The following is a 57,671-nucleotide window of genomic DNA, read 5'->3' on the forward strand; positions in this document are numbered from 1 at the left end:
ACTGGTTATTTTGAAAACAAAAGCGCAAGTAATTTTGAAGCCGATCCTAAGTATTTTTCTCTTCTTGTATGCTTCTATTAAAGCAGTGAGGTTTGTCAGGAGTTTGTCGAAAAAGGGGAAGTTTGTAATAGTTTGTGGCAATAGGGGCTTTTGACACACTTTGACACAATTAACCCTCAAAATAGCGTAATCTTGTTATTAGAAAGTCATACTAAGGAGCAAAAATGCAGCAACCTCATCTATTAGTCGTTGATGATCACCATGAAATTCGTGAATTATTACAGCGTTTTTTTATACAACATAATTACCGTGTTAGCGTGGCGAAAGACGGTAAAGAGATGAAGCATTGTTTAAGTCACGCTAAAATCGATCTGATTGTATTGGACTTAATGTTACCCGGTGAAGATGGTTTAACCTTATGTCGTGATTTGCGTGCTACCTCTAATATTCCCATTGTGATGTTAACGGCGATGGGGGATGAGATGGATAAAATTATTGGCCTTGAGATGGGCGCTGATGATTACCTTGCTAAACCCTTTAATCCACGTGAGTTATTAGCGCGTATCAAAGCGGTATTGCGCCGTGTAAATAGTTTAAGCACACCTATTTCAGAGATAGATAAATACCACTTTGCTCAGTGGTGTCTAGATATTCATAAACGTGAATTAACGGATAATAAGGGTGTGATGGTGGTACTGAGCAGTGCTGAATTTGACCTGTTACGTGTTTTTATCGATCATCCGCAGCGAGTATTAAGTCGTGACCAATTGTTAGATCTTAGTAAAGGGCGTGATGGTGGCGTTTATGATCGTGCTATTGATACTTTGATAAGTCGTCTGCGCAAAAAGTTAGAGCGAGATGCGAAACACCCAGAATTAATCAAAACAATTTGGGGAGGAGGTTATCAATTCACCTGTGAAGTAAAACATGATACATAAGTTATTACCTAAAAGTTTGGTTGGTCAGATAAGTTTGATCATGTTATTAGGATTGTTATTGGTGTTGTCCATTTCCATGCAACTCTATTCTGATGAGCGCCAACGCGCATTAAATTTTGTATCAACAGATAGCACCCTTGAACGAGTGAGTTCACTGATTAATATCTTAAATAAAACCCCTTTTGAACTGCATAATGAGATCATTAATGCGAGTCAAGGTATGGGGTTTTATCTTTCATTAGATACGCGACCGATTGTTAATAAAAAAGAACCCTCTCGTTTGAGCCGTAAGTTAACAACGTTATTAGAGGGTATTGAAATAGAAGATATTCGTATTGTTTCTGCCAGTATAAAACGTTCAGATAGAAAAAATGAGATCAAGCACAGGCATATGTCGATGCGCGATCGTATGAAAAAGAGATCGCGATATAACCTTAAATTAACAGGCTCTATTTTGTTGACAGATAGGCATTGGTTAAACTTTAGTTCCGCGATTGATGACGAAATAACCCATCTACCGATGAAAACAATTTTTTTAGTGTTGTTATTTACCTTGTTGATATTAATGACCATGGCGTGGACAGTAAAGCGCGCTCTGAAACCCATTGAAACCTTAGCAGAGGCAGCCAGAAAAGTGGGCAGTGAGCGTGACTTTAAAAATATCCCAGAGCAAGGTCCTAGCGAGGTGATTCCTGCTATCTGTGCGTTTAACCAGATGCAATCAAATCTTTCCACCTTTATTGATGATCGCAGTAAGATGCTTGCTGCTATCTCCCATGATCTACGTACACCTATTACCAGTTTGCGTTTACGCCTTGAATTTATTGAATCAGGAGAAGACCAAAAACGCATGTTAGAAACGGTTAATCAGATGGAAAAAATGCTTAAAGCGACTTTAGATTTTGCTAAAGATGACGCACACAAAGAGCAGAAGCAGGAAATAGAAGTCATCAGTTTATTAACCACTATTTGTGATGATTATTTTGATCGTGGTATTAATATTCAATTAATGGGTGTTGATAAACTTGTTTTTCGATTATGGCCCGTTGCTTTTCGTCGTGTGATTGAAAACCTGATCAATAACAGCATCGCTTACGGTCAAGATGAATCCGGTGAGGTTGCAATTGTTATTGAAGCGTTACAAGAGAATGGGAGTTTGCTTATCAATATTATTGACGGCGGTCAGGGCATTAAAGCGTCACAGTTTTCTGAGGTGATAAAACCGTTTGTGCGCTTAGATAAAGCGCGCGACACACAAGACTCTAGTGTCGGTTTGGGGCTGGCTATTAGCCACAGTATTGTACAAGCACATGCAGGGGAAATGAGCTTTAGTAATGTAGTTACGGGTGGGTTTAAAGTGCAGCTCTGGTTACCTAAAAATAGTTAGTTTTGAATAAAGACTGCCTACGCTTCGTAGGTCAGCCTTTGTTGGATTAGTAATTTAAAACAGCTCTTCATCTACACTATTTTTATCATCATTGTTCTGGTCATTAAAATCAGTATCTTGATAAGTTTCAGGCTGCTCAGCATACTCTGTTGGCATCGAATCAGCTTTGAAATATTCAAATAAAGAGGTGTAATCTATTTGATTGCTTAATAAGCCTGTTTTTCTATCAATACGTGCAGTAGAGATAGTGGTTGGTATCTCTTTTTTTACCACAGGCAAGGGAAGTGCAACTGTTTTCATAAAGTCATTCCATGCCGGTAGTGCGGTTCTTGCACCAAATTCACCACCAGAAACCTGATCTTTACCCAGGTTCTTATTACGGCTTGCTTTGCCTAAATCACGATTGAAATTATCAAAACCAACCCATGATGTTGCGACTACATTACCTACATAGCCTGAAAACCACGCATCTTTTGAATCGTTGGTTGTACCTGTTTTACCGCCTATATCGCGGCGTTTCAATGCAATAGCCGCACGCCAACCCGTACCGTTAAAGCCAGTCTTATGTTGCCAGCTACCACCGCCCCAAATTGCGGTATAAAGTAGTTCACGGGTTAAAAAGGCAGTTTCAGGGCTGATAACGGATGGTGCAATTTGATCTTCACTGATTGGAGAGATAGCACAGCTGTTTTTATTGCCCTTTTGACTCAGGTAGCCTATTTCTTTATTTGTTGCTTGTTGCTCATATAATTTACGACACCCTTTACAAACAATTTTTGGGGCCGCTTGATAAATAATCGTGCCGTAAGCATCTTCTATTCGTTCGATAATATAAGGTTCAATTTTATAACCACCATTCGCAATAATGGCATAACCTGTTGCGAGCTTGAGTGGCGAAAGTGAAGCTGAGCCAAGTGCAATTGAGTTGTTCCTTGGGATCTTGTTGGTATCAAAACCATATTTCCCCAGTTGCTCTATTATTTTATCAATCCCTAGGTCTTGCACTAAACGCACTGAAACCACATTTTTAGATTGACCGAGTGCGCGACGCAAACGAATAGGTCCATTATAAATAGGAGGTGAGTTCTTTGGTCGCCAAGCCGCGCTACCGCTCCATTGATTAATTGGGGCATCGTTAACTAGCGTTGCTAAGGTATAGCCATTATCCAGCGCAGCGGAATAGATAAAGGGTTTAATAACTGAGCCTACTTGGCGCTGTGCTTGCGTCACACGGTTAAATTTACTTTGCACGAAGCTAAAACCACCGACCATTGAGGTGATTGCGCCATCTTGTGGATCTAATGAAACAAAGGCTGCACTTGCATCAGGGTATTGTGATAGCTCTAACACTTCATCCACTTTCCGCACCCAAATCTGCTCTCCTACTGCGACAATATCACTGGCCATTTTGGGTGCTTTTCCCTGCTTTGAATCACTAATATAAGGGCGCGCCCACTTTAAACCATCCCAATTTATCTGCTGTGCAATTTCGCCCGATTTTTTACTGATAACAGTAATTGATTGCTCATTTACTTCAATAATAACTGCGGGTTGTAGATCCGCAAAATTTGGCTCTTTTTTAAGTGTTTTTACTATATCTTCAGTTGACCAATTGTCGCTTGGCACTTCCCATAAAATAGCCGTTGCACCACGGTAACCATGACGTTTGTCATAATTGTGTAAATTATCAATAACAGCCTTATTAGCCGCTTGTTGTGCTTGCTTATTGATCGTGGTGTAAACGTTGTAACCCTCATTGTAAACTCGCTCTTTACCGTACAGTTCAAGCAATTTCTTATGCGCAAGTTCAGCGACATAATGAGCTGATAAGGTTATCTCCGCACCATGGTATTTACCTGTAATGGGCGCTTGTGTTGCTTCATCATATTCAGCTCTTGAAATATGCTTTTCGTCTAACATACGCATTAATACAATATTACGACGTGCTTTGGCATTTTTAGGTGAGTAGATGGGATTGTTACTAGAGGGGGCTTTGGGTAACCCTGCAATCACTGCCATCTCAGGTAGCGTTAACTCATGTACAGTTTTCCCGTAATAAACCTGTGCTGCTGCACCGATACCAAATGAGCGATGCCCTAATGAAATTTTATTAAGATAAAGCATTAAAATTTCATCTTTCGTTAATAACTGTTCAATTTGAATGGCGATAAAAATTTCTTTGATTTTACGAATAAAGGTTTTTTCGCGTGTTAAAAAAAAGTTACGGGCAACTTGTTGAGTAATGGTACTTGCCCCCTGCTTTGCTTTTCCTGTGGAAGCATAAACCATTGCTGCGCGTACAATACCGATAGGGTCGATACCAAAGTGTTGATAATAGCGACTATCTTCGGTGGCTAGAAAGGCATTAATTAGTTGTTCTGGCACTTCATCTAGCTGCAAAGGAATACGGCGTTTTTCGCCAAATTGTGATAATAATTCACCATCAATACTGAATATTTTCATTGGTACTTGTAGTTTTATATCTTGGATTGTAGCCACATCAGGTAGATCAGATTTTAGGTGGTAATAGATACCTACAATGATGCCTAAACCTAATAAAATCATTAACGCTGAGGCAATGAAGAAGCGTTTAATCCATTTTTTCATTTTATATTTACCTTTGTTTTTTTTATAACTAACTGATGTCATTGTACCTATTTTAATAGTATATAGTGATAATTGGGGATAGAAAGAGGGAAGTGTGACTTATCACCTTGGAAGTTACTGATTTTCGTCTTATTATTAGTCACTATAGCTGTGGTGTATTTTCAGTCTATCAATGCTCAGCAAACCTACTTATTTAATATGGCAAGGACGTTATGTTTTCAGGTCTTAAAAAAAATTCTAGTGCCTTAATTGGCCTCGATTTTGGCTCCAGCTCAATTAAAGCGGTCGCTATCTCCAAGGGAAAAGGCACATTTCAAATTGATGCCGTTGCAGAAGCGCCTATCCCTAAAGGTTTAATTGTTGATAATCATTTTGAAGATATTGCTAAATTGACTCAAATTATTAAACAGTTACGTAAAAATTTCCCCTCCTCATATAAAAATGTGGCGATGGCGGTTAGTGGTGCAGATGTCATTACTAAAGTGATTGCGATGAATGCAGAGCTTAATGATATTGAGCTAGAAGCTCAAGTCGAATTTGAAGCGGAAAATAGTATTCCCTTTCCACTTGATGAGATCTTTTTAGACTTTGAAGTGATTGCCCCTAATGCAGCAGATAAATCACTGAACGATGTATTATTGAGTGCTGCCCGAAAAGAAACCGTGCTTGCGCAAGTCGATTGCGTAGAAGATGCGGGATTAATGACTAAGGTTGTTGATGTCGCCAGTCATGCACAGTCGCGTGCTTGTGAGCTTCTTTTTGACCGTGCAGATTATGATAAAGGCATTGCTATCGTTGATATTGGTGCATCACAAATGATGCTTAACATTGTTCACCAAGGTAATGTTATTTTCTCGCGTTCAAAAAATCATGGTGGGGCAACGTGTACACAGATGATGGCGGATCACTACGGCATGAAATTTATTGAAGCTGAAAAAGCAAAAGTAGATCATGAATGGCCAGTGGATTGTGATGTGGATGTGATTGCTCCTTTTATTAACATGACAGTGAATCATCTTCGTTTTGATCTGCGTATGTTTACTAACGCACCTAATAATATCCAAGTGGAAAAAGTGATACTGATGGGGGGCTGTCAGTTAATGCCAGGTTTGATCTCGCAGCTTGAAGAGGAGTTAGATCTTGATGTTGAAGTTGCTAATCCATTTATCGGTTTTGAGTATAAGAATGAATCGGATAAAATCTTACTACATAAAGTAGGTCCTAAATACATGATGGCACTCGGTCTCGCGTTAAGGGGAGTTCAATAATGTCTAATATTAACCTCCTACCATGGCGAGAAGAACACAAAAAGAAAAAGAAAAATGCTTTTTTTGTGTTGCTGTTGCTGAGCTCAATAGTGATATTAGCTATCTCTTATACGGGTAAGATGTATGTAGATTCAATGATCAGCGCACAAAATCAGCGTAATCAATTTCTGCAAACACAAACCATTATTTTAGATCGTCGTATTGCAGAGATAAGCCAAATTAAAAAAGAGAAAGCAGAGTTAGAGCGCCGTATCACTTTGATTCAAACATTAGAGGAAAAACGTAACTTTGCAACGCGTCTCTTTAATACCTTAGCAGACACAGTGCCCGCTGGTGTTTATTTAAAAACGGTTTCTTTTAGTAATGAAAAAGTCGTTGCACAAGGTACGGCGGAATCAAATAATCGTGTCACCAGAATGATGAGGAATATCGATAGTTCTGGTTGGTTGGGAGACTCGTACCTACGTAGTATCAAAGAGGGGCCAAGAAAACCGATTAAACTGTATAACTTTGGAATGGATTTTACTGTTGTTCCTGACACCGAGGGCGCTAAATAATGGATTTAAATGAGTTGGATTTTGAAAATGTAGGGAGTTGGCCTGCATTGTATCGTGGCGTTTTTATTACGCTAGTATGTGCAATGTTTGCAGGCGCTTTTTATTATTACGTCACTATTCCACAGTTAGAGCAGCTCAAAGTGGTTGAGGCTAAAGAGCAAACGCTAAAAGATAGCTTTAAAATAAAAGCTGCATTGTCTGCTAATTTAGAAGCTTATCGGGCACAAATGGTTGAAATTAACGTTATTTTTGAAGGGTTAATTAATAAGTTACCGAGTAAAAAAGAGATCGCGAGTTTACTCGATGATATCAGTTTTATTGGTGGTGATAATGGCCTACAGTTTAAGAGTATTAATTGGGGGGCAAAGAAAGATGGTGAGCTTTCGGTTGAAGTACCTATAAGTATTCAAGTTGTAGGGAGTTATGAGCAACTAGGGCAATTCGCAGCGGATATTGCGGCCTTACCACGTATCGTGATTTTAGATAATTTACGCCTGACGAAAGGGAAAAAAGGTCAGCTAACGCTAAATGTTGTCGCTAAGACTTACCGATATAAAGGAGGAAAAAAATGAGAGTTCTGGTCATATTACTGTTTAGCTTGCCTCTTTTCTCCTGTGTGGAAGTGAAAGTTGATGATCTGAATACGTTTGTAGTGGAAGCAAAATCTAAAGTTTACCCTATTAATGATAAAATACCTGAGTTACGTAAAATTGATGCATTAGCATATACGGGAGGTGATGGGCGAAATCCATTTTCAGACCCGAGAGCAGAAGTGGTAGCTCCTACTAAAAACGCACCTAAAAGTTGTCCTCAACCTAATTTCAAACGTAACAAGCAGGCATTAGAGGCGTATTCGCTTGATAATTTACTGATGCGCGGTACATTACTGATAAATGGAGAGTTATGGGCATTAGTACAAGTGTCTGGTGGAGAAATTCATAAAGTAAGACCCGGGTATTACCTCGGTTTAAATCACGGAAAAGTATTAAAAATCACTAAAGCTAAGATTGAATTATTGGAGTTAGCTTCAGATAGAGATGGTTGTTGGCAAGAGCGAATTACGCAAGTTACGCTACAATCAAAATAAGCTCAGAGCAGGGATGAGATTAAAATTATGAAAATAATAAATAAAATACAGCTAGTCACGCTTATTTCAATAGTGAGTTTATTACTAAGCTCTTCTATTGCACTGGCAGAGTCACAATTAACGAAGCTTAATGTAAATCCACTGACGGATGGTAAATTTGAATTAAAATTTGAATTTAATGAAGCCATCACAGGTTATGCTGATAAGTTGCATTATCGCCCAAATCAGCTAGTTGTTGATATTGAAGATGCAAGTTCAGTGCTTAAACTCAATCCTATTGAGATTGAAAAAAGTGGCGTGAATAATGTTGAAGCGAAACGTACGACAGATGGGTTACGCTTAATTATTGCGTTAGATACGTTGATGCCTTATCGAATAGTGCAAGAGGGAAAAACACTTTTTGTTCGTTTTGGAGAAGGTGTGAATGCAGCCGCTGAACTGAGTGAGAGTGAGGCTGCACTGGCAGCTGCCATTGCACAAGACAGCGGCAGTCAAATTGCTGTCACACCGATGAGTAAAAGCAGTGAAGAAAAAATTGTACCCGTTCAAACTGCGCAAGGGACCCCCAAAGGTTACGTTAACAGCATCAAGTCCATCGATTTCAAGCGTGGCTCAGAAGGTCAAGGAAAGTTACTGGTTTATCTAGATAACTCAAGTGTTGCTGTTGATATTCGCCGTCGTGACCAACAATTAATTGCAGAATTTCAAAGCACTCATATTGCCAATGAGTTTTTATATATTATGGATGTTGTCGATTTTGCAACGTCGGTAGAAAAAATCGAAACCTTTAAAGAAGATGGAAAAACACGTTTTGTTTTTGATATTAAAGAGGAATATAATTACCGTTATGATCAGTTAGATACTCTGTTTATGATTGAGGTTTCTAAGAAGCTAGAAAATCAAAAAGAGAGTGTTTATCAAGGTAAAGCGATTTCACTTAACTTCCAAGACATTCCTGTGCGTACCGTTTTACAGTTAATTGCTGATTTTAACGGTTTTAACTTGGTTATCACCGATTCAGTCAGTGGTAATATCACGCTGCGTTTAGATGATGTGCCATGGGAACAAGCGCTAGATATTATTCTTAAAGTAAAAGGTCTTGGCAAACGCATGGATGGCAATGTGTTGATGATTGCACCCGCTACTGAGTTAGCAGCTAAAGAACGTGAGCAGTTAGAAACGGAAAAAGAGGTTGAAGAGCTTGCACCACTTTATGCAGAGTTTATTCAAATTAATTATGCAAAAGTAGCTGATATAGCTTCAATGTTATCAAATGGCAATGCAAGTCTATTGTCATCTCGTGGTGCAGTAAGTACCGATACTCGTACCAATACGTTGCTGTTAAAAGATACGGCGGCGGTGATTGATGCCGTTAAAGAGATGATTGAAGTATTAGATATTCCTGTGCGCCAAGTAGTTATTGAAGCACGCATGGTGACGGTGAGCGATAAAGTTGCAGAAGAGCTAGGTATCAAATGGGGTATTACAGCAACAGGTGGAGATGCTGCAACATCTGGTACACTTGCTGGTGCAGACGCAGCTAATAAAGGCTCTTTGGGGAGTATAGAGGATCGTTTGAATGTGAATTTGCCCGTTGCAAATGCGGCGGGTACGATAGCGTTTCAAGTGGCTAAGCTGGCCAATGGTCAGGTACTTGATCTTGAACTTTCTGCCTTAGAGCAAGAAAATAAAGCAGAAATTATTGCCAGTCCGCGTATTACCACGGCTAATCAACAAACTGCTTATATTGAACAAGGCACCGAAATTCCTTATGTTGAGTCTGCATCGTCTGGTGCAACGTCAATAAGCTTTAAAAAAGCGGTATTAAGCCTGCAAGTAACACCACAAATCACCCCGGATAATAAAGTTATTTTAGATCTGGTAATCACTCAAGACTCAGTGGGGGACATCATTCCTACGGGTATTGGCCAAGCAGTATCGATTAATACACAGGAGATCAGTACACAGGTATTAGTTGAGAATGGCGAGACTATCGTTTTAGGTGGTATCTACCAACAACGTATTACCACGGGTGTGAAAAAAGTGCCAATCTTAGGGGATATTCCTTATTTAGGTTATCTGTTTAGAACAACAACAGATTCAAGCCAAAAATCAGAGCTACTTATTTTTGTAACCCCACGTATTGTGATGCAAACTAAATATTAAGAGTGAGCTGATAATTTAACAAAAAAGCCTGAAGTTTAACTTCAGGCTTTTTTTGTGTGTAATAACTTGCAATCAGTTATCAACAATTCGATAATACGCAGCATTTCTTTTTCAATGGGAATTTCCTGTAACTAATCACTGAGTAAAAAATCAACATGGCAGAACAACGTAATATTTTTTTAATTGGCCCTATGGGGGCTGGCAAAAGCACAATTGGACGTCACTTGGCACAAATGTTACATCTCAACTTTCATGACTCGGATGGTGAAATTGAGAAAAAAACAGGTGCGGATATCGCATGGATTTTTGATGTAGAAGGTGAAGAAGGCTTTCGTAATCGTGAATCAGATATGATTGATGAGTTAACCCAAAAACATGGCATTGTTTTAGCCACTGGCGGTGGTGCAGTTGTTCGTCCTGAGAATAGAGGGCATCTGTCTGCACGTGGTATCGTGGTTTATTTGAGAACCAGTGTTGATAAACAACTTGCGCGTACTTTAAAAGATAAACGTCGCCCGCTTTTACAAACAGAAGATCCCCGCAGTGTGCTGGAAGCGTTAGCGAAAACGCGTAATGCGTTGTACGATGAAGCCACTGATTATACAATTGAAACTGATGAACAAAGCGCAAAAGTAGTGGCAAGTCAAATTATTAAATTACTGGATTTCTAATGGATAAATTAACGGTTGATTTAGGCTCTCGTAGCTACCCGATCTCAATTGGTGAAAACCTATTAGCGCAGAGCGATCTTTTTGCTACTGCCATCACGGGTAAAAAAGTGATGATTGTCACTAATGATATCGTTGCACCACTCTATTTAGAACGCTGTAAAAATAGTTTAAAACAGTTCGTGATTGATGAAATTATTTTACCTGATGGTGAAAAATATAAGACGTTAGCCACTTTTGAAACGATTTTGAGTGCCCTGCTTGAGAAAAAACATGCACGTGATACCACTATTATCGCATTAGGTGGTGGTGTGATTGGTGATATGGCTGGGTTTGCTGCCTCTTGCTATCAGCGTGGCGTGCCATTTATTCAAGTGCCGACGACCGTATTATCACAAGTTGATTCATCTGTGGGTGGTAAAACGGCGGTGAACCACCCGCTTGGCAAAAATATGATTGGTGCTTTTTATCAGCCACAAGCGGTTATTATTGATATTAATTGTCTGAAAACATTACCTAAGCGTGAATTTTCAGCAGGGATGGCGGAGGTGATTAAATATGGCATTATTTATGATGCTAAATTCTTCGCTTGGCTTGAAGATAATGTGAGTGATATCAAATCACTACAGTCCAAAGCCATTACCTATATGATTAAGCGTTGTTGTGCAATCAAAGCAGAAATTGTAGCGCAAGATGAGAAAGAGCATGGTATACGTGCATTGCTTAATTTAGGCCATACTTTTGGTCATGCTATTGAAGCTGAGCAGGGTTATGGAAACTGGTTACATGGTGAAGCAGTTGCAGTCGGCATGGTACTTGCGGCTAAAACAGCACTCATTTTAGGGTTGTTAGAACGCCCTCAGGTTGAGCAGATCATGCGACTTATTAAACAATTTGATCTTCCGCTGGATGGCCCCAAAAAAATGAATTATGAGCATTTTGCAAAACATATGCAGCTTGATAAAAAAGTATTAAATGGACAATTACGATTAATTCTACCGACTGGCATTGGCAGTAGTGAAATCTATTCTGATGTTAGTGAAGCTGTGCTTCGTAGTGTAATTGAACATTAACCGTCATGGTTGAGCGCACACTTATCTCATTTCCGTCGCAGGTGCAGCTTATTGAACGCCTGCAACATCTACTGTATCTATCATCTTCGATGATCTTTATCTCAGGTGAAAAGGGCAGTGGTAAAAGCACGCTTATTGAACAGCTTTCCAATCAGTTACCCAATAAAACTTTGCAAGCTTTTATTTCACTTGCTGAGCCCATCTCTGCGTCTAAAATTCGTCAGCAAATTATTTCTCAGCTGTTTGAAGACCCACTCTTTGATGCTGATGCTAGTTTGCATGACACGTTACTTTTATTAAAAGATAAGCAACGCGCTGATATCGCGCGTATTGTGGTGATTGATAACGCAGAACTGTTGCCCGCATCTCTACTTATTGAACTTTGTGATGTGATCAAACATAAATCACAGCTGAGTGAGAGTGAAATAAACTTTATTTTACTCAGTGGTGAGCAGACTAATAATCAGATGTTAGATACGATTAAAGGCACTGCAATTGCCACGTTAACGTTCAAGTTAGCTGCACTTAACCAGCAGGAAGCATCGCAATTATTACAACATAGTTTTGAGCAACTGGGTTACTCTCCCAAACTGCTGCATCAAGATGCACTGTTTAAGCAACTTTTATTATGCAATGGTATCCCGCAAAAAATATTGTTATTAGCCACAGAAATAAGCCAAGATGAGTTAGAGGATGTAAGTCCCTCTTGGTTTAAAACACGTTTTCCTGCACTATTGTTGATGCTTTTATTGGTGGCTATTGCAGGGGGTGGGGCTTTTTATCTTTATCCAAAATTTAATGCACCAAAAATTTCCCCAGAAATAATCATTGAAACTGACACTGTTTTATTAGATGAGATAGTGGCAACTGAGCTAATTACCGATGTGTCTACTGAAATAAAGCAAACAGAAGAGTTAGCTGGGCAGTGGTCTAATGATAAAGAGGATATAATAGATAATCAATTAAGTGTGGGTGAAGCTGATAATAAGGAGCGAGTGACTATATCAGAACAGCAGTTACTTGAGCTAGCGCAACAAACCGATTCAATCGACGAGGTTGAAAATGAACCTCTGTCTGAAGTGAGCATTTTAGCAGTACAAAAACCTGTCGTAGAGAAGGTCGTTATAGAAAAACCTACTCTAGAAAAAATAAAGGCAGCTCAACAAGTTGAGCCTATCACTTTAACTGAGTTTAAAGTTGAGCCTATCACTTTAACTGAGTTTAAAGTTAAGCCTATTACCTTCACTGAGTTTAAAATAGAGTCTGTTGCAGCGTCACAATCCCCTGAAAAGCAGGTGATTATTGTACAAGCGATCACTGAGTTAGACGTTCCAATCGCCGTAGAAAAATTACAATCAGTACAACAGGTCAGTGAACTTGCTGAAACAGATAGTATTTTTACTGACAAGGCTTTTTTGTTAGCGGTTAAACCTGAACTTTATACGCTGCAACTTTCTGCTATGAGCTCTGAAAAATCACGACAAGAGTTTGCAGAAACACATCAATTACCACAAAAAGATGTTTACCTTTATCAAACCATTCGTAACGGAAAAAATTGGGTTGTGGTGATTTACGGTCAATTTAAAACGCGTCAAGAAGCGAATAAAATGGCTAAAAACTTGCCCAATAGCTTTGTTAATTTAGATAGCTGGGTCAAAAAATATGCAGCGGTACATCGGGATCTACAGTTAAATGAGTAAACAAAAACATCGTGCTTTTTTAAAGTGGGCTGGCGGGAAATATTCGCTAACAGAGCAGATAAATCTACGTTTACCACCAGGAAAACGTTTGATCGAACCTTTTGTTGGTGCATGTTCAGTGTTCTTAAATAGCGACTTTGATGAATACCTGCTTAACGATATTAATGCCGATTTGATTGCCATGTATAACATCATAAAACGTAAACCGAAGCAGTTTATCGAAGATGCGAAGCACTATTTTCAGCCTCAATATAATGATGAAGCTACCTATTATAAAATTCGTGAACAGTTTAACTTGTGCGACGATGCTTATCAGCGTTCACTGATGTTTTTATATATGAACCGTCATGGTTACAATGGCTTATGTCGTTATAATCAAAGTGGTGGTTTTAACGTGCCATTTGGACGCTATAAAAAGCCCTATTTCCCAGAAAAAGAACTACTGTTTTTTGCTGAAAAAGCCAAAAAGGCGACCTTTGTTTGTAAGCCTTACCAAAAATTATTCCAGTATTTACGTGATGATGATGTGCTGTATTGTGATCCTCCGTATGTGCCACTAAGTAAAAGCGCCTCTTTTACAGGTTATGCCAAAGAAGGTTTTAGTTTAGATGATCAAGCTAATTTAGCGCGTCTTGCACGTGAATCAAAGTGTGCAGTATTACTGAGCAACCACGACACCATTTTAACGCAAGCGCTCTACCATGGCGCTATTTGCGATAAAATACAGGTGTCACGCACAATCAGTAGTAATACCAAAAATCGTGAACCCGTAGGTGAAGTATTTGCCCTGTTTAGTGCGATTACCGACAATAAAAAATAGTCTGTTGTAGCCTTGCTGACTTGGCATTTTGAAGTATCATAGTGGCATCTTTTTCTGCCACTGGATGTAAACCATGACCGATTACTTAATTGCCCCCTCTATCCTCTCTGCCGATTTCGCCCGTTTAGGTGAAGATGTTAAAAAAGTGCTTGCTGATGGTGCTGACGTCGTTCATTTTGACGTGATGGATAACCATTATGTGCCGAACTTAACCATCGGTCCGATGGTCTGCAAAGCACTGCGCGATTACGGTATTACGGCGCCCATTGATGTGCATCTAATGGTAAAACCCGTTGATACTATGATTGTTGATTTTGCTAAAGCGGGTGCGTCAATTATCACTTTCCATCCAGAAGCTTCTGAACATGTTGATCGTTCTCTGCAATTGATTAAAGATAACAACTGTAAAGCAGGTTTAGTGTTAAACCCTGCGACTTCACTTGATGTGTTAACGCATGTAATGGACAGACTTGATGTTATTCTCCTCATGTCGGTTAACCCAGGATTTGGCGGACAATCTTTTATCCCGCATACCCTTGAAAAGCTACGCCAAGTTAAAAAACTCATCGAAGCAAGTGGTCGTGATATTCGTCTACAAGTTGATGGTGGCGTTAAGGTTGATAATATTAAAGAGATTGCACAGGCGGGCGCAGATATGTTTGTGGCAGGCTCAGCTATCTTCAATCAGCCTGACTATAAAACGGTCATCGATGAGATGCGTAGCGAGCTTGCAAACGTTTAATGGCTAAAATAGAAAATATTAAACTTATCTGTTTTGATTTAGATGGTACGTTAGTGGATAGCGTACCAGATTTGCGTTTAGCATTGAATGCGATGCTCGATGAATTTCAGCTGTCACATTGCCATGATCAGCAGATAAAAACGTGGGTAGGTAACGGTTTACTTAAATTGGTCGAACGTGCCTTGGTGCATGCCGATAACCAAATTGTTACACAAAGTGATGCGTTTAATTGTTTTGAAAAACATTATCAGCACTATCTGAATAGCGCGTCCTGCTTATATCCTGATGTTGCTCATACTTTGAAAACACTAAAAAGTAGAGGTTATCGTACTGCGCTTATCACCAATAAAGCAGAGCGATTTTTGCCTGAATTATTAAAATATTTTAACATTGAAGAACATTTCGATCTGGTGATTGGCGGTGATACATTAACCAAAAATAAACCCGATCCAATGCCGGTGAATTTTGCACTTGAGCACTTTTCAGTAGATAAATCACAGGCAGTGATGGTCGGTGACTCAAAAAACGATATTTTAGCAGGACAAAATGCCGGCTTGTTAAGCATTGCATTAACCTACGGTTATAACTATGGTGAGCCTGTTTCATTGTTAAACCCAGATTATATTATCGATCAATTCAACGAATTATTAACGCTATTGTAAGCGTGCAAGGAAGTTAAAATGACTAAACCAATTGTATTAAGTGGCTGCCAGCCATCAGGTTCATTAACTATCGGTAACTACATGGGCGCACTGCGTCAATGGGTGACCATGCAAGAAACCAGTGACTGCCTATTTATGTTGGTAGATCTACATGCGATTACCGTACGCCAAGATCCCAAAGCACTGCGTAGCGCAATCTACGATGGTTTAGCCATGTATCAAGCAGTGGGTATCGACCCACAAAAAAGCATTATGTTTATCCAGTCACAAGTACCAGAGCATGCTGAGCTTTGTTGGATCTTAAACTGTTATACACAAATGGGTGAGCTGAATCGCATGACCCAGTTTAAAGATAAATCACAAAAGAATGTCACTAATATTAATGCTGGTTTGTATAGTTACCCAGTATTGATGGCCGCCGATATTTTACTTTATGGTCCGAAACACGTACCAGTAGGCAGCGACCAAAAACAGCACCTTGAACTAGCGCGTGATATTGCTACCCGTTTTAATAATGCTTACGGTGATACCTTTGTGGTGCCAGAGCCCGCTATTCCAGAGCACGGTGCGCGCATTATGAGCCTGCAAGATCCCACTAAGAAGATGTCTAAATCAGATGAAAATGTAAAAAACTTTATCGGGTTATTAGAAGATCCAAAAGTGATTGCTAAGAAGATCAAAGCGGCGGCAACCGACTCTGATGAAAAAGCGCGTATCTACTTTGATAAAGTTGAAAAGCCGGGTATCTCTAATCTACTGACACTGCTTTCTTGCTCAACAGGTACCAGTATTGAAAGCCTTATTCCGCAATATGAAGGGAAAATGTATGGGCATCTGAAAATCGATACTGCCGATGCGGTAGTGAGCCTGTTAGCGCCAATTCAAGCACGTTTCAAAATGTTACGTGCTGATGAACCTGCATTACAAGCGGTTGCTCGAGCCGGTGCTGAAAAAGCGCGTGAACGTGCTGCCGTTACACTTGCAACCGTTTATGATCGCGTTGGATTTTTACCAAAATAATAACCATTAATTAACCCTACTTTAAAAGGCCAACTATGTTGGTCTTTTTTGTGTTTGTTTAGTGCCTTTTTAAGGTGTTGTAATTTAAATTAAGTGCAAAGAGTAGGTGAGCCAGATATCAAAAGGTGACAATAAGTTGTTGTCATAAAATTATTTACTTTATAATGCTTACAAATTTTGTTAATTAACTATTTTATAAAAAGGAATTTATATGCGATATTTACCTCTTTCAGCGATAGCGTTATCTGCATTATTGCTCACAGCCTGTGGTGGAAGCTTAGAGGGAGGTGAAGGGACAGATCCGACTCCTACCCCAGAGCCAACTGGTGAGCCGACTCCTACCCCAGAGCCGAATGTACCACTTCCTGCTGAGCCAGGTGTGCCTGCATCATTTGTCTACATTGGAGCAACACCCTCGTGGATTGCTGTTAAAGGGACTGGTGGTGCAGGTCGCCAAGAATCAAGTCTTGTTGGCTTCAAACTAATTGATCGTAATGGTGAAGCTGTTGAGAATGTTGATGTAGACTTTTCCCTTGTTGCACCAGCAGGCACCTCAATTGATCCATCAACAGGTACAACAAATGCAGACGGTATTGTGAGTACTACCGTTTTATCGGGTACGGTTAGTGGCCCTGTGCGTGTGAATGTTACTACTGATAGTGGCATTACTACGGTGTCAGATAGTCTTTCGGTTTCAACAGGATTACCTGATCAAGATAGTATCTCCCTCTCTTTTTCAACAAATGCACCCGAAGCACTAAAGATTGATGGTGTGACCTCTGCGATAACCATTCGTTTAGCAGATAAATATAATAACGCTGTTCCTGATGGCACTATGATCTACTTTACTACAGAGGGTGGTGCAATCCGTGATGAAGCGACGGGAACTCATGGTTCATGCTTAACGGTGGCTAGTAAATGCTCGTTAGTCTGGGAATCACAAAATCCACGCCCTAAAGGGAATGAGCTTCATCAGTTTAAAAATGGTTGTGCAGCTTGGGCGTACGGTGAAAGAGTTGATTTCGGCCCTTGTATTAATGCAGGAGGCATGGGAAGACCTTATGGTGGTCGCGCTACGATTACTGCATATACACTAGGTGAAGAAATTTTTGTAGATAATGATGCAGATGGTTGGTTTACTGCTGGGGATGATTTCTTTGCCAAAAATAATCTTTCAGAAGTTTTTTATGATCATAATGAAGATGGTTTTTATAAAGAAGAATCAAGTGCAATAAATATAGGAGATGAAGAAGAGGGGTATGCTGATTTATCACCTCAAGATGGTGTTTATTCAGACGGTAGTGAGTCCGATTATAATAAATATAATGGATTATTATGTGCGCTAGAAAGTGAAAAAGCAGGGTTATGTTCACGTAAACCTGTTTATGTGCGCGCCTCTGGTGTAATGACAATGGCTGCGAGTGTGCCTTATATTCGTGTACAAAATGGAGGGATTGATACTGGTAGCATTGATTTAAGGGGAACGAATGCACAGCAAGATTTAACTGTTTACCTAGCGGGTATCTATAATAATGCGCCACCATCAGGTACCACGGTTGTGGTAAGTACTGATAACGGTGAGCTATCAGGACCAACTGATTGGCTTATCGGCGGTGCTTCATCAAATATTGATGGTGTATTACCTTTTTTGTTTACGTTTACGATAACCCAAGAAGAGTCTCCAAATAAGAAAACTAGCGGTAAACTTTCAATTGTTATTACCACGCCAGGCGGTAACGGTATTGCAAGTACAATTACGACTTATACAATGAACGTATATGATGATGCTCCTCCAGAGGCTACACCTTAATTTTTAAAATTAGGCAAATAAAAAAGGAGCCTCGGCTCCTTTTTTATTGCAACAAATAAACCAACAATCAGCTCTTATGGAACTCACTCTGCAGTGCAAACTGGGTTAACTCTTCAATCACCTGTTTTTTAATCTCTAACTGCTCACTGGCAGGAATCTCATAACGTTTGCTTAATAACTGGTAATCTTCACCATTTAAACTAACCGTCAAACGCGGGCGCTTAGGCTTTTTGTGAGTGGGCAATTCAAGTAGATGACGGATCTGTTCTGAAGGGCTCACGCCTTTGTCGAGCGCGCTACGACGAATGCTATATTGCAGTTTACTGTCCATATCAAAGGCAATCTGTACCGCTTTTACAACTTTGGCTGATTGTTGCCATTTTTCAGGTAATTTACGTTGTGGCACTGTTATTCTCCTTTGATTTCATTATTAACCCTACTCTTTATTCTTTTATCCACAATTCAGCAATTTCATTCGCAGGTCGCAGGAATGAAAGGTACACATCTGTGTCACCATTTTCAAATATAAATATGTCTACAAAACGTGTTTCTTGACTACCTTGTAGTGAATAGAACTCAAACTCTTGGCCATGTTTATCTTCATTAAATTGTGGTGGTGTTGCTCCACGGTAATCTTGACGATGCAGATAACCCGTGGTCATAAAATCTTGTTGAATATATTCGTCTGCAACCATGTCAGCATAATGATGATTATTGGTTAATGGCTTTAAGCGTGCGTTGCCCGGTTGCTCAAAGATTTCTGAAAAATCGTCCATATCAAACAATGCTTCAACATCTTCGCGGGGCAATAGTAAGCTAAATTTAACTAATTTTTGCGGGTTGTTAGGAAAGCTAAGATAAACCAGTTGTTTACCACTGCCTTGGCCTATTATCTGCGCATGGTGTTCATGTTTGAATTCAAGCGTGTTGATATCTGTGACTTGCAGTTGCATTTTACGCATCGCTTGGGGCAATGCGAAGCTATCACCAAAGGTAAAAATATCATTTAACTGCAATTCAGACGGATGATTAAGCGTGCGTGTTGGCACTGGCTGTTTTTTAGCAAACAGCGATTTGAAAAAACTCATCGATATACCCTCTTTTAAAATGCAAAAAACACGAGCCCTGTAAAGGGTCTCGTGTTGATATGGTGGTGTTCATTATTTCGCTTTTAAGCGATCTAAAATAGATTGTGCACTTGATTGTTGTGCGCCAATACCTGCTTCTTGTAATTTTGCTTTTAATGAGCTGTCGTCATTTTCCGCTTCTAGTTGCTCCGCCGCTTTTAACTTGTCATCAAACATTGCTTGTTTTTGTTTGATACGCTCTAGTGAGTCTTTTGCATTTAACAGTTTAGAGTTACTGGCAGTAAAGTTATCGGTGATTGCCGATGTCGCTTTTTGTACGCTTTCAGTGGTCTTTACCATGCTTAATTGACGTTTATAGTCTGTTAGCTGGCGTTCACTCTTTTTAATCAGCTCTTTTAAACGATCTGCACTTTTTAGGTAACTTTCATTCGCTTGTTGTTGATCGGTTGCATTGGCTTCAAGTTCACCAATTTTTTCAGCAACTTCAATTGCTAACGCTTCATTGCCTTTTTCAAGAGCTTGTAGCGCATAACCTTCATGCTCTTTAATGCTGGTCTGCAGTTGTGCAAGTTCACGTGCCGCTTGCATCTGTTTCGCCATTACCTCGGTTAAATCACGTTTTGCGATGGTGATATGTTTTTCACTATCACGGATCTCTTGTTCAAAAATACGTGTTGAATTTGCGTCTACAATCGCTTCACCTGCTTCACGTGCGCCACCACGAACAGCGGTAATAATTTTTTTAAATATGCTCATTATTTTTTCCTTTTCTATTTGTAATGACTCAAAATAACGCTCAGAGTAGTTACTGTTTATTCTGTATATAAAATACCTAAAATCTATTTTAGGTAGGTGTCCATTTCACTGATCACTTCTAAGCTATTATCACTTAGTGTCACAATTTCTAACTCGATATCATCAAGTGTTGAATTGATCGATAATGCACCAAATACGACGTATTTATCTTCAACTTTTGCAAATGCAGAGAGTGGCATTGGAATGTTCATCTCTAACATCGCTTCCATCATATTGGCTTTAAGTTCTGTTTTAACTTCATCTTCACCCCATAAATAAGCGATACATAAAATTTGATTATCACTAATAGAGAGGAAAATAGGGATCTCTTCACGGCCAAGAATCTCAACTTGTAAAACATCAATGTCACCATCAATTGGCGTACAATCAAAATCAAAACCTGTTTCAGTTTCGTCTTGTAACTGATTTAAGTGAGTTGCTATCTTATGAATATTCATAATGTTCCTTAGAAGTAAGACATTTAATGTCTTGTTGAAAACTAATTTAGTCCGCTTGGCATTATATGTCAAGCGATTTTGTTTATATATTTTCCATGGTAAGACTAATATTGTTACGATCCCCCTATTTTTCAATAGCGAAACATATTTATTACTGAACATCCTGCATACAACTGTTAAGTTAAGTGCTTTGATTAATAACAATTAGGTTATTGCCATGTCTCTACTTATTGATTGTGCCTCTATTCACCTTGAAAATCTGAAACAAAGAGTGGATCTCTCTTTCTGCTCCGAAACCCAATTAATCGCATTAAAAACCGCACTCGGATTGAGTGATTTTATTGCTGATTCATTAATGAAACAACCTGCGTTGCTAGAAGAGCTATTTAACAGCAGCCTCTTTGTATTAGAAGAGCGAACAGAGGCGCTTAAAGCGGAGTTGGAAAGCAATTTGGCGACAACAATAGATGAAGAGCAACTACATAAAGTTTTGCGCCAATTTCGTCGCAAACACATGGTGATCATCGCTTGGCGTGAGTTGCTTGGAAAAGCGAGCTTAACCGAGAGTTTTAAACATATCTCATTTTTAGCCGATGAACTGATTTCACAAGCGATGAATTGGTTGTATGAAAAACAATGCACAGAGCAGGGAACGCCTTTTAATCGGGAAGGTATAAAGCAGAGCCTGTTTATTTTTGCGATGGGGAAGTTGGGCGGGCGAGAATTAAACTTCTCTTCTGATATCGACCTTATCTTTACTTACCCTGAGCATGGTGAAACACAAGGTGGTCGTCGTGTCATTGAAAACCAACGTTTCTTTGTCAAACTCGGACAGCGTTTAATTGCCGCATTGCATCAAGTCACGGTGGATGGTTTTGTTTATCGAGTCGATATGCGCTTGCGCCCATTCGGTGAGTCAGGGCCTTTAGTGACAAGCTTTGCTTCTATTGAAGATTATTACCAAAGTCATGGCCGTGAATGGGAGCGCTACGCGATGGTCAAAGCACGTGTGATAGGCGAACAGGGAGATTACAAGAAAGAGTTAGAAGCGATGTTACGTCCCTTTGTTTATCGTCGTTATATCGATTTTAGTGCCATCGAGTCATTACGTAAAATGAAAGCGATGATCAGCGCCGAAGTGCGCCGCAAAGGGCTTAAAGATAATATCAAATTGGGTACGGGTGGCATCCGTGAAATAGAGTTTGTCGCGCAAGCATTTCAGCTTATTCGTGGTGGTCGAACGCCTGAGTTACAATGTAAGGGGCTTCAAGAAACCCTAAAAGTGATTGCTGAAATTGGCGCTTTACCTCGTGAACGTGTACAGAGCCTACTTGATTCTTATCATTTTCTACGTCGTGTTGAAAATATCTTGCAGCAAATTAACGATCAACAAACTCAAACCTTACCCAGTAGTGAGTTAGATAGAACACGTTTAATCACTGTTATGGCGTTTAAAGATTGGGAAAGTTTTTATCAAACACTTAATCATGTAATGAAAAAAGTACATGATGAATTTAATTGGGTGGTGGGTGAGAGTGAAGATGAAAAACACTCTGATCAGGACTTGTGTGAGTTATGGGCATTAGATTTAACTGAGCAGGAGACAGTGACGCTATTAATGGAAAAGGGGATCGTAGAAAACGTGGCAACGGAACTTAGTACCATTTTACTGAGTTTTAAAGATGATATTACTAAACGCCCGATGGGGCCACGTGGTCAAGAAACAATGGGAAAACTGCTTCCTAAAATTGTTGAAAAGATTTGTCGTTATGATGATTCTGCTGAATTGATGAGACGTATTACAGGTTTATTATTAAAAATAATGCGCCGTACTGCTTATTTAGAATTGCTCAATGAGAATGATGGTGCGTTAAATCAGCTATTAAAATTATGCCATGCAAGTCCACGTATTAGTTCGCAACTTGGCCGTCACCCAATATTGTTAGATGAGTTACTTGACCCTCAACATCTTTATCACCCCACTGAGTTAGTCAACTATAAACGTGATCTGCGCCAATTTATGCTACGTATACCCGAGGAGGATATGGAGCAACAGATGGAAGCATTGCGCCAATTTAAACAGATGCAGTTTTTACATATTGCAGCTGCTGATATTGCGGGTGCAATAGAGTTGCCAAAAGTCAGTGATCATTTAACTTTTTTAAGTGAAGCACTAATGGATTATGTGGTGCAGATTGCATGGACGCAGATGGTTGAAAAATTTGGTCTTCCAAGCAATGTTGTTGATAGCGATCGTAAAGGTTTTGCTGTGATTGGTTATGGGAAAATGGGTGGGTTTGAACTGGGTTATAGTTCTGATCTCGATGTGGTTTTTCTGCACGATAGCGATATTAAAGGGCAAACTAATGGTCGTCGACTTATCGATAATCAGGTTTTTTACTTCCGTTTAGGGCAGCGTATTATTCACCTATTTAGTGTGCGTACTAACTCAGGTGTTTTATATGAGATAGATATTCGTTTGCGACCATCAGGGGACTCCGGCCCTTTGGTTGCAAGTATGCAAGGTTATAATAATTACCTTAAAAATGACGCGTGGACATGGGAACATCAAGCATTAGTACGTTCTCGAGCGGTGTTTTCAGATGCATTGTTGTTACAGCAATTTAATGAAATACGGGAGTCGATATTATCACTACCACGTGAGGAGCGAGTGTTAGCAAAAGAGGTAGCAGATATGCGTAAAAAAATGCGTGACCACCTTAATCGTGCAGAAAAAGGGCAATTCGACCTGAAACAATCAGCAGGAGGCATGGTTGATATCGAGTTTATTGCACAATATTTAGTGTTAGCAAATGCTGAAAAGTCTGAAAAAGCACTGTGTAGATGGTCTGATAATCTGCGTATTTTTGAAACCTGCAAAGTCTTAAATTTACTCACAGAAAGCCAAGAAAAATCGCTGACTGATGCTTATTGTGCCATTCGTGATGCGGCTCACCGCTTAACACTTAATAAACAAACACGTATCGTTGACGAAAAAAGATTTGAAAAAGAGCGCCAAGCCGTTATTAAAATTTGGCAGCAGTTTTTAGCCTAAAATAAAGTCGGGTCAGATCAAACTTAAATAGGAGGAACTTAAGTTTGATCTGACCCGACTTTAAATATTTCAACTACGCTTATATGAGGCTTATTGTTGGAGTAGTTGTTATGTCTCGACTAGTAAGAGTTTGCCCTGTAGGAATGCCTCAACATATTATTCAACGAGGTAATAATCATCATGCTTGTTTTGTTGATCATCTCGATTTTACTACTTATACGAATTGGTTAAAAGAGTACTCTGTGCAATTCTCAGTGGAAATTCATGCTTGGGTCTTTATGACTAATCATGTTCACCTTTTGTGTACGCCTCAACAAGAAAATGGCATTAGTAATATGATGCAAGCACTTGGGAGACAGTATGTACGTTATTTTAATAATAAATATCAAAGAACAGGCACACTGTGGGAAGGTCGCTTTAAATCATGTTTAATAGAGGCGGATAGCTATCTTTTACAAGTGTATCGGTATATTGAGCTTAATCCTGTACGCGCTAAGATGGTTGATTTTCCAGAGCAGTACCACTGGTCTAGCTTTCAAATCAACGCATTAGGTAAACTGTCAGATCTTTGTAAGCCTCACCCTCTTTATTTGCTTTTGGGTGATAATGTGCGAGAAAGGCAATTTGCATATCAAGAATTATTTCAGCAACCATTAACTGAACAGTTAATTGATGATATTCGTTGCAACCTGAATAGTAACCTTGCCATTGGTAGTGAGCCTTTTAAAGAGGTGGTTGAAGCATTAACGGGAAGAAAACTTCATCACGAAAAAATTGGACGCCCTAAAGTCGGGTCAGATCAAACTTAAATAGATGGAAGTTAAGTTTGATCTGACCCGACTTTATTTTTGGTGCTTTAATAAAATGAAGGCTCTCCTTCGGGACGAGTTTTAAAGCGTTTATGCATCCACATATATTGATCGTCACACTCCATCACCATCTTTTCAATTTGTTGATTGGTGACCGCGGTATCTGCGCTAATATCTTTGCTTGGAAAGTTTTCAAGTGCAGGATAAAACACTAACTCATAACCTTGTGTGTCAGGCAGGCGTTTTAAAAAAACAGGAATAACACAGCTGTTTTTCACCCGGGCAAGGGTACTTGTCCCTGCAACAGTATTGGCATTTTCCACCGCAAAAAAAGGTGCAAAAACACTGCTTTTATGTTTTCCATAGTCATGGTCGGGGGCATACCAAAGTGCATCCGCATTTTTTAGTGCACGTAACATACCTTTGAAGTTTGCACGGTCAAGCATCGCTTTATGTTCGCGCATGCGACCCCGGTAAAACCAGTAGTCCAATACTGCATTACTGTGCTTTCGGTACACTGCATTACAAGGTTTGGTGAGTCCGACTGCGCGTGCGCCCATCTCAAGCGTGAGGAAGTGTGCGCCTAAAAAGATGATGCCTTGGCCGTTAATAATGGCTTTTTCTACATGTTCAACACCGCGTACTTTGAGTAAACCGCGTACTCTCCAGCTTGGCCAAAACCACGCCATGCCCATTTCAAGTAGTGCAATACCACTATTTTCAAAATTTAAACGTACCTTTTTTTCTATCTCCTGTGTTGATAGTTCAGGAAAGCAGAGTTGAAGATTACGGCGAGCGATATTGCCGCGTGCTTTGGCAAAAAAAGAAGCGCCAAGTCCAAGTTTTCTCCCTAAAAATAGCAACGCGCTATAGGGTAAAAAAGAGCTAATAAAAAGTGTAAAAATTCCTAACCAAGCTAACCAGTATTTGGGGTGACAGAAAGCGACTTTAAGTTTATATGAATCCATAAACTATCCTTAAATTAGAGTGATAAAATAATTCTACCGAATATTGTAATAAATGCCTATTTTGTCTCGGATTATTTTGGGAATTTTAATTACAATAGGTATTTATTTTTCGATTCTTGATAGGTTTTAGATGTTACATACTAAACGTAGTTACTCTTTTGAGTTGTTTTTTGCTTCATTGGGTGTGCTTTTATTTATCAGTTTAGCTTATTTTATTGTTGATAGTCAGGGTAGCAAAGCACAAGCCAAAGAGATTCAGAAAGAGATAAAAAATTCTTATCGCACGGTCATGAATCAAAATAAAAAAGCGGCTATTTTACTGTTTGAGTTACAGTTTAATCATGCACCTATCATTGAATTATTGCTGCAAGCCAGTCAAACCCAAGATGATAAAACGTTAAGCACCATTAAAGATCAGTTATATCAAGCATTACACTTTAAGTTTCAGAGAAGCCGTCAATACTTCCCAAAACAACAGATATACCTTGTTGATGGTCACCCATTATTGCGTTTGGACTCTCCCTACCAACGTTTTGATAAGGAACTGCTTTATAACGTAGGGTTGCAAAAAGTGATCAGCGATCGTACCTCCTATTATGGATTAGCGTTACAGGATGGTATTTATCTATATCGTTTCTTTTTTCCTATTTTTGATGATCGCCATACATTAATCGCAGTGGCAGAGGTTGGTTTGCCATTGGTCAATGTGCAACGTTTTCTGTTTTCGGAGCATGGTGCGACTAGCCAATTTATGTTTTCTAAAAGGCAATTATTAGATATCCGTAATAAATGGAAATTGTATGAGGAGGCAACACTGTCAGATAACTATTATGTATTAAAAAGAGAGCGTCATTACAAAAAACATAATATGTACCTTTCTGAACAAGAATTTTTACGTTTAAAAGCCAGTTTTAGTCGTGAACATAAAGTCGCATTGTTAAAAACAGAGGCTTTTTCACTGCCCAATGAGCTGAAAGGGCAGGATGGTTTTGTGAATTTCTTACCGCTGAATAATCTCAATGGTGATGTTGTTGGCCACCTCTTTACTTATACACCCAAAATAAGCGCGACGATCAAGAAAAATAATCGTACGATTTTATTGTTGTTAATCATCGCCCTATTTTTATTGCTTAGTTATTATCTCTATCGTCAAAATGAACGTAGCCGCGCCAGTCTTACTTTTCATAAAAATATCATTGATGCTTTACCCTTTCCTGTTTTCTGCAAAGATAGTAGTAATCGTTATCAATGTGCTAATAGCGCCTTTTTTAAACATTTTTTACTTGCTCCTGATACCCTTTTTTCTGATGGAGATAAGGCGTTTAAAAATGAACCTGAAGTGTTACAAATTTCTGCTACAGAATTGGCCGATTTTGGTGGTAGTAAATCGATAAAAGAGTGTGTGATTGATGAAGTTGGCACTATAAATATTGAAACCTCGCTGTATCTTGTAAAAAAAGAAAATAAAGAGGTTGAAGGGGTATTAGGTTTTATTATCGATGAGACTGCGACGGTAGCAACCGAACTACAACTTGCTGAAGCACTTGCATTGCAGAAACAGTTGATGAATAGCCTTGCGGTGGGTATCAGAATTTTTGGTGTGGATAAACAGGTAAAACTGGTGAACCATGCTTTTGAAGAGATGAGTGGTTTTAAAGAGCAAAAATTGATTGCTTCAAGCTGTGAAAAGCTGTTTACCTGTATGCAGTGTAACCCTGAGGTTTGTCCGCTAAAAAAGACCCAAGATAGCAGTATGAGCAAACAGATTGAAACAATAAAATATAGTCAGCAGGGGGAAGTGAGAACGCTTTCTCTTAATTTTGAACCTCTTTATGACAATAAGGGGCGGTTAAGTGGCATTATTGAAATTAGCACGGATATTAGCCAAACCAAAAATTTACAAGATAGAACCCATGAGCTGATTGTTTCTGATGAATTAACTAATTTGTTGAATTTACGTGGTTTGATGAGCAGTGGAGAGAATTACTTTAGGCTTGCACTGCGTACTAAAAAGCCCTTTTTCGCGTTACATTTTGATATTCATGGGATGCGTAAATTAAACTATCAGTTTGGAGAAAAAGCGGGTGATAAACTATTAAAAGATTTTGCTGATATTTTGATAGAAACATTTCGTGATACTGATTTAATTGCACGTATTGGCGGTGATGAATTTGTTGTGTTGCTTAATGACAGTGATTATAAGGTGGTTGACAGTGGTCATTTTGTACGCCTTGAATTGAACATTCAAAAATATAATTTACAACCGAAAAATGAGTTGAAGCTGTTAATTGATACTGGCATTGTGCAGTTTTCTCCGAAAACGCATAACAGTTTAGCGTTGTTATTAGAGCAATGCGAAAAGCTAGTTTACGAACAACAACTTAAGCGCAATACTCGTTAAATCTTTTAGGTTAGGTTTTATTCCCTGTGATTCGGGTAAAATAAAGTAATGGCATGGTTGTTTATAGGAAACAAGTTTGTCTCCTATAAACGCTTGCAGCTGTCGTACTTGTTCGGCCTCTTTCCAACGGATAAAAGCAATCGGGCGTTGTCCATAAATAGCATCATCTATTGGCAATACAACGGCTTGTTGTACCTCTGCATAGCCAAGTAGTACTTTTTCAATCTCTTCGGGTTGAATATTTTCGCCTCCCGAGATAAATAGCCTATCTTTTCTCCCCATTATTTTTACAGTTTTCTGTTTTAATTTACCCAGATCAGCGCTAGCAAAGTAGCTGTTTTTATCAATCAGGCTATTGTTAATGTCACCTGTAAAATACCCTGTAAAACGTGTCTCTCCAGAGAGGTGAATCTCTCCCGCTACTATTTTTAATAACCGATAAGGCAGTAGTTTCAGATCGTTGCTATTGGTTGATGTTGCTATTTGTGAAGCCATCTCGGTTGAGCCATAACTGAGGTGGTAGGTAAATCCTCGTTTTTTAGTGGTCTGTAATAGTTTTTCAGAGAAAGCGCTACCGCCTAATAAAAGGTGTTTAATAGAGAGGTTTACTTGTTGAAATGCTTGCTCTTGTAAGAGCATTTGTAGTTGTGCATTCACTAATGAAAGGTGGGTTATTTTGTCCTTTTTTAATCCCTGAATATTCACTTTATTATTCGATATTTTGAGTGTTGCCCCCGCCAATAAAGTGCGTATCACGGTGGCATAACCACTAATATGAAAGAGGGGTAATGACAGTAAGTTTTTATCGCCTTGATCTAAAGGTATTACTGTCTGTGACCCTAATGCGCTGTAATAATGGTTGCTAAAATGGTGCATTACCGCTTTAGGGAGGCCACTACTTCCTGATGTAAAAATAATACTGATAATGGCAAATGGGTCTATCTTAAATATTTGTTTGTTGGCTAATACGGTTGTTGCATGAGAAAAACTTAACGCTAAGTGAGAGGAGCTATTTTCTTGATAGATAAAAGGGCTATTTAATCGCTTTAAACGTTGCTCTAACTCTGTTGGACTAAATTTAGGATTAAGAGGGCAAAAAACAAAACCATGACGCAAACAAGTTAGCTGTAATAAAACCGCTGGTAAGTTGTTGCTACTAATGGAGACTAATCTGTCTCCCGTCTTCATATTTAATTTAATAAGCTGTGTACTTAGATGGCTAATATAACCATGTAATTCTGCAAAAGTAATTTTCTGGCTCTCTGTTTCTATCGCTATCAAGCTTGGATTTAACTTCGCTTGCCACGCAACAGGGCATTGATCTAATAATTCAAACTGCATAAACACTCCAGTTGTAAGCAATCTTGTTGCAGCTGTTTCATATTCATTAAGTGTGTGCCTGTGAAGTATTTTAGGGTATCAATGCCTAATGAGATGGTAAGTTGGTTTTTATATTGAGAGTGATAGTGCGCCGCGAGATTTTTTATTTGTTGCAAGCCTAATGCAGATTCAAATGAAGAGCTGAAACTAACCTGTAAACGGTGTTTTTGTGCAAAGGAGACTAGTTTGTCTGTTTTTTCTCTACTGCCAATCAGGCTGGGTTTAATGATCAATGCTTTAATACTGTGATGGTGTAGATAATTGAAATTGGCCTGTTGTAATGTTTCATCTAAGCCTAATTGAAACTGGTACTGCTCTGCAAGTTGCAGATTGCTGTGATGGCTCGATGTTGGCTCTTCGATATAATCAAGTTGCTTCACATTAATCGCGCTAAAAAATTGTGCTGCTTGTTGTTTAGTCCAATTTTGATTGGCATCACAGCGGATTTTAATGTTTGGGTTTAACTGACAGAGTTGTTGGAAGTTTAAAATGTCTGCCTCAAGCGAGTCTCTGGCTACTTTTAATTTTATAAGATTCGGTTTATTGAGTGACTGATATTGCTGAGAAATTAAATCGTTATCAGCTTGAAGTAGTGGCACATTATCAATATTTACCTGCTGCTTTGAACTCTTTGAAGTGGTGGTAAAAAGAGAGTCTAACGCAAATTGTATGCTCTGATAGGGGCTACGATACTTCATGAGTTGGTGCTTGGTCAGATGATCACTTGCGAGTAATTTCCGCATCTCTACTGTCACGTTTGTGAGTGTTTCTTTACTAAAGCCGGGCAGTGGTGCTATCTCTGCAAAGTAGCTCTCTCCTGCTTTATCAATAAGTTGCAAAATTAACCCCTCGCGACAGCTTAATTTTACTGTTTTGAATTGCATCGCAATTTTGAAAGACTGTTGATAGATAAACAGTTTTGCTTGTACTAACGGTAAGTCGGTTATTTTATGGCACATATTGCAGAGCAACACGCGAGGTAAGTTTGCTGACCAACTCGTAAGCGATAGTACCAATATGGTTTGCAACTTGCGTGGCAGGTAAGCCATCACCCCATAGCGTGACATCATCACCCACTTGATCGTGACAATCACTCCCTAGATCAACGGTTAACATATCCATTGAAATACGACCCACGATTGGGACAAGACGGCCATTTACCAAAACAGGCGTACCCTCTGGCGCCATACGTGGATAACCATCGCCATAACCCACGGCAACCACACCTAAAATGGTCTCTTTTTTTGACGTCCAATTTGCACCGTAACCGACACTCTCACCCGCTTGATGTGTGCGTACTGCAATCAGTTGTGATTTTAGGGTCATGACTGGCTGTAAATTAAAGTCATCCGCGCGCTTATCTGCAAAAGGAGAGATGCCATACAGGGCAATGCCGGGACGAATAACATCTGCATGGGTTGCTGGCCAAGCAAGTGTAGCAGCAGAGTTGGCTAATGAATTTAAGCCACTGTCTGTTTTTATGTGCTCTGTGAAAAAGGCAAGTTGCTTACTGGTTATGTTGTTATCTAACTCATCAGCACAATGAAAATGGGTGATGAGATGAATCGGTTGTATGACGTTTTTTGATTGCTTTAACCTTTGATAAGCACAGTCAAACTGCTCGCCATGAAAACCTAAACGGTGCATACCGGTATCAAGCTTTAACCATACCTGTAGCGGTTTATCTAATTTAGCCTCTATGAGTGCTTCAAGTTGCTGTTGTGAATGGATAACGGTTTGCAGGTTATATTGTTGCAAGGTATTAATATCATTGGCATGAAAAAAACCTTCAAGTAGAACGATCGGTGTCGTTATGCCTTTATCTCGCAGTAACAACGCTTCATTAAGACGTGCGACACCGAGTGCATGAATCCCTTTTAGTGCTTGCGCAATTTTCACCATGCCATGACCATAAGCGTTGGCTTTTACCACTGCTAAAATTTGGCTGTTAGGTGCTTTTTTTTGCAACACCTTTTGGTTATGCCGCAAGGCGCTTAAGTTAATGACTGCATGTGTAATGCTACTGCTATTCATCTTGATAGGCAGCTCCTGTATAATCATCGAAGCGTGAATATTTCCCTTGGAATGTTAAGCGTATTTTACCAATCGGGCCGTTACGTTGTTTGCCAATGATAATCTCAGCAATGCCTTTATCGTTACTTTCGTCGTTATAAACTTCATCACGATAGATAAACATAATTAAATCAGCATCCTGCTCTATCGCACCTGATTCACGTAGGTCAGAGTTAATGGGACGTTTATCAGCACGTTGCTCAAGGCCACGGTTTAACTGAGAAAGGGCAATAACAGGACAACGTAATTCTTTGGCGAGTGCTTTTAAAGAGCGTGAAATCTCTGAAATTTCTAAAGTTCGGTTTTCAGTGAGTGAAGGAACACGCATCAGTTGCAGGTAATCGATCATGATCAGACTTACCCCGCCATGGTCACGTGCAATACGACGTGCGCGTGAGCGAAGCTCTGTTGGCGTCAAGCCTGAACTATCATCAATAAACATATTACCTTGGTTAAGCAGAATAGACATGGTTGATGACAGTGATGCCCAATCGTTTTCATCAAGCGCACCTGTCCTTATTTTACTTTGATCGATACGTCCTAGTGAGGCTAGCATACGATTCATAATTTGATCCGCAGGCATCTCTAATGAAAAAATAATGGTGGGTTTATCGGCATTTAATGCAGCATGTTCAGCAATGTTCATCGCAAACGTGGTTTTACCCATCGATGGGCGCGCTGCAATAATAATCAAGTCACCGGGTTGGAAACCCGTGGTCATCTGATCCAAATCGTTATACCCCGATGATAACCCAGTAATACCATCGCGCGGATTTTTACAAAGATCATCAATACGTGCCACGGTTGCTTTTAATATATCTTTAAGAGGTTGTGGTCCTTCACTTTTATTGCTTCGCGCTTCTGCTATTTGGAATACTTTTGTCTCTGCAAAATCAAGTAGTTCTGCACTGTCGCGTCCCTCTGTTTCGTAACCTGCTTCCGCTATCTCGTTGGCAACACCAATTAACTCGCGCACAATGGCGCGTTCGCGGACGATATCAGAATAGTTATTGATATTAGCGGCACTTGGGGTATTTTGTAATAACTCCGCTAAATAAGCGATACCACCGACACCTTCCAATTCTTGATTGTTTTCAAGGTGTTCAGAAAGGGTGACTAAATCAACGGGGACATCTTCACCACTTAAGCTTTCAATGGTGGCAAAAATAGTACGATGGGCGCGATGATAAAAATCACGCTCTACAACGCGCTCTGCTACATCGTTCCACGCGTCATTTTTAAGTAATAAACCGCCAATAATCGCCTGTTCCGCCTCAAAAGAATGCGGGACTGTTTTTATCTCTGAAACGGTTTTATTTTTACTTTTTGGAAAGTAAGGGGCTTTGTCTGCCATGTTAAATCCTGAGTTTTGATTAGGTTAAAAAGAGGATCTCAATCCAAATATAGGCTGTTAATAGTAGCGCGATTAATACCGCTGCCGAGCCCATGTCTTTTGCTCTGCCTGAAAGCACATGTTTTTCTGTGCCTATTCTATCAACGATCGCTTCAATTGCAGAGTTGATTATTTCTATAATGATCACTAAGAAAATAGGTGCAATCAATAAGATACGTTCAACTTGGGAGACATCAATATAATAAGCAAGCGGAATTAAAATCGCCGCTAGCAAGAGTTCTTGGCGAAAAGCAGCTTCATGTTGAAAAGCACTTTTAAGCCCTTGTAAGGAGTAACCTGTTGCAAGGAAAATACGTTTCAACCCTGTGTTTTTTTGCTCCACCGTGAGACCTATTGCATAATGAGTTAGGGGCTTACTTTAGCAAAAGGTCTCTTGAAGATCACGGCTAATTTGGCGTTTTCCGATAACCATGTTGTTGATATTTCATATACTATACCCATGTTACCTCAATATGCGTTGCTGAGTTTGCATCTTAAAGTATCATCTTGAAATATCATGGGTATACATATTATTTGAGGGGGATCTCGTTATCTGCTTTTAGTTTAACCTGCAAGAAAACGGGCGTTGAGTCATAGTTGATATGGCTATTTCATGAATGCTTTGCCCATTTTTTCTGTCCAATTATCAGCCCAAGCAAAAGTTTCATTTTTATCAAGTGTTGTGAAATCAGAGTTAACAGAGGGATTATAAGGCTCTGATGATTGGTAAGTGATGGCGATATTGTCTTGTGCTTTTTCAAACCTCTCTTTGTTAGGAAGATTGCGTAACATGCCTGTTCTGAGATGGTGACTCACAGATAACATTGTTTCATCAATATTAAGGGTGCCAGCTCCCATCATAGTTTTGATTTCACTGTGATTCTCATCTAAATACCATAATATTTTGAAAACCATCATAATCTTTACTGGTAATGGTTGCGCCACCTTTTACATCCAGAATCAAACGTGTGTACAGAGTGTCACTGTTCATGCGGATTATCTGTATTCGCAAAATCCCTTGATGGTCTAATAACATTAACTTGGCCTTGGCTTTGATCTCACTCTTTTAAATAAGCTTTATAGAGTCAGCATGAATAAAGTTTTTGTTGGTTACGACGACTCCACTTTCTGTAACATTTTCTGTTGGACTTGCCATTGTAATATTAGTAACCATCGCGACACTTGATAAGCATTATCGCTGATAAAATTTTATTTGGCTTGTTCATAAAAATATCCTTAATTTAAGAGTGATGAAGGTTGCGTTAATCAATTAATCGGAACTGGTGTGGTGCGGAGTGTCGGCTATATAGTTATAATAAGAAAGTTGCCTTAGTGTGGCTGAGGATAATGATTTTTAGAGCCTCCTCCTGTATAATTTTTAGTTAAAGGGTGTTAGTTTCTAATGCTCTTTTTGAATGTTTTGTATTCACACTTTGATTTTAATATTGATTTATAAGGTTATTCGATGACTACTCTTTATTTTATGCGTCACGCTGAAAGTGAGGCAAACCTCTCTAATATTTTAGCTTCACAATTAGACTTTCCTCTAACAGAAAAAGGCAAGCTGGATGCTGCTCAGATAGCACAAGAGGTACTGCAGTTTCACCCGATAGATCATATTATTAGTTCGCCTCTTATACGTGCTAAACAAACTGCCGCACCTTTTGAAACATTATTTAAATTAACAGCAGATACTGATGCACGTGTAATTGAGCAAGATCTTGGCAAGTATGCAGGAAAAACTTATGCACAACTTGATGATGAACCAGAGTATTGCCATGATAGAAGTTTACGTTGGAAGTGGGTGCCTGAAGGAGAAGGGGAGTCATATGAGATGATTGCCAATCGCTTACAGCCTTTCTTTGATAACATGTTTGAAGAGAAACATGAGCATATACTCATTATTACCCATGCGGTGACGCTACGTATGATCAAATCTATTCTACTTAATATCTTGCCTGAGTATCCGCACGATATTGCACATAATGGTGAGATTTGGCAGGTGAAATTAGGACAGAAGGGCGATGTCCATGAAATAAAATCGCACTTTTACGGTGAAAGCAAATTAGCGGTGAGTAGAGCTTAAATTGTAAAGTAATTCCAGCTCGTTATCATTAATGTGCTGGTAGCTATAAAAAAAGCCCATTATGATAAATTCATAATGGGCTTTTTAATGTTACTTCATTTTACCAAGTGTATTTGATACCTACACGGGCACGTAACTGGCGATCATCAGTGAAGTTATTAACGCTGACGTCACCAAGCTCTAAGAATGGACGCCACAATGCACCACTTTTAGTGTTGATTGAATACATAAAGCGCACATTATGTAAGTAATTTGTTGCGTCGTTGTCAAATTGAGCTTGGGCATTATCTTCCATTTCTTTCCAATATTCGAATGAATACTCAAAGTCCCAGTTTCCTGTTTTGTACCCAAACCAGCCATCTAGTTGTTGAATTTTTGAATGGTAAGATTCTCCATCAGTCCCATCCTGGCTGTAATCCCATAACTTCCACTTGTATCGGCCCTGTACCCGAAACCCATTGTCAAACGAATAGTTTAAACGAGCATAAGGAACGTAAACTAAACCATTTGGATTAAAATCGAGAGAAGCACCTAGCAGGCCAACTGCATTTTCACCAAGTTTGTCGTAATAGAAAATAGAAAGCTCTGAACCGTTCATGCTCATGTCATTAAACATCTCATTTTCACCGTCATTGTTATAACGCGCATCAAGCTCAAAGCCAATATTATTACCAGTATCAATAAATGCTTTTACTCGATCTGAATGTTTTTTGTTGCCATCTCGATATTCATGACGATATTCAATGGTTGTCTTGTAGTCATTTGCTACAGCGTAACCTGTGGTGAAAAGCAGTGCTGAAGAGATAACTGCCTTAGTGATAGTCTTCATAGTAACCCTTATTAACTTATTATTTAAATTGCCATTCTTTGATGGATAATTAACGAATAAAAATTATTAGGTGTAAGCATTTAAGACATGCTTAGGAACTTCGGTAGGACGCCATGGATCACCAGTGTGCTCAAGCCATGGTAATAACTCTTGTTCTATGAGTTTGCTTATTAATGCCTCATTTTGATCTGCGATATTTTTCATCTGATAGGGATCTGCTTGATTGTCATGTAAAACATAAGTCAATGGCTTGCCTATTTTTCGGTCAATCATCAGGGTATACTGTTCGCTGCGAATACCACGGCGTCCGTATGACTGTGCTCCGTAAGGCATAAAGGTATATAGCTGTGATGTAGGCGCTTTATCGCCACTTAACCCTTGAACTGTACGTGCGAAGTTTTTACCTTCAACGGTATCTGGAATTAAATCAGCCATACCCATTAAACCAAACATAGTTGGGTATATATCTGGCGCGGAGAAAAGGATGTCATCATGTTTAGCTGATAATGTTCCAGGCCAACGAAATATCATTGGGATTCGCATTGATTCTTCATAATGATTGTTTTTTGTCGGTTTACCATTTGAACCCATACTACAGCCGTGATCTGAGAAGAAAACAACCAGTGTATCTTCGCTTAAATTTAAACGATCAAGCTCGTCAATAATGCGCCCAAACTGCTCATCAACGCCATTAACCATTGCCATATACTCTTTAAAGTATTCTGGCCCATAACCCTCTTGATACTCTTTATCCCACTGTACATTAGGGCGGGTATTCAGGCTTTTAGAGGTTTCCCCTTCAAAACGGTCCAAGTATTTCTGTGGTACCTGATCATAGGGTGAGTGAGGAGGATTCATTGAAATCACTAATGAGAAAGGCTTCTCGCTGTCTCTAAATTTACCATCTGTATTACGTAAATAGTCAATCGCTACATCGGCTTCATGCTCAGGGCTCCAACGATCAATCTGTAAAGGTTTGTCTCGTGGGGTTTCATTTGTCCAGTAAATAGGTTTTAAGTGTAAATCATAGGTGCCATATGCATGCCAGAAGTCAAAACCATGACGGCGGTCAGGCGCTGTCCAGTCATTCCAAAAGCGTCCTTCCATTGGATTATTGTAACTCGGTACAAAAGGAACTTCAGGGGTATCAAGATGCCATTTTCCAATGTAGCCCATGCTATACCCTTGTTCTTTTAGGATATCAGACCAGGTCGTGGTATTTTTCTTCAGCTCTATACCAAAGTCTTTACCAGCGAATTGTCCTGCTGTCGCGGTGTGGCTATTACCCTGAATACCGTTACGGTAAGGGTATTGACCCGTCATTAACATACCGCGGAAAGGCGTACACAGTGGAAAGTTAGAAACGGCTTGTTTTAGTACCACACTCTGCGCTGCAAATTTATTAAGGTTTGGTGTCAAAGATGGGTCTTCATTCATAAAACCTAATGTGTGAGTACGCATCTCGTCAGGAAAAATAATTAACAGGTTCGGTTTTTTTGATGGTACTGCTTCATTTTCAGAGGCTTTGCCCGGCAAAATGGCTGTTGCGCAACCTGTGGTTAAAGAAGCCGCTGCAAAGGCACTGCCTGCTGCCATTCCTTTTAGTATATCTCGACGTGTTATTGACATGTAAAACTCCATAAATGAAACTATTGGAAGTCAAATGAAAGTAATATGATTTTTTGAATGTCTACTTACCCCAAGTGAGGTACATTTTTAACTTCCGAATTCTTTCGTATCGTAAGCCACTGAAAGTTTGTTGGCTGTTAAATAGATCACAAAACCACCCAGTAAAACAATATGAAAGCTATTTTGTGATCCATATCCTTTTCGAAAGGAATGAAAATGTTTTTTGTTTCATATTGGCTAAAATGAGCTGTACAGGATATAATGTAAACTTACGTGTAAGTTTGCGTAAGTCATGGCACATGTATCGAAAGGTTGTGAAAGCGATCTAGGTTTCAGAATTACGTGTTGCTACTTTTAATTTTAAGTGTAAGCTGTATTCGAAATTAAACGAAAGCAGTTTCATTGAGTTTGTAAGGAAACGAAGTGAAAAGTGCTATAGAAAGGCGTATGGAAATCGTTAACATCGTTAACCAGAATGGTAAAGCGCGTGTTGAGGACCTAGCCAAAAAATTTAATGTATCGAGTGTCACTATTCGCAGTGACCTGAGTTTTCTGGAAAAGAACGGTTATGTGATTCGTTCTCATGGCGCTGCAATTCCAAATTCAGGAGTGATCGCTGAACTGAGTGTTCAAGAGAAGCGCCGACAGAATGTAGGTGTTAAATCTTTTATTGCACAGGCAGCAGCTAAACTGATTAGTAATGGTGACACAGTTATTCTTGATTCTGGCACAACCACGCGAGAAATAGCTTCTAGTTTGAAAAACTTAGAAAATGTAGTGGTAATGACCAGTGGTCTAGATGTCGCAATGGAGTTGGTATCAGCACCGGGTGTAGATGTGTTGATGTCAGGCGGAGTACTTCGTAAGAATGCTCTCTCTTTTTCCGGCTCACAAGCTGAAGCCAGCCTAAAAAATTATCGTTTCGATAAAGTCTTTTTAGGTGTAGATGGTTTTGATTTGCGAGCAGGTATCACCACGCATAATGAACAGGAAGCAAGCCTTAATAGGCTAATGTGTGAGGTTTCTGAACAAGTTATTGCAGTAACTGATTCAACCAAATTTGGTCGTCGTAGTTGCTATATGATTAGAGAGTTCGGGAATATTGATATCTTAGTCACTGACGCTAATATTCCAGAAGAATACTTACAAAGTCTTCGGGATATGAAAGTTGAAGTTATTATTGTAGAAAAGAGCTGATTCACTAACTCCACTGTTACATTGTAAATATTTACTGTGGAGTTAGTATATGAGTATTCTTAAAAAAGTAGTACAACGTAATAAAGCAGGCGAAAAGAATGGTATCTATTCTGTCTGCTCAGCCCACCCCTTTGTCATTGAAGCGGCACTTAACCAAGCTTTAAATGATCAATCATTATTGTTAATAGAAGCTACCTCTAATCAAGTTGATCAATTTGGTGGTTACACTGGAATGAAACCTGCTGATTTTAAAGAGTTTGTTTTAGATCTTGCAAAAAAAGTTAAGTTTCCTGCAGAAAACCTTATTTTAGGTGGTGACCACCTCGGTCCTAACCGTTGGCAGAATATTGCTTCTGATGAAGCTATGAATAATGCTGATGACCTTATAGAAGCTTATGTGCAAGCTGGATTTACAAAAATCCATCTTGATTGCAGCATGTCTTGTGCGGATGATCCTGTTCCACTTTCTGATGAAATTGTCGCACAACGCGCGGCTCGCTTGGCAAATATAGCTGAAAAAACAGCGATTAAAGCATTTGGCAGTAGCGAACTTGTTTACGTGATCGGTACTGAAGTTCCTGTGCCAGGTGGTGCAGCCGAAGAGCTAGAAGAGTTAGAAGTTACTTCTCCAGAAGCTGCTCATAAAACGATTAATTGCCATAAACAAGCTTTTGAGAAAGCTGGAGTAGCTGCTTGCTGGCCTCGTGTCATTGGTTTAGTTGTACAGCCAGGTGTTGAATTCGATCACACGGGTATTATTGATTTCCAACCAGAAAAAGCAAAAAAACTGAGTGAGGTCGTAAATGACTACGATAATTTGGTATTTGAAGCTCACTCAACCGATTACCAAACTGATAATACTTATAAAGCATTAGTAGCAGGACATTTTGCCATATTAAAAGTGGGACCTGCATTAACTTTTGCGATGCGTGAGGCGCTTTATAGTCTTGCTGATATTGAAGAGCAAATTGTTACCAAAGCACATTGCTCAAACTTCAAAAATATTATTGAAGAAGTGATGTGTGAAAATCCTGATTATTGGGAAAAGTATTATCAAGGTACTGAATCTCAACAGCGTTTCTCACGCAGTTATAGCTTCAGTGATCGCATCCGTTATTACTGGCCTGAAAAATCAATTCAACATGCACAAGATAAACTATTCACTAATTTATCTCGTACAGGCATCTCGTTACCACTATTAAGTCAATACTTACCAGTGCAGTTTAAAGCTGTACGTGAAGGGACAGTGAATGCAGATCCAAAATCTTTGGTATTAGATAGTATTCAAGAAGTATTACGCAGTTACGCATCTGCATGTCAGCAAAGTAAAGGTTAAATGAAAATGATGAATCAATATTTAGGTTATTCAGAAAACGAGTTAGAAAAATTAAAAGCGTATTGGACTGCAAAAGAGATAGAGCAACAGCCATCATGCTGGAAAAAAACGCAAGAGATTGTTGAAATTAGACAAGCAGATATTCGCCCATTTATGGATAAGGTATTTGCTCATGAAAATCTGCGCATAGTGATGACTGGAGCGGGTACTTCAGCATTTGCTGGGCAGTCGTTAGCGCCGTCATTAGCAAAATTGACTGGTCGTAGGATTGAAGCAATTGCATCGACTGATATCGTTTCTAATCCGGGTCAGTATTTTGCAGAAGATCTGCCTACTTTATTGGTATCGTTTGCTCGTTCTGGTAATAGCCCTGAAAGTGTGGCTGCTGTTGAGTTAGCTGATCAGTGTCTAACGAACTGTTATCACCTATTTTTAACCTGCAACAAGGAAGGGCTACTTCACAAAAGTAGCGTTAATAACAGTAAAGTATTAGCTTTATTGATGCCTGAAGAAACGCATGACAAGTCATTTGCGATGACATCTAGCTTTTCTTCAATGATGATTGCCGCTATATCGGTACTTTCTGGTAATGAAGAGATGAGTGAAAAAGTAGCACAGATAAGTCAAGTAACTGAAACCTTGATTGCACAGATTAATAGCCCAATCACTGAGATTGCAAGCTGTGACTATGAGCGCGTTATCTATTTAGGCAGTGGTACTTTACAAGGTCTTGCTCAAGAGTCTGCCTTGAAATTATTAGAGTTAACCGCGGGTGAAGTGGTTGCTACTTTCGATTCTCCTTTAGGCTTTCGCCATGGTCCTAAATCCATTGTTAATAATAAAACATTAATTGTTGTCTTCATTTCTAATGATGCTTACACGCGTAAATATGATCTCGATTTGTTAAAAGAACTACGACGAGATAAGAGCGCAGGTAAAGTTATCGCTATTACTGCGCAATCTGATCAAGCTGTTACAGAAGGTGAACATTTTTATGTCACTGACATGCAAGCCGCTTGTGATACTGAGTTATTATTCCCGTATATGATTTTTGCACAGATTTATGCTTTTCACCGTGCGATATCGCTTAATAATTCTCCTGATAACCCTTGTCCAACTGGCGAAGTAAACCGAGTTGTACAGGGCGTAACTATTCACTCATTTAATTCTTAACCATTAAGATAATAACTAATAGGTAGAATAACTATGACAGCACCTAATATTGTTTGGACACGTATTGATGAACGTTTATTACATGGACAAATTCGTATCACTTGGGGTAAGCAAACAGGAGCTAATTTGATTCTTGTTGCAAATAACGAAGCCGCAGAAGGGCCTAATGCTGCTTTTATGCAAGCAGGAATGAAAGCCTCTGCGGGTGGCGAATATGCAGTACGCTTTTTTACGCTGCAAAAAACCATTGATGTGATCAGTAAAGCCTCTGCGAAACAAAAAATATTTATTTTGTGTAACTCACCAGAAGATGTGGCTCAGCTAGTGGAAAGTGGTGTGCCAATAACCCAGTGTAATGTGGGTAATATGCATTTCCACGAAGGTAAAAAGCAGATCACTAAAACAGTCTCGGTTAACGAAAGTGACCTTAAGGCCTTTGAGAGAATGGTTAAACTCGGCGTTCCGTGCACCATTCAGAATACTCCAGATCAGAAACCCGTTTGTGTTTTAGAACAAGCCGTGGCTTCGATGTAAGCCTAATTTAAAATTAAATTTACTTAAAAGGAAAATAAGTATGATGTATGAAGCTTTATTGGTCGCTCTCTGGGCCTTCTTTTGTGGTATCGATAAGTACGATGTCGCATTAAATATTCACCGCCCGTTAATCACTGGTCCTGTCATTGGTCTGATTATGGGGGATATGCAAACGGGTTTGATTGCGGGTGCAACACTTGAGTTAGCATGGTTAGGGCTTGTGCCTAACGCAGGTGCTCAGCCACCTGATGTGACACTAGGTACTATTGCTGCAGTAGCATTTGCAGTAATGACTGGACAATCAGCGGCCGTTGCAATGGGTGTTGGTATGCCTATTGCCGTTATGATGCAGATGTTAGTGATTGGTTTCTTCGCAATGACCGCATTCACAATGGGTAAAGCGGATGATTATGCAAATAAGGGGGACTCGAATGGTATCGATAATCTTCTCTACGGCACTATTACCTTGCGTGCATTAATGTATTCATTAGCTGGTTTCTTGACCATTTATTTTGGTGAAGGTGGTGCTGCTTGGATTGATGAGAATGCTCCAACAGTGCTATTAGAAGGTCTAGGTATTGGCGCGAAAATGGTACCTGCAATTGGTTTTGCAATGCTACTTAAAGTTATGTGGTCAAAAGAAGTGGCTGGTGTGTTCTTTATCGGCTTTGTAATGACGACTTATCTACAACTTCCGATTATGGCTGTTGCAATAATTGGTGCGTCACTCGCAGCATTGTACTTCTTCTTTAGTGGTACAAATAATTCAAACAATCAAGAAGTAGAGGAATTTGAAGATGGGATCTAATAACGTAGTTGAGACTAAAAATACAGAAATATTAACTGATGGTATTGACGCATACCAAGATGCTGAAGTACGTCAAGTTATTACTAAAAAAGACCTATGGTGGTGTGCTATCCGTGGTCTGTTTATGGAAGGTAATTTTAACTTTGAACGTATGCAGGCGGGTGGTTTTGTTTATTCCATCATTCCGGCATTAAAACGTATTCATGGTAATAATAAACGTGATTTTGCAACCGCACTGAAGAACCATTTACAGTTCTTTAATGCTAGCCCTAAGCTGTTTACTTTTCTGCTAGGTACTGCCATAGCAATGGAAGAAAACAAAGAGAAGCCATCAACCATTAACGTAATGAAAGTTGCGGGGATGGGGCCAACAGGTGGTATCGGTGATGCACTCGATCATATGACCTTGATGCCATTAACATTAGCACTTGGTGCTTCCATTGCGATTGAAGGCTCAATTGCTGGGCCGTTTGTTTTCTTCATATTATACCAAACAATACATTTTATCGTGTACTTTGGCTTGATATTTATGGGCTATAAAGCGGGTACTAACGCGATGGTCAGTATGGCTGATTCAACAGAGAAAATGGCTAAAGCCGCCAATATAATGGGTATCTTTGTTATTGGGGCACTATCGGCTACGTTCATTAAAGTGCAGACAACCTTATCTGTAGAGATGGGGGGGGCGGTTGTTGAACTACAAACGGCATTGCTCGATAAAATCATGCCCAATCTGTTACCACTCATACTGGTATTCTTTATGTTGAAAATGGTTAAAGGCAGTGGTTTCTGGGCTAAGCCACCCGTCTTAATTTTTGCAACCTTAGCGGGTGGTGTTATTGGCCACTTCCTAGGTGTTTTATAACGCACTTTTCACATCTATTTAAGGGGAGGGATACCTCCCCTATTATTAAGGATTCCACATGATAGGTATTGTTGTTTCAGGACATATTAACTTTGCAACAGGAATGCAATCGGCGGTTAAAGCGATTACAGGTGAACAGGAACAGATGGCCTATGTTGATTTTGTTGAGTCAATGTCAACGGACCAATTAGAAGATAAATTACGTCAGGCAGTAAAAGAAGTTGATTCTGGTGAGGGGGTTCTGATTTTAGCGGATCTACCTGGAGGTTCTCCTTCGAATCGTGCCTCAACAATTTTAATGGAATCACAGAATGTTGAACTGATTGCCGGGGCGAACTTACCGATGATTGCAAATGCTGCTTTCGAACGTGATGGTGCAAACTTACAAGAGCTTGTTGAAGTTATTCTAGAGATTGGCACTTCCTGTATACAAAACATGCGCTTGGAGCTAGAAAAAATGATGGTTAGTGAGCCAGAACTTGAATCGGAAGACGGATTATAAATATGCATTATGCGTTAATTGCTGATCACGTATTCACTACAACCGGCATTGAAAAAAACATAGTTGTGGTTGTTAAAAATGGAAAAATTACTTCTATTACAAAAGATATCCCTACAGATTGTGAGCTAATAAAGCTTGAAGGTTTATCACTTTTACCCGGGTTTATTGATATTCATATTCATGGTCGTCATGGTGCAGATGTGATGGACGCCACATCGCTTGCTTTACAAAATATAGCAGACGCTCTACCTGAAACAGGCGTTGTCGGCTGGGTTGGTACTACAGTAACGGCACCGTGGCAGGATATTTTAGACGCTTTAGCCTGCGTCCGTATTTTTACCCAGAAAGAACAGGCTCAGGGCGCACAGTTACTGGGTAGTTTTTTAGAAGGTCCCTATTTTACCGAACCCCATAGAGGTTCACACCCTCCCGCTTATTTGAAATTACCGACAATTCCTGAATTACAGGAATTAAAAAAGGTGGCGGGTAGTTCACTTATTCGAGCTGCGATTGCACCAGAAGGTAAGGGGGCTATGGAAGCTATCCGTTGGCTAACAGAAAACGGTATAAAAACTTCTGTTGCACATACGGATGCAACTTTTGAGCAAGTTACTGAAGCCTTTCATCTTGGCGCTGACTGTGGGGTGCATTTGTTTAATGGTATGAGTGGATTGCATCATCGTGAGCCAGGTTGCTGTGGTGCTGTTTTGTATCACGATATGTTAGCAGAGCTTATTGCTGATGGTATTCATGTCAATCCCGTTATGATGCAACTTGCATATCGAATGAAAGGTTATCAAGGCATCGCATTAATTACTGATTGTATGCGTGCTGGTGGCTTAGATGATGGTGATTACCAACTAGGCGCTCAAGTGATTACCGTCACTAACGGTGAAGCACGTAGTCCGTGTGGCTCTTTAGCGGGTAGTACTTGTAGCTTGGATCAAGCGTTACGAAATATGGTCTTTAAAAGCGATGTGCCACGTTGGGAAGCTGTGCAAATGGCATCAGCTGTTCCTGCAAAATACTTAGGCCTTGAAGACCGTTTGGGTAGTATAGCGGTAGGTTTAGACGCAAGTTTTACCATTATGAATAATGAACTTCAGGTGCAAGGCACCATTATTAATGGCAAGTGGGAATATCAAAAATAAATTCTATTTAGTCAGCAACAAATTCAACTAAAAATTAAGAGGTAAAAATGGAAATTCGTCAACCAATTCATAGCGATCACGCTAAACAGTTAGATACTGCAGGATTACGCAAGCAGTTTCTCATTGAAGATATGTTTCAGGAAGGCCAGATTAATCTAACTTACAGTCATATTGATCGCATCATTGTTGGTGCTGTAGTACCAACAACTACACCGATAAATTTTGAGGGTGGAAAAGAGATCGGTGTTGATTTCTTTTTACAACGCAGAGAGTTAGGAGCCATCAATATCGGTGAAGCTGGCATTGTTACTGTAGATGGAGAAACGTTTGAAATAGCTGCGCGAGAAGCTATTTATATTGCGATGGGTGCCAAAGAAATTAGCTTTGTGAGTGCCGATGCAAGTCAACCAGCACGTTTTTATCTAAATTGTGCACCAGCACATCATGCTTACACAACACGTAAAATTACACGTGCTCAGGCATCACCTGAAAAAATTGGTAATCAGGAAAACTGTAACGTTCGTACTATTTATAAATACTTACACCCAGATGTACTACCAACATGTCAGTTATTAATGGGCATGACAGAATTAGCGCAAGGTAGCTTGTGGAATACCATGCCTTGCCATACGCACGAACGTCGTATGGAAGTGTACCTTTATTTTGATATGAAAAACGACAATATTGCTTTTCATTATATGGGTGAGCCTAGTGAAACTCGCCATATTGTGGTGCGTAATGAACAAGCGGTTATTAGCCCAAGTTGGTCTATTCACTCTGGTGTTGGTACTGCCCCTTATACATTTATTTGGGGGATGGTGGGTGAAAACCAAACCTTCCACGATATGGACCATGTCGCAATGAGCGATTTAAAATAACCCATTTACTTATTAATTTATGCTGTTGCGACAGCAGTTAACTCATTTGTAGGATAATAATTATGAACAATTTTGATTTAAGCGGAAAAGTAGCGATTGTAACTGGTTGTAATACGGGTCTTGGTCAAGGCTCTGCCATTGGCCTTGCTCAAGCTGGCGCAGATATTGTTGGTGTCGGTCATCAGCCGGCACCAGAAACGAAGGCTAAAATTGAAGCATTAGGGCGTAAGTTTCATTACATTACGGCTAATCTAATGGCTCAAGATAAACTTGAAAATATCGTTACTGAAAGTGTAGAAGTAATGGGACGTGTTGATATCTTAGTGAATAATGCTGGTATTATTCGTCGCCAAGATTTTCTTGAATTTTCAGAATCAAACTGGGATGACGTAATTAGCATTAATCAGAAAACAGTCTTTTTCCTAGCTCAAGCCGTTGCTAAACAATTTGTTAAGCAAGGCGAGGGCGGTAAAATCATTAATATCGCTTCTATGTTATCTTTCCAAGGGGGTATTCGAGTGCCTTCTTACACGGCAAGTAAATCAGCGGTAATGGGTCTAACAAGAGCGCTAGCGAACGAATTAGCACAGTACAAAGTAAATGTTAATGCTATCGCACCTGGTTACATGGCAACTGATAATACTGAAGCATTGCGTGCTGATGTAGAGCGTAATGCGGCTATTCTTGAGCGTATTCCAGCAAATCGTTGGGGAACGCCAGAAGATTTAGCTGGCCCTATTGTTTTCCTTGCTTCTGCTGCGAGTGATTATGTGAATGGTTACACCATTGCTGTTGATGGCGGTTGGTTAGCACGCTAAGGAGTAAAGCTAATGACTTTAGGTACTCAAGAAAGTGTTTTACAGTTAATGAAAAAGGTATACCGCTATCAGTCTGAAAACCAGACTCGCAGTGTGATCCGTAGTAGCGGCGCGACTCGCTTTATCAAGGATACGGACTGGGAACGTGGTGTATTTTGGTCTTGTACAGCCGCTGCCTGGACAGCAACTGATGATAGTGAATACCTTGATGGTGTAATGAATTATGCACTGCACACAGGTTTTCGTACCGGTGCATTTCCGCGTTTTGCGGATGACCATGTTTGTGCTCAAGCCTATCTGGACGTTTACCCAACAATAAATATCCCTGAAGCGCTGGAACCAACTATTAAAGCATTTGATATCATGCTTGATGATCCGAAACCAGGTCATCGTGACTGGTGGTGGGTGGACTCGCTATTTATGGCGCCAGCTGCCTTTGCTGCTTTGTCTAAAGTGACCGGCGAGCGCAAATATGTTGATTACATGCATACGGCTTTCTGGGATTCGATTGATCACCTCTATGATTCAGAAACGAACCTGTTTTACCGTGATTACCGTTATATGCCAACTGAGCTAGGCCAGAAGTACCGTGATGAGTTCGGTGACGGCGGGGCTGAGTTTCGTGAGGCTAATGGTGAGAAGGTATTCTGGTCGCGTGGTATCGGTTGGATGTTGGCAGCATGCCCGCGAATTCTGGCACGTCTGCCTGAGGATTTCGAACATCGTCAACCTTATATTGACCTGTTTACTGCATTGGCTGCCGAAGTTATTAAATATCAACAGGAAGATGGATTCTGGCGCACCAGTTTATTAGACCCTGATAACTTCCCTGCTCCTGAGAGTAGTGCAACCGCCTTGTTTTGTTATGGCCTTGCATGGGGAATTAATAACGGTATTTTAGATAAAGAGACATATCTTCCCGTTGTTGAATCATCTTGGGCTGCACTGCAAACAGCCGTTCATGAAAATGGCATGATGGGCTGGGTGCAGCTGCCAGCCTTTAACCCACGTGATGTGAAGTTTGAACATAACATGGATTATGGTGCAGGAGCATTTATGCTGGCTGCAACAGAAGTTGCTATTCTCGCTGACTAAAATAAAAACCCCAGATTGCTGGGGTTTTTTAGTTTTAGGGGTAAGTTTATGAGAATGTTGAGTGTGTTTGGGGTCGATAAAAAAGCTAAGCGGGAGCATCTTATCGATAGTTAGCTGCTCGCTAGTGATCCGAGTGCAAGTGGCAGGATGATTTCTTCGTTACCTTGTGAACGGTAAGCGAGAAGATGTTAATCTTCTTTCTAGATTGATTGAGTTTAGGTATTTTACAATTTTCTAGTCAGTCTCGTTTGAGCCCATTATCGCTTCAACTTTCTGTCTATAATCACCTCACCACTTGCTCAACGTTGTATATTGAATTGCAACGGTAGGCATCTAACAATGCATATACCCATTTTTGCGGCTTTGATTTAATATCTGTTATATTAATTAGGCTCTGTTTGTTTTTTTTGATGTCTATTTTTATTTCAGCCATTACCTTTCGAAGTTGTTTCGCTTCGTCTTTCGTTACCCTTTGATATATCATATTCGTTGTTTGATAAAAGCTTTATCGTATTTTTTATTGTATATTATTTGTTCAATAAGTATTCATAATACAAAGTGCTAAAATGAGGTTAATAACAGAAATATGCGGGATCGTTATATTCGTGCAGGGGCTATTATTGGTGCCCTTTTCTGCTATTGCGGCAGAAAATATTTCAGTTAAGCTTGATTATAGGCACTGCTATTCTGAAGAAACAAAAAAGAAAGCTGACAGGTTAGAAACCTATATTTCCGCAGATAATTTATTGCTAGAATTTGATGCGACAATGACCAGTAATCGTGATTCTAATTTTTTACAAGGCATGACCGTATCATCCTATGATATGGGGGTTTTTCTACCTCTAACGTCATAATAAAAACCTCGTTGTACTTCCTGGCTTCGATTATATTTTAACGACTAATAATCAACTGTATCTCCTTTCATTAAGCATTAAAGATATGACGGATAATAAAATCCGTCTGCAGATGCGATACAAACAGATTTTTAATAATAAAGCGAGGGGTACAAAGGATAAATAACAAGTTCAACGTATTGATTTTTGGTTGATTTATAGGAAAAAAACTTGAAATTTTCAATATCAGGTTAGCTTCGGAAAGAGCTGAATAATGATGTTCCGCTGTATGATAATAGTGACAAAGACTATTAGCAGAATATCCGAATTCGTTATCAACAATAGCAATGGAAGCCTTATATCGAATTGGGTGATGTAAAGGTGAGCCGTGTAACCGATGAACGTCAGCTACGCTACCGTGTGGTCTGATGTACAATTTTTAACAAAGAATAGTAGTCTAACAATAGCAATTCCATTAATTTAATGGAATTGCATAAGTGTCTGAACATGCACCAATGTCTACATACTTGTTAACGTAGTCAGACTGCGATTACTTTTAATTTAGTAAAAGAGGAGTATTAACATGTCAATATCGCGTCGTAGCTTTCTTAAAGGAAGTGTTGTAGCTAGTGCAGCTGGTGTTCTCGCACCGTCTGCTAGTGCTTTGTCTGGAACAAGCACTGTATTAAATAAACCGTCAAACCCTAAGAACATATTAATTATTACCGCTGATCAATTAGCCAAAAAAGCAGTGGCAGGGTATGGCAATGACTTTGTAAAAACCCCCGCAATAGACTCAATTATTAAACAGGGAACGCGTTTTGAAAAGGCATATTGTTCTTTTCCTTTATGTGCGCCTTCCAGAGCTTGTTTTTGGACTGGGAAATTACCTCATCAAACGGGTGTTATTGCTAATAGTAGCCCCAATATTCCAGAGACAATGGACACGTTAGGTAAGTTATTTACTGAAGCTGGCTATGAATGTAAGCATTTTGGAAAACGCCATGATTACGGTTCTTTGGCTGGTTTTGATAGTGCAGAGCAGATACAAAAAGAAGTTAAAACAACAGACGCTTTCCCGGTTAATTACGATAGCCGAGAGGATGTTTACTGTTTAGAAGAGAGTGTCAACTATCTTAATAATTATAAGGGTGATAAACCTTTCTTAATGGCGGTTGAATTTAATAATCCTCATAATATATGTGGTTGGGTTGGGGAATTTCAAGGTAAGCATGGTGATATCGAAGGAATTGGAGAACTGCCCCCGTTACCTGAAAACTTTGAAGCAAATGATGATTTAATGAGTCGCTCTAAATCAGTACAGTTTGCTTGTTGTACGCATAACCGCACAAGGCAGACTTCTGAGTGGAGTGAGCTTAATTTTAAGCAGTATTTAAAAGCTTATTACCATTACATTGAACTTGTTGATGACTGTATTGCACAAGTACTGGCGACATTAAAAGCGCAAGGTTTAGAAGATGAAACACTAGTGGTATTGTTTTCTGATCATGGTGATTCAATGGGAGCACATCGATTAGTCACTAAAATGAACTGGTTTTATGATGAGTCAACGAATGTTCCTTTTGTGTTTTCAGCACCAGATCTTCCCAAAGGAAAATCACTTGATGAGCTTGTTTCACTTTGTGATCTTTTACCGACATTGTGTGACTATGTGGGGATCAACACGCCAGCTAATATTTATGGGCGTTCTTTGATGCCTCTTTTACAAGGTAAAAAACCTGCTGACTGGCGAAATGAAGTAGTATGTCAGTGGCATACAAATAGAGAAATGACCATACAGCCCGGCCGCATGATGAGAACTGAGCGCTATAAATATATTGTTTATCAGGAAAATAATGATGAAGAATTATACGATATGCTTAATGATCCTGGCGAAATGACCAATTTAAGTCATAAAGCTGAATCGCTGGCTTTGCTAGAAGAAATGCGCGCACAGTTTAAAAATTATGTAGCAAACAATGTTGATCCATTTTTCACTCAGGAAGCAGTGATCGATCAGCGTTGGCGTTCACATGATCTGGGTTACCATCACCATAAAGGTGACTCATCAATTGACATTTATTTGAAAACGATTCGCCCTCTCGAAAAGAGTGGTGATCAAAAAGCAATTGAGCAAGCGCGGAAAGACATATTGGCTTCTTCCCGTCTCTCATATTGTAAAGTCTAATTGAGGCCCCCGTTATTGAGGGGGCTTATATATCTACTTTCCTCAGTAAAAATATCTGTTTACGGATCAAGCGTTGGGTTTAATTTATGTTAACTATTCTACAAATGTTGAGGTAAGTTAGGCTTATCACTGCTACAGAGTATGCTTGGAAGTTATCTAATACCAAAGGAACTAAAAAGGTGATCAGTCTTACTTGTTAAAATCACCCTAACTGTGTTGTAAATTTTGAAGTGAGAACAACTATCTCCTGCAATTCACGCCTTGTTAGTGCTCATTTTTCCTGTGCAACACTTGATCACTTCATTAATTCCATTGGTATAATCTTTAATCTTTGCTGATGGTGATCAGGGTAAGTGCATATGCCTTTACCCTGAATATTTTACGCTGCTATCGAGTTGCTTTTAACGCAAATTTTTGAGCTGTTGCATCAACCGTAGTAATGGTAACTAAGGTATTATCTCCCTTTAGGCTCGCTCGCACATTGGCATTGTCATTCGGCATGTTTAATTGCCACTGTCCTTTAATTGTTATGGTACTGCTTACCGGTTGCGATAGGTTGTAGCGCCAAGGTCGACTGTAAATACTAACCTCAATCTGCTCACCGTTTGCATCAACTTGATCTGCATTTATTCCTGCATAAATCGCTAGGTCAAGATTTACCACGCTCAACTGCAATAGCCCTTCAGAGTTGATTTTGGCCATCACTTGCGTTGGTGCGTTAGAGGCAAGTACATAGTTTGCATTAATCGACGCCGGCTCAAAGAAAGCGTAGGCTTCAACTCCCCCTTCACTACGGACTGCATGCACCAGATCGTCACGTTGAATCACAGTGTATTGTGGTTTTAGCAGATCCTGAGCCTCAACCTTGATGGCATATTCGTACCCTCCGCTAGTCGGGGCAATACCATGTTCAATGACTGCGGTAGCAAATAAGCCACTGGTAGGGAGTCCATTTCCTTGGTGATTGGATTGTTGCATACCGTAGGTAATACGAACTGGTTCATTATCGGTTGCGGTGATGAAATAGCGGTTACCAGCAGGATCTTCTAGGGTTATCTCGTCTTTTAGTATCTCTGTTGTATCTAGAGTGTTTATTGAGCTACCATTTACCTCAATCGCTTGCAGATCCGGCACACTATGCTGGAAGAGAGTGGTCCCAGTCATATGCTGACTGTCGTCATTTTGAATGCCTGAGCCTAGAGCAATGATGTTGTTAGCAAACATAAAGTAAGACTTACGCGCTCGCAGACTCTGCTGTTGATACTTACTATGGCCGTGTAGCTTCATGGCAAACATGGCATTGTTGTTATCTAGGGTGTTGGCTCCCGCATAGGTTTCAGTAGAGAGTAGCATCTCTTCTATCCCAGCTGATGGTAGCTGCCCAAGCACCGCTTTCAGCTGCTCGTTGGGCAACTGAATTGTTGTTGTTCCTGGATACAGATTCCAGTTCCAGCCATCGTGACTGAAGGCTCGCTTAGATAGATCTGCAGGGGTGATCTCTAGCTGACCATACTGCAAGTAACGACCATACAAGTTATTCACTGCGTAGGTCTCGTTACCGACCAGATAACGGCTGAAGCCTCGTGCTATTGCTAGCCACGATTTTTCTGGATTTGCCGGACTTTGGCCTCGAGCGATGGCCATAGTGGCGTAGTTCATTGCCCAAACTCCCGTCGGTTCATCTTCTGCCTTAATGCTTTCAAACTCAGCCACCTTGGTGAGATTTGCATAGGCGGCTGCTAGTTCGGCATCAACTTTATTATGGCCATCAGGTGATCCTGCCAGGGCCATCCATTTGAACGCTGATGTGGCAATTTTCTGCTTTCCGGTAGGGTGGCGACCACTTAATACAATCGGGGTTATCCGTGCTTTGCTATAAACCCGCATCATCAGTAGAGTAAACTTGATGTGTTCATGTGCCTCCTGAGTGATCTGGAAAGGACTGTCTCCTAATCCGTATATAGCACCAGACAAGCCTTTAAAAGCGTCGTTCCCATAAGCAGGATAATGTTGTGAATGGTGGAAAGTAGAGCCATCAGGTTTAAATCCGCCACCAACACCATCAGATGCTAACAAGGTTTCACTCAGCCAAGTCTGATGCTGTGTAAGTATCGCTTCACGCTCTGCATAGTCTGGAAGTAACAAGAAGCTTTTAATCATCCACTGCAATTGCGTATTGAGAATATCGACATTAGAAGAGGTAATATCTTCACTCTTTTCATAGATTCGGCCAGCAGCACTGAACCACATCATCGATTTTTGTACCGGTTCTAGTAGCTGGCTTTTGGCAACAAGATGACGCGCGATAAATAGGGCGTCAAATAGTTCGCGGGTTTGATAGCCTAAGTGTGAGACGATCTGAAGGCCAGATCCACCTTCCATTCCCTGATCAAGAAAGTAACGTGTCGCGTTAATAAATGTCGCCTCAAGTTTGTCGCGATTGGCTGGGGAAAGGCTGGTAGTTCGCAAATATTTTGCGGTGTCTTTCATCGTTTTACCCAGTACTCTCATGGACTCAACATCCTGTAACATGTCCAGTGTTTCATCACTGATAATGCCCGTTTTCATATACTTATGGCTAGTGGGATAAATGATTGGCCTACCTGTTACGCTGCCGTCGGGGTTATTGATTATTTGAAAGGGAATATATTTTGCCAGATTCTCATCGATTTTCTCCTGGCTGATGTTTATATCGGGGTTAACTGCTAGGTAATTATCAAAATTAATATAAATACTTTTGGTGCCGGCTTGGGTATCGTCGAAATCAAGATCAAAATTAAATGTTGGTTGCTGTTCTTTTAACATCTGATCGTACATTAATAATGCGGTCCAGTTTTTACTCGGCATATCGGTAACACCTGGATTTACAAAGGGCTGCTGGTAGTCGGGGGTTGGCCAGCGGTTATCAACTGGTACCGCCATCATCACTTGATCCAGGATAATTTTTCCTGCGCTATCCGGGGCGGTGATGGAGAGTTTGTTCATGTTTTCAGCTGCGGTGCCCTGCATATCTCGAAAAGGTACTGAGATGCCTCGCCAGCCTTTAAAATCAAGTGAATAGTTAAAATAAGCATCTGTTGTATCTTTTGAACCAAAGCTGAAATTGATGCTTCCATCTATTGCTGTTTCATTGTAAATCCAAGCCATAAAAGTGCTGGGGGTGATCTCGCTATCATCTTTTTTATAACCAATGTCTTGGCTGAAGATAAGCTTACTATTTGGGGAAAAATGCCACTTTAGTGAGTGCTGACCATCTTTGTAGTGCTCGGTAGTTGTTTCTAGTGGATAAAGACTAGAAGTGCTGATTGACTCAGGTATGCCCTGTTCAAAAAAGTACATATAGCCACCTGGTTCAAGGTTTTTATTATTTCCTGAACCTATGATGTCGCTTTCGTTTTGGCAAGCAGATAATGCAATAAAAACACTTAATGCGACTAATGACTTATTTATATTAACTTTCATTTTTACCTTTCCTTTCTTCCATTTTAATTTGAATCGAAAGGTTATGTGAATTAAAAAGAAAGTTTTTTGATCTTATTCACAATTTTACAGTAACTTTGGTGTTTCGTTGTCTTTTGTTTTGTTTTTTTGGTCTGGTCGTTATTTATACATTTAATTTATATTGAATGTATTTTTACGTTTGTGATCACTGTCATATATTTTTACGAATGCTTACGTATAATTGTTTTTGCTGTTATTCGAAAGCATTCAAAAGGTCTTATATGACAAATTCACATTTACCACAAGCACGTTTTCATATGATGGCTAAGCCGACCAGCTACCACTGTAATTTGCAATGTGATTATTGTTTCTATCTTGAAAAAGAAGATATTTTTCTTGAAATTCCTGACCAAGTAAAAAGTAAAACGCACGGTTATATGACAGAGGCGACATTAAAACGTTATGTTCGTGATTACATTCGCTCACAGGATAGCGACGATATCGATTTTGCCTGGCAAGGTGGAGAGCCGACGCTGGCGGGCTTAGATTTTTATCGTAATGCGGTTAAATACCAGAAAATGTATGCCGATGGAAAAAATATTAGCAATAGCTTTCAGACCAACGCTATTGTGATTAACCGTCAGTGGGCACAGTTTTTCGCCGAAAATAATTTCTTAATTGGTGTATCTATTGACGGTACGCCAGAAGTACATGATAAATACAGAATTTCAGTGAACGGCAACCCTACCTTTGAACGTGTTAAGCGTGCGATTGAATTATTGATTGAGTATAAGGTGGAATTTAATACATTAACTGTGATTAATGACCAGAACTGGGATAAAGGCAAAGAGACCTATCAGTTATTAAAGTCGCTTGGTTCAAAGCATCTGCAGTTTATTCCCATTGTTGAAGTTGACCAAAGCTGTCAATCGCAAAAAAATAGTGGCCATTACTCCCCTTCTGCGACACCTTCATTGACTCATTTTTCAGTACCAGCAGATGGATATGGTCAGTTTATGAGTGAGGTATTTGATGAGTGGGTTAAAGAGGATGTCGGCACCGTATTTGTGCGTATGTTTGACAGTATTCTAGCCACTTGGATGGGCTACCCTGCATCAGTTTGTGTGCAGTCTCGTGAGTGTGGACAGGCGATGATCATTGAAGCCAATGGTGATCTTTATTCCTGTGATCATTATGTTTATCCGGCGAATAAACTGGGTAATATTCGTCAGAATAATATGGCTAAAATGGCGACCAGTAAGCAGCAAAAACGCTTTGGTGAAGCTAAATATAAAACCTTAACCAGTAAATGTGAAAGCTGTGAAGTACAAGCTCTTTGTCATGGTGGCTGCCCTAAACACCGTATTAAGTCTATTGAAGGTGAAAAATTTAAGCAGAACTATTTATGCCCATCATACCAACGTATTTTTAAACATACTACGACTGCTATGCATCTGATGACTCAGGAGATTAAGCGTGGTGGTTTAGCCGCCAATGTTATGCCAATGATTCGTCATTCTAATTTTATTAAATAAACCCCAACCTTAAGGAATATACATGAAGAGATTGACCTCCCCAAAAACGCTATTAACAGGGCTGGTTGTAGCTGCATGTGCTATCACACCTGTTACCGTTTTTGCCACAAACCATGCTATGAAACCTAATATTCTGGTCATTGTCATGGATGATTTAGGGACTGCACAATTGGATTTTATGCTTGATAAAGTAGATAAAAAAACACTTAAAAAACGCTTGGTACCAATGCGTTATGATGGTGATTTTGATACTTTATATGACGCTGCAAAACGCTCAATGCCAAATGTTACAAAACTTGCAAACGAAGGTGTACGCATGACTAATGCGTATGTTGCAACCCCTGTTTGTGGACCTTCACGCGCAGGTATGATGACTGGCAGACACCCGCATAGCTTTGGTACTTACAGTAACGATGATGCAAAATTAGGTATCCCGCTTGATATCACCTTATTACCTGAGCTATTGCAAGAGGGTGGTTATGCCACTGCGAACATTGGTAAATGGCATAATGCTCCGGTGGAAAAAACTAAAATAGATGAAAATGTACGTAGTCGTGATTACCACCACAATCAAATCCCTGCAGCAGTAAAAGGTTATGGGCCAGAAGATCGTGGTTTTGATTATACCTACAGTTATTATGCATCGGGCGTTGCGCTGTATAACTCCCCCGCTATTTTCCAAAATGGCGTAAATATTCCGTCTCCTGGTTATATCACTCATAATTTAACCAAAGAAACGATTAACTTTATTGAAAAATCGTCTGATAAACCTTTCTATATTAACCTTGCGTTTAGTGTACCTCATATTCCTTTAGAGCAAAATGCGCCGGCTAAATACATGGATCGTTTTAATACCGGTAATGTTGAAGTTGATAAATATTATGCACATATTAATGCCGCCGATGAAGGTATTGGCAAAATTATTGATAAGTTGAAAGAGGTAGGGGAATACAAAAATACTTTGATCTTCTTCTTGTCAGATAACGGTGCTGTATTTGAATCGCCAATGCCAATGAATGGTATGGATCGTGGCTTTAAAGGTACGCGTTTCCGTGGGGGTGTTCATGTCCCCTTTATTGCGCATTGGAAAGGTAAACTGCCAGAAGGTAAAGTGAATAATACGATGATATCAGCGATGGATATCCTCCCGACTGCGCTGGCTGCTGCGAATATAGCGATTCCAAGTAGTATGAATGTTGACGGTAAAGATATTATGCCAGTATTAAAAAACAAAAAAGAAGTGCCACATAAATACTTATATTGGGCGGGTCCTCGCGCGTTACATTATTCGCCTGAAAGTGCCAGCTTCTGGAGCCATTATTGGAAATGGATCACGTTTGAAGAGCAAACATTTATACCTAGTCCATTTATTGAAAAGCACTCTGTAGGTGAATGGGCAGTTAAAGATCAGAACTGGTCGCTACATTTTTATGATGGCGGAAATCATGAGCTCGAATTATATAATTACGCAAAAGATCCAGCTGAATCAATTAATTTAGCGGCAAAATACCCAGAAAAAGTAAAAGAGCTGAAAAATGCATTTTACACATGGATAAAAGATAAACCTGCACCTATTGCATGGGGTCAGGATCGTTATAAAGTGTTGACAGATTCAGCTAAATAATTGAATCAGTAAATAAAAGTGACTGCCGGATGCATTGTGCGTCCGGTTTTACATACGATAGTACGGCTTGTTATGCTTTCTTCTCTATTTCTTCCCCTAAATATTCAGACTGAAATTTATTTATGAGTAAAATAATTAGCGCCACACAAAGACCAAAAATCCCTTATGAACATCCTGATGCGAGCATGTATTTTAAACTTTTTAAAGAAAATCTAATCCGTTTA

At 39.7% G+C, this 57,671-nt stretch carries 51 protein-coding genes and 1 pseudogene (1 of these 52 running past the window's edge); 36 read left to right on the forward strand and 16 right to left on the reverse strand.

Going from position 1 to position 57,671, the window contains the following annotated elements; all coding sequences use genetic code 11:
• The first annotated feature begins 224 nt into the window (after positions 1-224).
• Positions 225-938: a response regulator gene (locus tag G322_RS0100400; protein WP_022939830.1), complete on the forward strand. Its 714-nt coding sequence runs from the start codon at positions 225-227 to the stop codon at positions 936-938.
• Complete coding sequence (locus tag G322_RS0100405; RefSeq protein WP_022939831.1) at positions 928-2,325, forward strand: ATP-binding protein; 1,398 nt, start codon at positions 928-930, stop codon at positions 2,323-2,325. Before G322_RS0100400 ends, G322_RS0100405 begins: the two co-directional genes overlap by 11 nt.
• 54 nt (positions 2,326-2,379) lie before the next feature.
• Here G322_RS0100405 and G322_RS0100410 read toward each other — a convergent pair whose 3' ends face one another.
• Positions 2,380-4,932, reverse strand: a complete 2,553-nt coding sequence (locus tag G322_RS0100410; protein WP_028866316.1) for a penicillin-binding protein 1A — start codon at positions 4,930-4,932, stop codon at positions 2,380-2,382.
• A 212-nt stretch (positions 4,933-5,144) separates the two neighbouring features.
• Here G322_RS0100410 and G322_RS0100415 point away from each other — a divergent pair, with 212 nt between their 5' ends.
• The 13 genes from G322_RS0100415 (at position 5,145) to G322_RS19575 (ending at position 18,505) form a co-directional block, all read left to right on the forward strand.
• Entirely contained in the window at positions 5,145-6,200 is a 1,056-nt protein-coding gene (locus tag G322_RS0100415) for a pilus assembly protein PilM (protein WP_022939833.1), read from the forward strand.
• Positions 6,200-6,757, forward strand: a complete 558-nt coding sequence (locus tag G322_RS0100420; protein ID WP_022939834.1) for a PilN domain-containing protein — start codon at positions 6,200-6,202, stop codon at positions 6,755-6,757. Before G322_RS0100415 ends, G322_RS0100420 begins: the two co-directional genes overlap by 1 nt.
• Positions 6,757-7,329, forward strand: a complete 573-nt coding sequence (locus G322_RS0100425) for a type IV pilus inner membrane component PilO (protein ID WP_022939835.1) — start codon at positions 6,757-6,759, stop codon at positions 7,327-7,329. Before G322_RS0100420 ends, G322_RS0100425 begins: the two co-directional genes overlap by 1 nt.
• Positions 7,326-7,844: a pilus assembly protein PilP gene (locus G322_RS0100430; protein WP_022939836.1), complete on the forward strand. Its 519-nt coding sequence runs from the start codon at positions 7,326-7,328 to the stop codon at positions 7,842-7,844. The genes G322_RS0100425 and G322_RS0100430 overlap by 4 nt, the downstream gene beginning before the upstream one ends.
• A 27-nt stretch (positions 7,845-7,871) precedes the next feature.
• Positions 7,872-10,010, forward strand: a complete 2,139-nt coding sequence (locus G322_RS0100435; RefSeq protein ID WP_022939837.1) for a type IV pilus secretin PilQ — start codon at positions 7,872-7,874, stop codon at positions 10,008-10,010.
• Positions 10,011-10,165: 155 nt separating this feature from the next.
• Positions 10,166-10,681, forward strand: a complete 516-nt coding sequence (aroK, locus tag G322_RS0100440; RefSeq protein ID WP_022939838.1) for a shikimate kinase AroK — start codon at positions 10,166-10,168, stop codon at positions 10,679-10,681.
• Positions 10,681-11,751, forward strand: coding sequence for a 3-dehydroquinate synthase (aroB, locus tag G322_RS0100445; RefSeq protein ID WP_022939839.1), 1,071 nt, complete (start codon positions 10,681-10,683; stop codon positions 11,749-11,751). Before aroK ends, aroB begins: the two co-directional genes overlap by 1 nt.
• A gap of 5 nt (positions 11,752-11,756) precedes the next feature.
• Positions 11,757-13,451 (forward strand): AAA family ATPase, encoded by a 1,695-nt coding sequence (locus G322_RS0100450; RefSeq protein WP_022939840.1) that lies wholly within the window; start codon positions 11,757-11,759, stop codon positions 13,449-13,451.
• Positions 13,444-14,271: a Dam family site-specific DNA-(adenine-N6)-methyltransferase gene (locus G322_RS0100455; RefSeq protein ID WP_022939841.1), complete on the forward strand. Its 828-nt coding sequence runs from the start codon at positions 13,444-13,446 to the stop codon at positions 14,269-14,271. Before G322_RS0100450 ends, G322_RS0100455 begins: the two co-directional genes overlap by 8 nt.
• 73 nt (positions 14,272-14,344) lie before the next feature.
• Complete coding sequence (gene rpe, locus G322_RS0100460; RefSeq protein ID WP_022939842.1) at positions 14,345-15,013, forward strand: ribulose-phosphate 3-epimerase; 669 nt, start codon at positions 14,345-14,347, stop codon at positions 15,011-15,013.
• The gene (locus G322_RS0100465; RefSeq protein WP_022939843.1) at positions 15,013-15,675 is read left to right on the forward strand and encodes a phosphoglycolate phosphatase; all 663 of its coding nucleotides are present in this window, start codon (positions 15,013-15,015) and stop codon (positions 15,673-15,675) included. Before rpe ends, G322_RS0100465 begins: the two co-directional genes overlap by 1 nt.
• Before the next feature lie 18 nt (positions 15,676-15,693).
• Complete coding sequence (gene trpS / locus G322_RS0100470; RefSeq protein WP_022939844.1) at positions 15,694-16,695, forward strand: tryptophan--tRNA ligase; 1,002 nt, start codon at positions 15,694-15,696, stop codon at positions 16,693-16,695.
• Between the two features lie 211 nt (positions 16,696-16,906).
• A complete protein-coding gene (locus G322_RS19575) occupies positions 16,907-18,505 on the forward strand; it encodes an Ig-like domain-containing protein (protein WP_022939845.1) in 1,599 nt (532 codons plus the stop codon).
• 67 nt (positions 18,506-18,572) lie between these two features.
• On the opposite strand, the gene G322_RS0100480 is transcribed toward G322_RS19575, so the two are convergent.
• The 4 genes from G322_RS0100480 to G322_RS0100495 all read right to left on the reverse strand — a co-directional run bounded on the left by G322_RS0100480 (position 18,573) and on the right by G322_RS0100495 (position 20,846).
• Positions 18,573-18,911 carry a hypothetical protein gene (locus G322_RS0100480; RefSeq protein ID WP_022939846.1) on the reverse strand — a complete coding sequence of 113 codons (339 nt, stop codon included), beginning with the start codon at positions 18,909-18,911 and terminating at the stop codon, positions 18,573-18,575.
• Positions 18,912-18,948: 37 nt separating this feature from the next.
• Positions 18,949-19,593, reverse strand: coding sequence for a hypothetical protein (locus G322_RS0100485; protein WP_022939847.1), 645 nt, complete (start codon positions 19,591-19,593; stop codon positions 18,949-18,951).
• A gap of 72 nt (positions 19,594-19,665) precedes the next feature.
• Positions 19,666-20,349 (reverse strand): PspA/IM30 family protein, encoded by a 684-nt coding sequence (locus G322_RS0100490; protein ID WP_022939848.1) that lies wholly within the window; start codon positions 20,347-20,349, stop codon positions 19,666-19,668.
• An 83-nt stretch (positions 20,350-20,432) separates the two neighbouring features.
• Positions 20,433-20,846: a YjfI family protein gene (locus G322_RS0100495; protein ID WP_022939849.1), complete on the reverse strand. Its 414-nt coding sequence runs from the start codon at positions 20,844-20,846 to the stop codon at positions 20,433-20,435.
• 217 nt (positions 20,847-21,063) lie between these two features.
• Between G322_RS0100495 and glnE the strand changes: the two genes are divergently transcribed.
• Both glnE and G322_RS0100505 read left to right on the forward strand, forming a co-directional pair.
• Positions 21,064-23,901: a bifunctional [glutamate--ammonia ligase]-adenylyl-L-tyrosine phosphorylase/[glutamate--ammonia-ligase] adenylyltransferase gene (gene glnE / locus G322_RS0100500; RefSeq protein ID WP_022939850.1), complete on the forward strand. Its 2,838-nt coding sequence runs from the start codon at positions 21,064-21,066 to the stop codon at positions 23,899-23,901.
• A gap of 110 nt (positions 23,902-24,011) precedes the next feature.
• The gene (locus G322_RS0100505) at positions 24,012-24,710 is read left to right on the forward strand and encodes a transposase (protein ID WP_022939851.1); all 699 of its coding nucleotides are present in this window, start codon (positions 24,012-24,014) and stop codon (positions 24,708-24,710) included.
• A gap of 47 nt (positions 24,711-24,757) precedes the next feature.
• Here the strand turns inward: G322_RS0100505 and lpxL are convergent, their stop codons facing one another.
• Positions 24,758-25,678, reverse strand: a complete 921-nt coding sequence (gene lpxL / locus G322_RS0100510) for an LpxL/LpxP family Kdo(2)-lipid IV(A) lauroyl/palmitoleoyl acyltransferase (protein WP_022939852.1) — start codon at positions 25,676-25,678, stop codon at positions 24,758-24,760.
• A 130-nt stretch (positions 25,679-25,808) separates the two neighbouring features.
• Between lpxL and G322_RS0100515 the strand changes: the two genes are divergently transcribed.
• On the forward strand, positions 25,809-28,079 hold the full coding sequence (locus G322_RS0100515) for a sensor domain-containing diguanylate cyclase (RefSeq protein WP_022939853.1): 2,271 nt from the start codon (positions 25,809-25,811) through the stop codon (positions 28,077-28,079).
• On the opposite strand, the gene menE is transcribed toward G322_RS0100515, so the two are convergent.
• The 7 genes from menE to G322_RS23170 all read right to left on the reverse strand — a co-directional run bounded on the left by menE (position 28,041) and on the right by G322_RS23170 (position 33,961).
• Positions 28,041-29,420: an o-succinylbenzoate--CoA ligase gene (menE, locus tag G322_RS0100520; protein WP_022939854.1), complete on the reverse strand. Its 1,380-nt coding sequence runs from the start codon at positions 29,418-29,420 to the stop codon at positions 28,041-28,043. The genes G322_RS0100515 and menE overlap by 39 nt on opposite strands.
• On the reverse strand, positions 29,402-30,418 hold the full coding sequence (gene menC / locus G322_RS0100525; RefSeq protein WP_022939855.1) for an o-succinylbenzoate synthase: 1,017 nt from the start codon (positions 30,416-30,418) through the stop codon (positions 29,402-29,404). Before menC ends, menE begins: the two co-directional genes overlap by 19 nt.
• Positions 30,408-31,493 carry an alanine racemase gene (alr, locus tag G322_RS0100530; protein ID WP_022939856.1) on the reverse strand — a complete coding sequence of 362 codons (1,086 nt, stop codon included), beginning with the start codon at positions 31,491-31,493 and terminating at the stop codon, positions 30,408-30,410. The genes menC and alr overlap by 11 nt, the downstream gene beginning before the upstream one ends.
• Complete coding sequence (gene dnaB, locus G322_RS0100535) at positions 31,486-32,886, reverse strand: replicative DNA helicase (protein ID WP_022939857.1); 1,401 nt, start codon at positions 32,884-32,886, stop codon at positions 31,486-31,488. Before dnaB ends, alr begins: the two co-directional genes overlap by 8 nt.
• A 19-nt stretch (positions 32,887-32,905) precedes the next feature.
• Positions 32,906-33,268: a diacylglycerol kinase gene (locus G322_RS0100540; protein ID WP_022939858.1), complete on the reverse strand. Its 363-nt coding sequence runs from the start codon at positions 33,266-33,268 to the stop codon at positions 32,906-32,908.
• 263 nt (positions 33,269-33,531) lie between these two features.
• Complete coding sequence (locus G322_RS0100545; RefSeq protein WP_169337453.1) at positions 33,532-33,843, reverse strand: hypothetical protein; 312 nt, start codon at positions 33,841-33,843, stop codon at positions 33,532-33,534.
• The gene (locus tag G322_RS23170; protein ID WP_156873888.1) at positions 33,809-33,961 is read right to left on the reverse strand and encodes a hypothetical protein; all 153 of its coding nucleotides are present in this window, start codon (positions 33,959-33,961) and stop codon (positions 33,809-33,811) included. Before G322_RS23170 ends, G322_RS0100545 begins: the two co-directional genes overlap by 35 nt.
• Positions 33,962-34,390: 429 nt before the next feature.
• Between G322_RS23170 and G322_RS0100550 the strand changes: the two genes are divergently transcribed.
• Positions 34,391-35,011 carry a histidine phosphatase family protein gene (locus G322_RS0100550; RefSeq protein ID WP_022939860.1) on the forward strand — a complete coding sequence of 207 codons (621 nt, stop codon included), beginning with the start codon at positions 34,391-34,393 and terminating at the stop codon, positions 35,009-35,011.
• 100 nt (positions 35,012-35,111) lie between these two features.
• On the opposite strand, the gene G322_RS0100555 is transcribed toward G322_RS0100550, so the two are convergent.
• Both G322_RS0100555 and G322_RS0100560 read right to left on the reverse strand, forming a co-directional pair.
• Positions 35,112-35,840 carry an oligogalacturonate-specific porin KdgM family protein gene (locus tag G322_RS0100555; RefSeq protein ID WP_022939861.1) on the reverse strand — a complete coding sequence of 243 codons (729 nt, stop codon included), beginning with the start codon at positions 35,838-35,840 and terminating at the stop codon, positions 35,112-35,114.
• 66 nt (positions 35,841-35,906) lie between these two features.
• The gene (locus G322_RS0100560) at positions 35,907-37,469 is read right to left on the reverse strand and encodes a sulfatase family protein (RefSeq protein ID WP_022939862.1); all 1,563 of its coding nucleotides are present in this window, start codon (positions 37,467-37,469) and stop codon (positions 35,907-35,909) included.
• 423 nt (positions 37,470-37,892) lie between these two features.
• Here G322_RS0100560 and agaR point away from each other — a divergent pair, with 423 nt between their 5' ends.
• The 14 genes and pseudogenes from agaR (at position 37,893) to G322_RS0100630 (ending at position 50,847) form a co-directional block, all read left to right on the forward strand.
• The gene (gene agaR, locus G322_RS0100565) at positions 37,893-38,666 is read left to right on the forward strand and encodes a transcriptional repressor AgaR (protein ID WP_028866321.1); all 774 of its coding nucleotides are present in this window, start codon (positions 37,893-37,895) and stop codon (positions 38,664-38,666) included.
• A 49-nt stretch (positions 38,667-38,715) separates the two neighbouring features.
• Positions 38,716-40,002 (forward strand): tagatose-bisphosphate aldolase subunit KbaZ, encoded by a 1,287-nt coding sequence (gene kbaZ, locus G322_RS0100570; protein WP_022939864.1) that lies wholly within the window; start codon positions 38,716-38,718, stop codon positions 40,000-40,002.
• 6 nt (positions 40,003-40,008) lie between these two features.
• Complete coding sequence (locus tag G322_RS0100575) at positions 40,009-41,175, forward strand: SIS domain-containing protein (protein ID WP_245542271.1); 1,167 nt, start codon at positions 40,009-40,011, stop codon at positions 41,173-41,175.
• Positions 41,176-41,208: 33 nt separating this feature from the next.
• Complete coding sequence (locus G322_RS0100580; protein WP_022939866.1) at positions 41,209-41,709, forward strand: PTS sugar transporter subunit IIB; 501 nt, start codon at positions 41,209-41,211, stop codon at positions 41,707-41,709.
• A gap of 40 nt (positions 41,710-41,749) precedes the next feature.
• Positions 41,750-42,517, forward strand: a complete 768-nt coding sequence (gene agaW / locus G322_RS0100585; RefSeq protein WP_022939867.1) for a PTS N-acetylgalactosamine transporter subunit IIC — start codon at positions 41,750-41,752, stop codon at positions 42,515-42,517.
• Complete coding sequence (locus G322_RS0100590) at positions 42,507-43,382, forward strand: PTS system mannose/fructose/sorbose family transporter subunit IID (RefSeq protein ID WP_022939868.1); 876 nt, start codon at positions 42,507-42,509, stop codon at positions 43,380-43,382. Before agaW ends, G322_RS0100590 begins: the two co-directional genes overlap by 11 nt.
• 58 nt (positions 43,383-43,440) lie before the next feature.
• Positions 43,441-43,884 carry a PTS galactosamine/N-acetylgalactosamine transporter subunit IIA gene (gene agaF, locus G322_RS0100595; protein ID WP_022939869.1) on the forward strand — a complete coding sequence of 148 codons (444 nt, stop codon included), beginning with the start codon at positions 43,441-43,443 and terminating at the stop codon, positions 43,882-43,884.
• A gap of 2 nt (positions 43,885-43,886) precedes the next feature.
• Positions 43,887-45,035, forward strand: a complete 1,149-nt coding sequence (gene nagA / locus G322_RS0100600; protein WP_022939870.1) for an N-acetylglucosamine-6-phosphate deacetylase — start codon at positions 43,887-43,889, stop codon at positions 45,033-45,035.
• 47 nt (positions 45,036-45,082) lie between these two features.
• A complete protein-coding gene (gene kduI / locus G322_RS0100605; RefSeq protein ID WP_022939871.1) occupies positions 45,083-45,913 on the forward strand; it encodes a 5-dehydro-4-deoxy-D-glucuronate isomerase in 831 nt (276 codons plus the stop codon).
• A gap of 56 nt (positions 45,914-45,969) precedes the next feature.
• Positions 45,970-46,731, forward strand: a complete 762-nt coding sequence (kduD, locus tag G322_RS0100610) for a 2-dehydro-3-deoxy-D-gluconate 5-dehydrogenase KduD (RefSeq protein ID WP_211217115.1) — start codon at positions 45,970-45,972, stop codon at positions 46,729-46,731.
• 12 nt (positions 46,732-46,743) lie between these two features.
• A complete protein-coding gene (locus G322_RS0100615) occupies positions 46,744-47,826 on the forward strand; it encodes a glycoside hydrolase family 88/105 protein (protein ID WP_022939873.1) in 1,083 nt (360 codons plus the stop codon).
• A gap of 620 nt (positions 47,827-48,446) precedes the next feature.
• Complete coding sequence (locus G322_RS0100625) at positions 48,447-48,680, forward strand: hypothetical protein (RefSeq protein WP_022939875.1); 234 nt, start codon at positions 48,447-48,449, stop codon at positions 48,678-48,680.
• 336 nt (positions 48,681-49,016) lie between these two features.
• Positions 49,017-49,088 (forward strand): annotated as a pseudogene (locus G322_RS24710) (hypothetical protein); the annotation flags it as partial.
• A 154-nt stretch (positions 49,089-49,242) separates the two neighbouring features.
• Positions 49,243-50,847: a sulfatase-like hydrolase/transferase gene (locus tag G322_RS0100630; RefSeq protein ID WP_022939876.1), complete on the forward strand. Its 1,605-nt coding sequence runs from the start codon at positions 49,243-49,245 to the stop codon at positions 50,845-50,847.
• Positions 50,848-51,234: 387 nt separating this feature from the next.
• Here the strand turns inward: G322_RS0100630 and G322_RS19580 are convergent, their stop codons facing one another.
• Entirely contained in the window at positions 51,235-54,309 is a 3,075-nt protein-coding gene (locus G322_RS19580) for a chondroitinase family polysaccharide lyase (RefSeq protein ID WP_022939877.1), read from the reverse strand.
• A 260-nt stretch (positions 54,310-54,569) separates the two neighbouring features.
• Between G322_RS19580 and G322_RS0100640 the strand changes: the two genes are divergently transcribed.
• From G322_RS0100640 to G322_RS0100650, 3 genes are all read left to right on the forward strand, one after another.
• Positions 54,570-55,823, forward strand: a complete 1,254-nt coding sequence (locus G322_RS0100640; protein WP_022939878.1) for an anaerobic sulfatase maturase — start codon at positions 54,570-54,572, stop codon at positions 55,821-55,823.
• A 22-nt stretch (positions 55,824-55,845) separates the two neighbouring features.
• Positions 55,846-57,447, forward strand: coding sequence for a sulfatase family protein (locus G322_RS0100645; RefSeq protein ID WP_022939879.1), 1,602 nt, complete (start codon positions 55,846-55,848; stop codon positions 57,445-57,447).
• 122 nt (positions 57,448-57,569) lie between these two features.
• Positions 57,570-57,671: the 5' portion of a DUF2264 domain-containing protein gene (locus G322_RS0100650; RefSeq protein ID WP_022939880.1), read on the forward strand. 1,380 nt of this gene lie beyond the right edge of the window; 102 of the gene's 1,482 nt are visible here — the first part of the coding sequence; its start codon is at positions 57,570-57,572; its stop codon lies beyond the right edge, outside the window.

The sequence above is a fragment of the Psychromonas hadalis ATCC BAA-638 genome, assembly GCF_000420245.1.
Classification (GTDB): Bacteria; Pseudomonadota; Gammaproteobacteria; order Enterobacterales; family Psychromonadaceae; genus Psychromonas; species Psychromonas hadalis.

Coding starts and splice junctions, on each gene's coding strand:
- G322_RS0100400 (WP_022939830.1), top strand. CDS start 225: ATGCAGCAACCTCATCTATTAGTCGTTGATGATCACCATGAAATTCGT.
- G322_RS0100405 (WP_022939831.1), top strand. CDS start 928: ATGATACATAAGTTATTACCTAAAAGTTTGGTTGGTCAGATAAGTTTG.
- G322_RS0100410 (WP_028866316.1), bottom strand. CDS start 4,932: ATGAAAAAATGGATTAAACGCTTCTTCATTGCCTCAGCGTTAATGATT.
- G322_RS0100415 (WP_022939833.1), top strand. CDS start 5,145: ATGTTTTCAGGTCTTAAAAAAAATTCTAGTGCCTTAATTGGCCTCGAT.
- G322_RS0100420 (WP_022939834.1), top strand. CDS start 6,200: ATGTCTAATATTAACCTCCTACCATGGCGAGAAGAACACAAAAAGAAA.
- G322_RS0100425 (WP_022939835.1), top strand. CDS start 6,757: ATGGATTTAAATGAGTTGGATTTTGAAAATGTAGGGAGTTGGCCTGCA.
- G322_RS0100430 (WP_022939836.1), top strand. CDS start 7,326: ATGAGAGTTCTGGTCATATTACTGTTTAGCTTGCCTCTTTTCTCCTGT.
- G322_RS0100435 (WP_022939837.1), top strand. CDS start 7,872: ATGAAAATAATAAATAAAATACAGCTAGTCACGCTTATTTCAATAGTG.
- aroK (WP_022939838.1), top strand. CDS start 10,166: ATGGCAGAACAACGTAATATTTTTTTAATTGGCCCTATGGGGGCTGGC.
- aroB (WP_022939839.1), top strand. CDS start 10,681: ATGGATAAATTAACGGTTGATTTAGGCTCTCGTAGCTACCCGATCTCA.
- G322_RS0100450 (WP_022939840.1), top strand. CDS start 11,757: ATGGTTGAGCGCACACTTATCTCATTTCCGTCGCAGGTGCAGCTTATT.
- G322_RS0100455 (WP_022939841.1), top strand. CDS start 13,444: ATGAGTAAACAAAAACATCGTGCTTTTTTAAAGTGGGCTGGCGGGAAA.
- rpe (WP_022939842.1), top strand. CDS start 14,345: ATGACCGATTACTTAATTGCCCCCTCTATCCTCTCTGCCGATTTCGCC.
- G322_RS0100465 (WP_022939843.1), top strand. CDS start 15,013: ATGGCTAAAATAGAAAATATTAAACTTATCTGTTTTGATTTAGATGGT.
- trpS (WP_022939844.1), top strand. CDS start 15,694: ATGACTAAACCAATTGTATTAAGTGGCTGCCAGCCATCAGGTTCATTA.
- G322_RS19575 (WP_022939845.1), top strand. CDS start 16,907: ATGCGATATTTACCTCTTTCAGCGATAGCGTTATCTGCATTATTGCTC.
- G322_RS0100485 (WP_022939847.1), bottom strand. CDS start 19,593: ATGAGTTTTTTCAAATCGCTGTTTGCTAAAAAACAGCCAGTGCCAACA.
- G322_RS0100490 (WP_022939848.1), bottom strand. CDS start 20,349: ATGAGCATATTTAAAAAAATTATTACCGCTGTTCGTGGTGGCGCACGT.
- G322_RS0100495 (WP_022939849.1), bottom strand. CDS start 20,846: ATGAATATTCATAAGATAGCAACTCACTTAAATCAGTTACAAGACGAA.
- glnE (WP_022939850.1), top strand. CDS start 21,064: ATGTCTCTACTTATTGATTGTGCCTCTATTCACCTTGAAAATCTGAAA.
- G322_RS0100505 (WP_022939851.1), top strand. CDS start 24,012: ATGTCTCGACTAGTAAGAGTTTGCCCTGTAGGAATGCCTCAACATATT.
- lpxL (WP_022939852.1), bottom strand. CDS start 25,678: ATGGATTCATATAAACTTAAAGTCGCTTTCTGTCACCCCAAATACTGG.
- G322_RS0100515 (WP_022939853.1), top strand. CDS start 25,809: ATGTTACATACTAAACGTAGTTACTCTTTTGAGTTGTTTTTTGCTTCA.
- menE (WP_022939854.1), bottom strand. CDS start 29,420: ATGCAGTTTGAATTATTAGATCAATGCCCTGTTGCGTGGCAAGCGAAG.
- menC (WP_022939855.1), bottom strand. CDS start 30,418: ATGTGCCATAAAATAACCGACTTACCGTTAGTACAAGCAAAACTGTTT.
- alr (WP_022939856.1), bottom strand. CDS start 31,493: ATGAATAGCAGTAGCATTACACATGCAGTCATTAACTTAAGCGCCTTG.
- dnaB (WP_022939857.1), bottom strand. CDS start 32,886: ATGGCAGACAAAGCCCCTTACTTTCCAAAAAGTAAAAATAAAACCGTT.
- G322_RS0100545 (WP_169337453.1), bottom strand. CDS start 33,843: ATGATGGTTTTCAAAATATTATGGTATTTAGATGAGAATCACAGTGAA.
- G322_RS23170 (WP_156873888.1), bottom strand. CDS start 33,961: ATGTTATTAGACCATCAAGGGATTTTGCGAATACAGATAATCCGCATG.
- G322_RS0100550 (WP_022939860.1), top strand. CDS start 34,391: ATGACTACTCTTTATTTTATGCGTCACGCTGAAAGTGAGGCAAACCTC.
- G322_RS0100555 (WP_022939861.1), bottom strand. CDS start 35,840: ATGAAGACTATCACTAAGGCAGTTATCTCTTCAGCACTGCTTTTCACC.
- G322_RS0100560 (WP_022939862.1), bottom strand. CDS start 37,469: ATGTCAATAACACGTCGAGATATACTAAAAGGAATGGCAGCAGGCAGT.
- kbaZ (WP_022939864.1), top strand. CDS start 38,716: ATGAGTATTCTTAAAAAAGTAGTACAACGTAATAAAGCAGGCGAAAAG.
- G322_RS0100575 (WP_245542271.1), top strand. CDS start 40,009: ATGATGAATCAATATTTAGGTTATTCAGAAAACGAGTTAGAAAAATTA.
- G322_RS0100580 (WP_022939866.1), top strand. CDS start 41,209: ATGACAGCACCTAATATTGTTTGGACACGTATTGATGAACGTTTATTA.
- agaW (WP_022939867.1), top strand. CDS start 41,750: ATGATGTATGAAGCTTTATTGGTCGCTCTCTGGGCCTTCTTTTGTGGT.
- G322_RS0100590 (WP_022939868.1), top strand. CDS start 42,507: ATGGGATCTAATAACGTAGTTGAGACTAAAAATACAGAAATATTAACT.
- agaF (WP_022939869.1), top strand. CDS start 43,441: ATGATAGGTATTGTTGTTTCAGGACATATTAACTTTGCAACAGGAATG.
- nagA (WP_022939870.1), top strand. CDS start 43,887: ATGCATTATGCGTTAATTGCTGATCACGTATTCACTACAACCGGCATT.
- kduI (WP_022939871.1), top strand. CDS start 45,083: ATGGAAATTCGTCAACCAATTCATAGCGATCACGCTAAACAGTTAGAT.
- G322_RS0100615 (WP_022939873.1), top strand. CDS start 46,744: ATGACTTTAGGTACTCAAGAAAGTGTTTTACAGTTAATGAAAAAGGTA.
- G322_RS0100630 (WP_022939876.1), top strand. CDS start 49,243: ATGTCAATATCGCGTCGTAGCTTTCTTAAAGGAAGTGTTGTAGCTAGT.
- G322_RS19580 (WP_022939877.1), bottom strand. CDS start 54,309: ATGAAAGTTAATATAAATAAGTCATTAGTCGCATTAAGTGTTTTTATT.
- G322_RS0100640 (WP_022939878.1), top strand. CDS start 54,570: ATGACAAATTCACATTTACCACAAGCACGTTTTCATATGATGGCTAAG.
- G322_RS0100645 (WP_022939879.1), top strand. CDS start 55,846: ATGAAGAGATTGACCTCCCCAAAAACGCTATTAACAGGGCTGGTTGTA.